General features: G+C 52.2%; 53 protein-coding genes, 1 tRNA gene and 1 pseudogene (2 of these 55 only partly in view). 25 read left to right on the top strand and 30 right to left on the bottom strand.

Translation table 11 applies throughout. The features are described from left to right. The 4 genes from ACVB80_RS20595 to ACVB80_RS20580 form a co-directional block, all read left to right on the top strand. A protein-coding gene (locus ACVB80_RS20595) for a reverse transcriptase domain-containing protein (RefSeq protein ID WP_481083166.1) crosses the window boundary here: on the top strand, positions 1–209 show its 3' portion. The gene continues 1,291 nt to the left of window position 1, outside the view; 209 of the gene's 1,500 nt are visible here — the last part of the coding sequence; the start codon falls outside the window, past its left edge; the stop codon is at positions 207–209. 157 nt (positions 210–366) lie between these two features. Continuing rightward, complete coding sequence (locus ACVB80_RS20590; RefSeq protein WP_481083165.1) at positions 367–1,266, top strand: phage exclusion protein Lit family protein; 900 nt, start codon at positions 367–369, stop codon at positions 1,264–1,266. A 715-nt stretch (positions 1,267–1,981) separates the two neighbouring features. Continuing rightward, the gene (locus tag ACVB80_RS20585; protein ID WP_481083164.1) at positions 1,982–2,662 is read left to right on the top strand and encodes a hypothetical protein; all 681 of its coding nucleotides are present in this window, start codon (positions 1,982–1,984) and stop codon (positions 2,660–2,662) included. Positions 2,663–2,677: 15 nt separating this feature from the next. Further along, entirely contained in the window at positions 2,678–3,151 is a 474-nt protein-coding gene (locus tag ACVB80_RS20580; protein ID WP_481083163.1) for a type III secretion system chaperone family protein, read from the top strand. Between the two features lie 470 nt (positions 3,152–3,621). Here the strand turns inward: ACVB80_RS20580 and ACVB80_RS20575 are convergent, their stop codons facing one another. Beyond that, positions 3,622–4,371 (bottom strand): SDR family oxidoreductase, encoded by a 750-nt coding sequence (locus ACVB80_RS20575; RefSeq protein WP_481083162.1) that lies wholly within the window; start codon positions 4,369–4,371, stop codon positions 3,622–3,624. A 324-nt stretch (positions 4,372–4,695) separates the two neighbouring features. Next, on the bottom strand, positions 4,696–5,304 hold the full coding sequence (locus tag ACVB80_RS20570; protein WP_481083161.1) for a hypothetical protein: 609 nt from the start codon (positions 5,302–5,304) through the stop codon (positions 4,696–4,698). A 761-nt stretch (positions 5,305–6,065) separates the two neighbouring features. On the opposite strand from ACVB80_RS20570, the pseudogene ACVB80_RS20565 reads away from it, so the two are divergent. After that, positions 6,066–6,727: pseudogene (locus ACVB80_RS20565) on the top strand (DNA alkylation repair protein). Positions 6,728–6,857: 130 nt separating this feature from the next. Here the strand turns inward: ACVB80_RS20565 and ACVB80_RS20560 are convergent. The 7 genes from ACVB80_RS20560 to ACVB80_RS20530 form a co-directional block, all read right to left on the bottom strand. Beyond that, a complete protein-coding gene (locus tag ACVB80_RS20560) occupies positions 6,858–7,970 on the bottom strand; it encodes an ABC transporter ATP-binding protein (RefSeq protein WP_481083160.1) in 1,113 nt (370 codons plus the stop codon). A 3-nt stretch (positions 7,971–7,973) separates the two neighbouring features. Beyond that, on the bottom strand, positions 7,974–8,831 hold the full coding sequence (locus tag ACVB80_RS20555; RefSeq protein WP_481083159.1) for a carbohydrate ABC transporter permease: 858 nt from the start codon (positions 8,829–8,831) through the stop codon (positions 7,974–7,976). Next, positions 8,828–9,748 carry a carbohydrate ABC transporter permease gene (locus tag ACVB80_RS20550; RefSeq protein ID WP_481083158.1) on the bottom strand — a complete coding sequence of 307 codons (921 nt, stop codon included), beginning with the start codon at positions 9,746–9,748 and terminating at the stop codon, positions 8,828–8,830. The genes ACVB80_RS20555 and ACVB80_RS20550 overlap by 4 nt, the downstream gene beginning before the upstream one ends. A gap of 93 nt (positions 9,749–9,841) precedes the next feature. Next, entirely contained in the window at positions 9,842–11,089 is a 1,248-nt protein-coding gene (locus tag ACVB80_RS20545) for an ABC transporter substrate-binding protein (protein ID WP_481083157.1), read from the bottom strand. Between the two features lie 138 nt (positions 11,090–11,227). After that, positions 11,228–12,664, bottom strand: coding sequence for an ATP-binding protein (locus ACVB80_RS20540; RefSeq protein WP_481083156.1), 1,437 nt, complete (start codon positions 12,662–12,664; stop codon positions 11,228–11,230). 9 nt (positions 12,665–12,673) lie between these two features. Further along, complete coding sequence (locus ACVB80_RS20535; RefSeq protein WP_481083155.1) at positions 12,674–13,399, bottom strand: response regulator; 726 nt, start codon at positions 13,397–13,399, stop codon at positions 12,674–12,676. 257 nt (positions 13,400–13,656) lie between these two features. Beyond that, a complete protein-coding gene (locus ACVB80_RS20530) occupies positions 13,657–16,320 on the bottom strand; it encodes a hybrid sensor histidine kinase/response regulator (RefSeq protein ID WP_481083154.1) in 2,664 nt (887 codons plus the stop codon). A 108-nt stretch (positions 16,321–16,428) separates the two neighbouring features. Between ACVB80_RS20530 and ACVB80_RS20525 the strand changes: the two genes are divergently transcribed. The 4 genes from ACVB80_RS20525 to alr all read left to right on the top strand — a co-directional run bounded on the left by ACVB80_RS20525 (position 16,429) and on the right by alr (position 21,184). Then, on the top strand, positions 16,429–16,917 hold the full coding sequence (locus tag ACVB80_RS20525; RefSeq protein WP_481083153.1) for a hypothetical protein: 489 nt from the start codon (positions 16,429–16,431) through the stop codon (positions 16,915–16,917). A 3-nt stretch (positions 16,918–16,920) separates the two neighbouring features. Then, positions 16,921–17,970, top strand: a complete 1,050-nt coding sequence (locus ACVB80_RS20520) for a hypothetical protein (RefSeq protein ID WP_481083152.1) — start codon at positions 16,921–16,923, stop codon at positions 17,968–17,970. A gap of 304 nt (positions 17,971–18,274) precedes the next feature. Further along, on the top strand, positions 18,275–19,906 hold the full coding sequence (locus ACVB80_RS20515; protein WP_481083151.1) for a methyl-accepting chemotaxis protein: 1,632 nt from the start codon (positions 18,275–18,277) through the stop codon (positions 19,904–19,906). A gap of 45 nt (positions 19,907–19,951) precedes the next feature. Further along, a complete protein-coding gene (gene alr, locus ACVB80_RS20510) occupies positions 19,952–21,184 on the top strand; it encodes an alanine racemase (RefSeq protein ID WP_481083150.1) in 1,233 nt (410 codons plus the stop codon). Between the two features lie 116 nt (positions 21,185–21,300). Here the strand turns inward: alr and ACVB80_RS20505 are convergent. Beyond that, positions 21,301–21,377, bottom strand: a tRNA-Arg gene (locus ACVB80_RS20505). Between the two features lie 200 nt (positions 21,378–21,577). Here ACVB80_RS20505 and folD point away from each other — a divergent pair. Then, a complete protein-coding gene (gene folD, locus ACVB80_RS20500; RefSeq protein WP_481083149.1) occupies positions 21,578–22,432 on the top strand; it encodes a bifunctional methylenetetrahydrofolate dehydrogenase/methenyltetrahydrofolate cyclohydrolase FolD in 855 nt (284 codons plus the stop codon). Positions 22,433–22,544: 112 nt separating this feature from the next. Here folD and ACVB80_RS20495 read toward each other — a convergent pair whose 3' ends face one another. The 4 genes from ACVB80_RS20495 to ACVB80_RS20480 form a co-directional block, all read right to left on the bottom strand. Continuing rightward, a complete protein-coding gene (locus ACVB80_RS20495) occupies positions 22,545–23,744 on the bottom strand; it encodes a NupC/NupG family nucleoside CNT transporter (RefSeq protein ID WP_481083148.1) in 1,200 nt (399 codons plus the stop codon). Positions 23,745–23,959: 215 nt separating this feature from the next. Next, complete coding sequence (locus tag ACVB80_RS20490; protein ID WP_481083147.1) at positions 23,960–24,907, bottom strand: LysR family transcriptional regulator; 948 nt, start codon at positions 24,905–24,907, stop codon at positions 23,960–23,962. A 47-nt stretch (positions 24,908–24,954) separates the two neighbouring features. Continuing rightward, positions 24,955–25,929 carry a lytic murein transglycosylase gene (locus ACVB80_RS20485; RefSeq protein WP_481083146.1) on the bottom strand — a complete coding sequence of 325 codons (975 nt, stop codon included), beginning with the start codon at positions 25,927–25,929 and terminating at the stop codon, positions 24,955–24,957. Between the two features lie 33 nt (positions 25,930–25,962). Further along, a complete protein-coding gene (locus ACVB80_RS20480; RefSeq protein WP_481083145.1) occupies positions 25,963–26,253 on the bottom strand; it encodes a YcgL domain-containing protein in 291 nt (96 codons plus the stop codon). A gap of 176 nt (positions 26,254–26,429) precedes the next feature. Here ACVB80_RS20480 and minC point away from each other — a divergent pair, with 176 nt between their 5' ends. From minC to ACVB80_RS20450, 6 genes are all read left to right on the top strand, one after another. Then, positions 26,430–27,092: a septum site-determining protein MinC gene (gene minC / locus ACVB80_RS20475; protein WP_481083144.1), complete on the top strand. Its 663-nt coding sequence runs from the start codon at positions 26,430–26,432 to the stop codon at positions 27,090–27,092. A gap of 17 nt (positions 27,093–27,109) precedes the next feature. Beyond that, a complete protein-coding gene (minD, locus tag ACVB80_RS20470; RefSeq protein ID WP_481083143.1) occupies positions 27,110–27,922 on the top strand; it encodes a septum site-determining protein MinD in 813 nt (270 codons plus the stop codon). A 3-nt stretch (positions 27,923–27,925) separates the two neighbouring features. After that, a complete protein-coding gene (gene minE, locus ACVB80_RS20465) occupies positions 27,926–28,189 on the top strand; it encodes a cell division topological specificity factor MinE (RefSeq protein ID WP_481083142.1) in 264 nt (87 codons plus the stop codon). Between the two features lie 191 nt (positions 28,190–28,380). After that, a complete protein-coding gene (locus ACVB80_RS20460; RefSeq protein WP_481083141.1) occupies positions 28,381–28,800 on the top strand; it encodes a hypothetical protein in 420 nt (139 codons plus the stop codon). Positions 28,801–28,897: 97 nt separating this feature from the next. Continuing rightward, a complete protein-coding gene (locus ACVB80_RS20455) occupies positions 28,898–29,152 on the top strand; it encodes a type II toxin-antitoxin system ParD family antitoxin (RefSeq protein ID WP_481083140.1) in 255 nt (84 codons plus the stop codon). After that, positions 29,133–29,444, top strand: coding sequence for a type II toxin-antitoxin system RelE/ParE family toxin (locus ACVB80_RS20450; protein WP_481083139.1), 312 nt, complete (start codon positions 29,133–29,135; stop codon positions 29,442–29,444). Before ACVB80_RS20455 ends, ACVB80_RS20450 begins: the two co-directional genes overlap by 20 nt. On the opposite strand, the gene rnd is transcribed toward ACVB80_RS20450, so the two are convergent. From rnd to ACVB80_RS20410, 8 genes are all read right to left on the bottom strand, one after another. After that, the gene (gene rnd, locus ACVB80_RS20445) at positions 29,441–30,562 is read right to left on the bottom strand and encodes a ribonuclease D (RefSeq protein WP_481083138.1); all 1,122 of its coding nucleotides are present in this window, start codon (positions 30,560–30,562) and stop codon (positions 29,441–29,443) included. The two genes, ACVB80_RS20450 and rnd, sit on opposite strands and share 4 nt — an antisense overlap. A 97-nt stretch (positions 30,563–30,659) precedes the next feature. After that, a complete protein-coding gene (fadD, locus tag ACVB80_RS20440; RefSeq protein WP_481083137.1) occupies positions 30,660–32,348 on the bottom strand; it encodes a long-chain-fatty-acid--CoA ligase FadD in 1,689 nt (562 codons plus the stop codon). A gap of 82 nt (positions 32,349–32,430) precedes the next feature. Continuing rightward, entirely contained in the window at positions 32,431–33,294 is an 864-nt protein-coding gene (locus ACVB80_RS20435) for an alpha/beta hydrolase (protein ID WP_481083136.1), read from the bottom strand. Next, positions 33,295–33,864 (bottom strand): Slp family lipoprotein, encoded by a 570-nt coding sequence (locus ACVB80_RS20430; protein ID WP_481083135.1) that lies wholly within the window; start codon positions 33,862–33,864, stop codon positions 33,295–33,297. An 89-nt stretch (positions 33,865–33,953) separates the two neighbouring features. Then, on the bottom strand, positions 33,954–34,250 hold the full coding sequence (locus ACVB80_RS20425) for a chromosome partitioning protein ParA (RefSeq protein WP_481083134.1): 297 nt from the start codon (positions 34,248–34,250) through the stop codon (positions 33,954–33,956). 62 nt (positions 34,251–34,312) lie between these two features. Next, positions 34,313–35,002 (bottom strand): tRNA (adenosine(37)-N6)-threonylcarbamoyltransferase complex dimerization subunit type 1 TsaB, encoded by a 690-nt coding sequence (gene tsaB, locus ACVB80_RS20420; RefSeq protein WP_481083133.1) that lies wholly within the window; start codon positions 35,000–35,002, stop codon positions 34,313–34,315. A gap of 6 nt (positions 35,003–35,008) precedes the next feature. Beyond that, positions 35,009–36,943, bottom strand: coding sequence for a DNA repair helicase YoaA (gene yoaA / locus ACVB80_RS20415; RefSeq protein WP_481083132.1), 1,935 nt, complete (start codon positions 36,941–36,943; stop codon positions 35,009–35,011). Positions 36,944–37,100: 157 nt separating this feature from the next. Then, positions 37,101–37,301: a hypothetical protein gene (locus tag ACVB80_RS20410; protein ID WP_481083131.1), complete on the bottom strand. Its 201-nt coding sequence runs from the start codon at positions 37,299–37,301 to the stop codon at positions 37,101–37,103. Positions 37,302–37,530: 229 nt separating this feature from the next. Between ACVB80_RS20410 and purU the strand changes: the two genes are divergently transcribed. After that, positions 37,531–38,364 (top strand): formyltetrahydrofolate deformylase, encoded by an 834-nt coding sequence (gene purU, locus ACVB80_RS20405; RefSeq protein WP_481083130.1) that lies wholly within the window; start codon positions 37,531–37,533, stop codon positions 38,362–38,364. Between the two features lie 128 nt (positions 38,365–38,492). Beyond that, on the top strand, positions 38,493–39,095 hold the full coding sequence (locus ACVB80_RS20400; protein WP_481083129.1) for a hypothetical protein: 603 nt from the start codon (positions 38,493–38,495) through the stop codon (positions 39,093–39,095). A 16-nt stretch (positions 39,096–39,111) separates the two neighbouring features. Here the strand turns inward: ACVB80_RS20400 and ACVB80_RS20395 are convergent, their stop codons facing one another. Continuing rightward, positions 39,112–39,705 (bottom strand): VOC family protein, encoded by a 594-nt coding sequence (locus ACVB80_RS20395; protein WP_481083128.1) that lies wholly within the window; start codon positions 39,703–39,705, stop codon positions 39,112–39,114. A gap of 253 nt (positions 39,706–39,958) precedes the next feature. Between ACVB80_RS20395 and ACVB80_RS20390 the strand changes: the two genes are divergently transcribed. Next, entirely contained in the window at positions 39,959–40,597 is a 639-nt protein-coding gene (locus ACVB80_RS20390) for a TIGR04219 family outer membrane beta-barrel protein (protein ID WP_481083127.1), read from the top strand. A gap of 268 nt (positions 40,598–40,865) precedes the next feature. Beyond that, on the top strand, positions 40,866–42,599 hold the full coding sequence (gene argS, locus ACVB80_RS20385; protein WP_481083126.1) for an arginine--tRNA ligase: 1,734 nt from the start codon (positions 40,866–40,868) through the stop codon (positions 42,597–42,599). Positions 42,600–42,658: 59 nt separating this feature from the next. Here the strand turns inward: argS and ACVB80_RS20380 are convergent, their stop codons facing one another. Then, a complete protein-coding gene (locus ACVB80_RS20380; RefSeq protein WP_481083125.1) occupies positions 42,659–44,056 on the bottom strand; it encodes a DUF1254 domain-containing protein in 1,398 nt (465 codons plus the stop codon). Positions 44,057–44,234: 178 nt separating this feature from the next. Here ACVB80_RS20380 and ACVB80_RS20375 point away from each other — a divergent pair, with 178 nt between their 5' ends. From ACVB80_RS20375 to ACVB80_RS20360, 4 genes are all read left to right on the top strand, one after another. Beyond that, positions 44,235–45,785 (top strand): sulfatase-like hydrolase/transferase, encoded by a 1,551-nt coding sequence (locus tag ACVB80_RS20375; protein ID WP_481083124.1) that lies wholly within the window; start codon positions 44,235–44,237, stop codon positions 45,783–45,785. A gap of 201 nt (positions 45,786–45,986) precedes the next feature. Then, positions 45,987–46,733 (top strand): hypothetical protein, encoded by a 747-nt coding sequence (locus tag ACVB80_RS20370; RefSeq protein ID WP_481083123.1) that lies wholly within the window; start codon positions 45,987–45,989, stop codon positions 46,731–46,733. Between the two features lie 9 nt (positions 46,734–46,742). Then, positions 46,743–47,882 carry an anaerobic sulfatase maturase gene (locus tag ACVB80_RS20365; RefSeq protein ID WP_481083122.1) on the top strand — a complete coding sequence of 380 codons (1,140 nt, stop codon included), beginning with the start codon at positions 46,743–46,745 and terminating at the stop codon, positions 47,880–47,882. 37 nt (positions 47,883–47,919) lie between these two features. Beyond that, complete coding sequence (locus ACVB80_RS20360) at positions 47,920–48,825, top strand: LysR family transcriptional regulator (protein ID WP_481083121.1); 906 nt, start codon at positions 47,920–47,922, stop codon at positions 48,823–48,825. Positions 48,826–48,875: 50 nt separating this feature from the next. Here the strand turns inward: ACVB80_RS20360 and lpxM are convergent, their stop codons facing one another. After that, entirely contained in the window at positions 48,876–49,817 is a 942-nt protein-coding gene (gene lpxM, locus ACVB80_RS20355; protein WP_481083120.1) for a lauroyl-Kdo(2)-lipid IV(A) myristoyltransferase, read from the bottom strand. 74 nt (positions 49,818–49,891) lie between these two features. On the opposite strand from lpxM, the gene ACVB80_RS20350 reads away from it, so the two are divergent. Next, positions 49,892–50,320, top strand: coding sequence for an HIT domain-containing protein (locus tag ACVB80_RS20350; protein WP_481083119.1), 429 nt, complete (start codon positions 49,892–49,894; stop codon positions 50,318–50,320). Positions 50,321–50,400: 80 nt separating this feature from the next. On the opposite strand, the gene ACVB80_RS20345 is transcribed toward ACVB80_RS20350, so the two are convergent. From ACVB80_RS20345 to mepM, 5 genes are all read right to left on the bottom strand, one after another. After that, positions 50,401–50,616, bottom strand: a complete 216-nt coding sequence (locus ACVB80_RS20345) for a FeoC-like transcriptional regulator (RefSeq protein WP_481083118.1) — start codon at positions 50,614–50,616, stop codon at positions 50,401–50,403. Continuing rightward, complete coding sequence (gene feoB, locus ACVB80_RS20340; protein ID WP_481083117.1) at positions 50,613–52,889, bottom strand: Fe(2+) transporter permease subunit FeoB; 2,277 nt, start codon at positions 52,887–52,889, stop codon at positions 50,613–50,615. The genes ACVB80_RS20345 and feoB overlap by 4 nt, the downstream gene beginning before the upstream one ends. Next, positions 52,886–53,128 (bottom strand): FeoA family protein, encoded by a 243-nt coding sequence (locus ACVB80_RS20335; RefSeq protein ID WP_481083116.1) that lies wholly within the window; start codon positions 53,126–53,128, stop codon positions 52,886–52,888. The genes feoB and ACVB80_RS20335 overlap by 4 nt, the downstream gene beginning before the upstream one ends. A 781-nt stretch (positions 53,129–53,909) precedes the next feature. After that, positions 53,910–57,329, bottom strand: a complete 3,420-nt coding sequence (locus ACVB80_RS20330) for a helix-turn-helix domain-containing protein (RefSeq protein WP_481083115.1) — start codon at positions 57,327–57,329, stop codon at positions 53,910–53,912. 149 nt (positions 57,330–57,478) lie between these two features. After that, positions 57,479–57,671, bottom strand: partial view of a murein DD-endopeptidase MepM gene (gene mepM / locus ACVB80_RS20325; protein WP_481083114.1) — the 3' end only. Its footprint extends 1,139 nt past the window's final position; the window shows 193 of its 1,332 coding nt (coding positions 1,140–1,332); its start codon lies beyond the right edge, outside the window — the gene reads right to left on this strand; the stop codon is at positions 57,479–57,481.

The raw sequence follows: 57,671 nt of genomic DNA, 5'->3' as shown, positions 1-57,671 counted from the left end.
ATAAATGGAATTACAATCGTTCTCACAGTTTTCCATTTAACCAATCGCGAGAACAGCTATTGGAAAAGTGTTCTAAAACTAAGGTTAACGGTAAGTATCTACTAGAAATTCCGAGCTTTTTATTAGTGCATAAAGCACTGAAAAAAGGCTTGTTGGAATCTGGTATTGAGAAAGTTATGAACCCAGACTCTCTGAGTTACGATTACTGATACACGCCAGTTAACAATCTGTTTAAGAGTGATTCGCAACGCTTGGCATTTTTGCTGTGCGTTGCGTTTTGTGTTTAAGGTAGTCTGCGGTGGCATCGGTATTGCGTTGCTCACACCTTAACATGGCGTTATATAGCACTCTACATAGGAGGTATTTTTGAATCTAGATAACATTACTGAGTCTGATGCAATTAAGAGCTTAATAATTGCTTCGGCTCCAGAAAAAGAAAGCGAGATCCTAAGTTATTGGGAACAATATGAGCCTAAGTTTAGCTTAAAAGGAGACTCACTTGGTTTCTCGATGAGTGTGATTTTTGACTCTGTTGTATTTGATCATAAAGCAATGTGCCAAATGTGGTTACTTGGTTTTGCAGCGCAAAAATCTTTACATGCCCTTGGTGAATTATCACAGAATACACCTGAATCTAGTCGATTATATTTAGAGTATTCAAAAGAATTTAATCAGCTTATAGATAGTGTATTGAAGCTAAAGTCTGTTGAAAGAATTGAAGATTTTGAATGGCCAGACAATGTACCCAAACCATACGATGGAAAACCCAAGGACATAAACGGGAGTATGGTTTTTGATCTTATTTGTATGTCTGGAGCATACTGCTTCCTTCATGAAATCAAACACATTATGTTTAGTGAATCTGAAACAAAAATCTCCATCCACGATGAAGAGATGGAATGTGATAAATTTGCTAGGGAGTTTTTGTTATCTGAGGTTTCAGAGTATTCCTTGAATAATAACTATGACTCGAAGTTAGTTTCTTCAAAACGAGCTATGAGCATAGCGTTATCATCATTTTATTTGTTTGTAATTACCCCAAAAGAAAACTGGAGGGGCACAGATACTCATCCATCAATAAAGGACCGTATTCTTGCGCTATCTGAATATACAAACTTTGAAGGGAATGACTATTTTTGGCAATACTTTGCTGGCTTATCTTTAGCATTGGTGATGCGGAATAATATACATATAGAGCAACAGTTGGTTGTTTGTCACAAGACATTTTGTTTGTCGCTGATTGAACTGTTGGATCAAGCTATATAATGCGCTTTTGGGGTCAGATCTTTCATCTTGGCCCACACCAAACCTCAAACTTTCCAATAACTTAATAAACCACCAGCCCACAATCGCTGAACCAGCTAAAAGTCGCTACCGCGAGATAACCCCCACCCTCGCTGACACCAGATCCTGAATCGCGCTCAACCCACACAGCACTTTGCCAGTTCACGGGAGCGCGTTCAGGACGACTGTGGTGAGGCATGGTGGCTTATTGGTTGCTCGGATCGCTTAACGAGATCCCGGTTCGCGCCTGCCTTTGAGGGTGTGAAATGTTCCGTGGAACGCGACCGGGATGACGGATTTTTTAGATTTATAACAGTGGGTTAAAAAGTTGTCATCCCGGAAGTTCTGCCCACCCGAGGCTATGAGAGGCACACTGCTAAACCAGAGCTATCCGGGATCTCACAACGCGATCTTAAAACCCAATTACTGTACACAAACGTCCCCCATCCCCCGGCCAAAACCCAACTTTCGATTTCGAAATCAATAATCCAAACGAACCAATATGAACGCCTTTTTGCATTCGATTCCAAAACCTGTGCTCGAATTCGAAACACAGAGCTCCCCTCCCCCACACACACTTTATTTATTCCCCACCCGTAAATCTAAAATAGCTCGGCCGCTACTGATAACGTGACGCAATAGATCTGGATATAGTGATTACAACGTAAATATTAAACACCGGTTGAAGGTGAACAGAATGGCAATCAGTAGTGTAAACACAGCAGTTGCAAGTGCAATGACCAATAGCTTGCAACTTGATAAAGTCTCATCAGGTAAAGAGCAGACATTCCAGCTTAAATTGGACCAGGGCAAAGAATACACCATCAAAGTGGATGGAAGCGGTCAGGTATCAGCCAGCCGAAATCTGGATCATTTATCAACAGCCGGACGCATAAAAAACGCCGTTGTCGACTTTTTCAGCAGAGCAACGACTAAGAATGAGAGTGCCTTTACCACCCGAGCCTCCCAGATTCAGTCACAAATTCAGAAACAGTTATCCGAAGCTCTTCCAGCTCACAAGTTAGCCAACGCGGCTTTCAGCCAAACAGCTGACAACTTCAAAAATGAAGCTCAATACCTGAAAAAAGGTACCGATGTAAAAACAGCAACATTTGATGATGTCACTGACGCCAACAAGAATCGTTTAGGCCTGGCAAATCTGGATAGCGACGCAAAAGAGATTGTACTGCAGAACTTCTCTGATTTTATCGTCGGTAAAGATGCTCTTTTCAGTATCCTCAGCGATGACTCTATGCAGAAAACGATAAGTGCGGCCGGTGACGAGCAAAAAATGCGGGAGCTGGCAAGACAGCAGGAACCATTCAGTGCAAAAGTAAATGCTGAGTTTACCACTCAGTTCATCGCGCGTTATAAATAACAGGAAGAGTGACTGGTGGATATTTATAGAAAAATACTGGCTGAGCTAGCCGCTGAACAACTGATTTTTGATGAAAACCATGTATGTTCCTTTGAAATTCAGCCGACAAACAACGATGAAGCCCAGCCGTTTATCGTCAATATCGTCGGCAATACTCTTTTACAGGAGTTGGCCATCTCAGTAACAACCTCTGCGGGGATACCGGATCGGATATCTAAAGAACTGTTCTCTTTATTGGCAGAGCGCGCTATTGGTCCTCTTCGTGGTGAGAGTGGCGTCGGTATTTATCCGGGCACGGAACAACTGTCTGTTTATACCAACATCAGGCTTATTGATTATCACCCAGGTCAGGTAAAAGAAGCGCTGTCAGAGTTGCTTGAGAAAGCAAGCGAGTGGGAAAAAATCCTGTTAACAGACAGCACTCCAGACTGCGATCAGGATAAAACGTCTGCAACTTACGCTTTCAGATCAGGCAATATCAGAGTCTGACTCCCCTCCTCCCGAAGCATAACGTCCCCGCACCAGCAAAGCCTGTCGGAGCGGGGTCACCAGACGTCCTCAAAGGCCCGGCAGAACACAGCCAGGATATCAGCGATGTCATGGGGGCTCGGGGTCAGCCTTTCATCTTGCCCCACACAAAACCTCATGCTTTCCAATAATTTAATAACACTACCAACCCACAATCGCTGAACTCACAAAAAGTCGCTACCGCGAGATAACCTCCGCCCTCGCTGACACCAGATCCTGAATCGCGCTTAACCCCCATTGCACTATGCCAGTTAACGGGAGCGCGTTCAGGACGACTGTGGTGGGGTATGGTGGTTAATTTGCTGCCCGGGTCGCTTTACGAGATCCCGGTTCGCGCCTGGCTTTGAGGGTGTGAAATGTTTCGTGGAACGCGACCGGGATGACGAATTATTGTTTAGTAACAGATAGTTAAGTACACCAAGAGCTCAGCCTCAGTACCCCTTAAAAAAACCACCATCCAAAACAATATTCTGCCCGGTCATGTGATTCGCCAGCGGCCCGGTAAGCGCCTGTACTGCATCCACCACATCCTGCACCGATGCGTACTTCCTGAGTGGGACGTTACTGACTTCCTGCGCCATCTGCTCTTCAAAGCTGTTACCGTTAGCCTCTGCTTTGTCCTGCATCTTTTGGGTATAGGAGTCCGTCATCACGCCTCCCAGAGAGAGAGTATTGACTGAAATGCCCTGCGGGCCGAGTGCCAGTGCCATCGTCTTTGCCTGCCCCAGCCAGGCGCTTCTCAGACAGTTGTTGGTTGAGTAGTGTGTCAGTGCAGACTTACTGCTGATACCTGATATCAGCACCAGTCTGGTCTTGTCTGCAAAAGCCCCCTGCTCATATAGTTTTTTGAGCAGGCTTACCGGGCGGATAAAGTAGTTGTGATAAAGGCTCAGCCACTGTTCGCTGTCAGGAAAAACCTCCCCCGACGGCGGGATTCTTGGAATGATAAAGACAACCTGGTCCAGCTTGCCTGCATCAATGATCTCCTTTGCTGCTGCTTCAATACTCGCATCATCAAAGAAATCCAGCGCGACTCTGGTCACCGTGTTTGGATGTGCTTCGGCAAGAGCGCTGAGTTTGGCTTTGTCCCGCCCGGTCAGTACCAGCTCGTCACCTGCAAGCGATGAAGCAATCGCACTACCCATTCCGCTGGTCGCGCATGTTATTAATGTTCGTGTCACTCGTGGTTCCTTTCTGTCCGGTGGTGGCTGATTTATGCGTTACTGGTTGAAAATATTATCACTTATTCTTCTGGTAATGCAGTGAGGGCTACACCTGCCTGTAACCGCTGAACCTGCGAGAAGTCGCTGCCGCGAGATAACCCTTACCCTCGCTGACACCAGATCCTGAATCGCGCTCAACCCACACAGCACTTTGCCAGTTAACGGGAGCGCGTTCAGGACGACAGTGGTTGGGTATGGTGGTTTATGAGCTGTACGGCTCGCTTTGCGGAATCCCGGTTTCTTACTAACAGCACTCGATACCTGGCCCCATTACTGTTCCATTCACCGTATCCGGATCTTCAGTGTCACTTCTTCCGGAACACGCCTTTCCCTGCGCGGCTTTACTTCCTCCTTTGATTTAAAAGCGTCCGGGAAGCGCCGTTTCACCGGGAAGAAATCAGCGTTCAGGTCGAACCCAGCTTTACTGTATTCGGCCTGAAGCATTTCAACAGCCTCAATTGCTTCTTTAACAGAACTAAAACTATCAAGTTCAATCTCTGATCGTGATAACAGGCCTTTTTCCAACAGGCTGGATTTTGCCGGATGCAGTATTACATTAATCACTGTAGTCGTAGAACCAAGATTGTTCGATCCGCTGGTATGCGTCTTTACTGCAGTGGTTATTCGATCCTCATCAGACAACGGTATTTGCTGAACAACTTCAGAGAAAAAGTTCCTGTTGCGATAGATCACTCCTCTGCTGGCGGAAAAATGCAAAGAGGGCTTAAGGCATACCAGCCACAATGCCGCAGCTCCCATCGTCAGAGTCATCAGACCCGGGGCAGGTAACACTCCCAAAAGCAGAATACTCAGAAAGATTCCCCAACGTATAAAAGGCAGAACCGTCCAGCTGGCTACCACCTCATCTTCATTTGCTTCCCACTTGCGCATTATTGTTCTCTCCATCTGTGAACTAACGAACTCTGTCTGAAGTATCCGGTTTCCTGTAGGGCTTACGACAACACCGGCAATCTAATTGACTGAAAATATTACCATTACTTAGTGTGCGACACACTATCGCACTGATAAAAATATGCATCCGCGCGCGTAATGTGGGGCAAGTTTAGCATCTTGCCTGTCCCATAACCGCTGAACCTTGGAAAAGTCGGGAGCCCGTTCAGGACGACTGTGGTGGGGCTCGGTGGTTAACTGGCTGCTCGGATCGCTTTTCGGGATCCCGGTTCGCGCCTGCCTTCGAGCGTTTGGAATGTTCCGTGGAGCGCGACCGGGAAGACGGATTTTTTGGCTTTATAACAGTGGGTTAAGAAATTGTCATCCCGGAAGTTCTGCCCACCTGAGGCTATGAGAGGCACACTGCCAAAACAGAGCTATCCGGGGTCTCATAACGCGATCTCAAAACCCAATCCCGAGGCATTTGTGCACACCACTCACCCTGGCCAATAACGAGCTTTCGATTTCGAAAACAAAATCCAAAACGAACCAATATGAACACCGTTTTCCATTCGATTCCGAACCTTTTGCTCGAATTCGAAACACAAAGCTCCCCCTCCCCCTGCGCAGAACATCAGGCAGCGATCAACAACACAGTAACTCCATTGCAGCTCCTGTAAAATTACGCGTTATCTCAACATGTTGTGCTCACACTGCACAACAATAACGCCTCCATTTAACCCCGGTACAGGACGTAAACCGTGACCATTACAGATACCATCCGCGAAGAGCTGACCAATGTCGGCTACCCTCATCATCCGGTTAAAACCGGCCAGATCCGCAGTATTTCAGGCAAAGTCTACCGGACACTGGAAAGCAAACAGATTGATGACGTACTGGCGGCCTGTGAAGCGCTGCTGGAGGTGCGGGACTGGGCATTTGGTGTGATTGCTTATGACTGGGCATTCCGGGTCAGGAAACAGTACACCCCGGATACATTCAAACGCTTTGAGTCATGGCTGGTTAAATACGTTCGGGACTGGGGAGACTGTGATGATTTCTGTACCCATGCATTCGCGCCCTGCTCGCGCAGCACAATGAACTATTTGATAGCGTTCTGCCGTGGATTAAACACGAAAACTTTGCCGTAAGGCGGGCGGCGGCCGTGGTGCTGATCTATCCGATTAACAAAGGGGCCAGTTCCCGGCTGAACCCGCTGGCAGTGGCTGATTTGCTGCTGGATGACGACCACCATCTGGTACAAAAAGGCTATGGCTGGATGCTGAAGGTACTTTCTCAGAAAGAACCGGAAACGGTGATCAGTTACCTGAAACAAAAGCACGACCGAATGCCAAGAACCGCATTCCGTTATGCGATTGAAAAGCTGGCGCAGGACGAGCGCAAAGCGCTTATGTCGCTTTAGTCGCACCAGCGTCAAAGGAAAGCAGGATCAAAAAAAGGGTTTGAGCGCAAAACGCCCAAACCCTGAAGCCGGGAAAAAGATGTCTGAAAACCAACCCGGCTCTCTCCCCGGGGCCCGAGCCTGTAAGCCCCTAAAGTTCGATTAGCTCCTGTGTCTGCGCGTCAAAAAAGACCGCTTTGGACAGGTCGAAATGCAGCGGTGCCATCTGGCCTGCTCTGGCATCGAACTCCGGCGACAGGCGGCATGCCACTTCCTGGTCGTTCACTTTGACCATGGCGATGGTGTCCGGGCCGGTTGGTTCAAGTACTTCGAGCTGAAGATCGAGACAGGTGGTTACACTCTGCTCGTCGCCCGGCTGCTCGGTGATGTGCTCAGGGCGCAGACCAATCACTATCTGTTTGCCATCCTGGGTGCGCATCGACTCCGGCAGGCGGATATGGTGCTGCTGATCATTGGTACCGGTTACCTTGATCACCGGGTTCTGCTCATCATCCAGGTCTATCATGGTATGGATGAAGTTCATCGACGGTGAGCCCATAAACCCGGCAACAAACATATTGGCTGGCCGGTTGTAGATCTCTTTCGGCGTACCGAGCTGCTGCAGTTCACCATCTTTCATCACCGCGATCCGGTCGGCCAGGGTCATGGCTTCTATCTGATCATGGGTCACGTAGACGATGGTGGTATTGAGCTGCTGGTGCAGGCGTTTGATCTGGTGGCGCATCTCCACCCTGAGTTTGGCGTCCAGGTTGGAAAGCGGCTCATCAAACAGATACAGCTTCGGCCTGCGGGCAAGCGCCCGTCCCATCGCGACCCGCTGGCGCTGACCACCGGAGAGTTGAGAGGGTTTACGGTCGAGCAGCTGGTCAATCTGGAGCATTTCTGCCACCCGGGTGACTTCCGCGTCGATCTCCGCCTGAGGCATCTTGCGAATACGCAGGCCAAAGGCGATGTTCTCGTAAACCGACATATTGGGATAGAGCGCGTAAGACTGGAACACCATGGCGATATCCCGGTCTTTGGGTTCAACATGCGCCACGTCGACCCCGTCGATCACTATCTCCCCGGAGCTGATGTCTTCCAGCCCTGCAATGGTGTTCATCAGGGTCGATTTACCACAGCCGGACGGGCCAACCAGGATAAGAAACTCCCCGGAGTCGATGCTGATATCGATCCCCTTCAGGGTTTCCTGCTCAGCGTTTCGATAGGTTTTGCGAATTTGGTTCAGTTCTAATGTAGCCATCGTTTATCCCTTCACTGAGCCTGCGGTCAGGCCGCGTACAAAATATTTACCCGCCAGCACATACACCAGCAGCGTCGGCAGCGCGGCGATAATGGCCGCCGCCATATCCACGTTGTACTCTTTCACCCCGGTACTGGTGTTGACCAGATTGTTGAGCGCCACCGTGATTGGCTGGGTTTCTGAGCCGGAGTACACCACCCCGAACAGAAAGTCATTCCAGATGGAGGTGAACTGCCAGATCACCGTCACCATGATGATGGGCACTGACAGCGGCAGCATGATCTTAAAGAAGATAGTAAAGAAGCCCGCCCCGTCCAGCTTGGCCGCCTTGACCAGTTCGTCCGGCACCCCAACGTAGAAGTTACGAAAAAACAAGGTGGTAAAGGCCATCCCGTAGACCACGTGCACCATCACCAGACCAAAAGTGGTGTTGGCCAGGCCGAGTTTGCCCAGCAGCGCCGCCATTGGCAGCAGAATTACCTGAAACGGAATAAAGCAGCCAAACAGCAACAGGCTGAAGAACAGGTTGGAACCGCGGAACTGCCACTTGCTGATCACATAGCCGTTAAAGGCACCCAGCAGGGTGGAAATCGCCACCGCCGGTATCACCATCTGGAACGAATTCCAGAAATAGCCTTTAACCCCTTCACACTTCACCCCGGTACAGGCGCTGTCCCAGGCCTTGGCCCAGGCATCGGTCACCCACTCCTGAGGCAGGGTCATCAGGTTCCCGGCGCGGATATCCGGCAGGGTTTTAAACGAGGTGGTGACCATCACAAACAGCGGCATCAGGTACACCAGACAGAAAAACAGCAGCAGCGCATAGAGCAGAGCGCGGCTCAGATTCATTGGTCGGCTCATGATTTACGCTCCCTCAGTTCTGAATAGAGATACGGCACCAGAATCGCAAGAATACCGGCCAGCATCATCATGGCACTCGCCGCACCCAGGCCTATCTGACCACGGGTAAAGGAGTGGGCATACATAAACAGCGCCGGCAGGTCAGAGGAATAACCAGGCCCGCCTGCGGTCAGTGCGGTCACCAGGTCAAAACTCTTGATCGCGATATGCGAGGTAATGATCACGGCGCTGAAAAAGACCGGACGCAGACACGGCAGAATGATTTTCCAGTAAATCACCGGCAGACTGGCACCATCGATTTTGGCCGCCGAGATAATCGAGGAATCGATACCCCGCAGGCCAGCAAGAAACATCGCCATCACAAAGCCGGAGGACTGCCACACTGCGGCGATCACCAGGGTGTAGACAGACATTTCTGAGTTCACCAGCCAGTCAAATTTGAACTGGGTGTAGCCCCAGTCGTGGACCAGTTTTTCTATACCTAGGCCCGGGTTTAAAATCCACTTCCAGGCAGTACCGGTCACGATGAACGACAGCGCCATCGGGTAAAGATACACGGTGCGGATCGCCCCTTCCTGACGGATATTCTGGTCGAGCAGTATCGCCAGAAACACGCCCAGCGCGATGGCGATAACAATGAACAGCACGCCGAAGATCCCAAGGTTGGTGATCGAGGTAACCCAGCGGTCGTTATCCATCAGTTTTTCGTATTGTGCCCAGCCAACAAACTTAAAAGTCGGCAGAAAGCGGGAGTTGGTCATCGACAGGGCTGCAGTCCAGAAAATAAATCCGTAGATGCACACCAGAGTGATCACCATGGTTGGCGCCAGTACGATTTTGGGCAGCCAGTGCTGCAGCCGGTCCGCCAGATTTGGCTTTGGCGCGGTGCGTTTGGCAGAAGTCAAAGTGCGCTCCATAACAGTTCCTTTTGCAAGAAGCCCTCAGCATCGCCGCCCCCATGGCGGCGAGTGAGGAAAGACAGGCTCAGGTGAGCCCGCCTTTTAGGGGTGTTACATTGCAGATTTCACCGCTTTGGCCAGTTTCTTCGCTGCTTCTTCCGGTTTGGCTTTCGGATCATTGAAGAAGTTGGTCACGACGTCAAAGATCGCGCCCTGAGCATAACTGGTGGTCGACATACCGTGGGCCATACTTGGCACCAGGTCGCCGGATTTAGCGGTGGCTTTGAACTCAGCCATGGCATCGAGTGCACAGGAGTCGAATTTGGACATGTCCATATCCAGACGTACCGGGATCGAGCCTTTGTTGAGGTTAAATACTTCCTGGAACTTAGGATCCAGAATGGTGGCGGCCAGGGCTTTCTGTGCTTTGATGTTTTCCGCATCTTTAAGCTGGAAGAAAGCGAAGCTGTCTACGTTATGGGTAAACTGCCCTGCGGTACCCGGCGCAGGCACACAGACGTAATCTTTACCCGGCATTTTGCCTGCCGCAGTAAACTCGCCTTTGGCCCAGTCACCCATGATCTGCATCGCGGCTTCACCATTGATCACCATAGAGGTCGCCACGTTCCAGTCACGGCCCGGAGAGTTGGAGTCAATGTAGTCATGCACGCGCTGGAACTGACGGAACACTTCCACCATCTTGTCACCGGAAAGCACGCTCATATCCAGGTCTACAAAGGCTTTTACGTAATCCTCAGAACCCAGCACATCCAGCGCAATGGCTTCGAATACGGTCGCGTCCTGCCATGCCTGACCGCCGTGCGCAAGCGGAATAAAGCCCGCGGCTTTCAGCTTGTCACCGGCTTCAAAGAACTCAGCCATGGTGGTTGGCACTTTCGCGCCGGCTTTTTCAAACACTGCCGGGTTAGCCCACAGCCAGTTTACCCGGTGCACGTTCACCGGCACGGCCACGTAGTCGCCTTCCCATTTCATGATGTCGGTGACCATGCTTGGCACCACCTGGTCCCATTTGCCCTGGTCAGCCACATCATTCAGGCTGGTTAAGAAGCCCAGACCGCCCCACTCCTGAATGTCGTGGCCTTTGATCTGAGCGGCAGATGGCGGGTTACCGGAAACAGCGCGGGTTTTCAGTACCGTCATGGCACTTTCACCGCCACCACCGGCAACAGCAAAGTCTTTCCAGCTGTGACCCTGCTCTTCGAGCATGTCTTTCAGTACAGCGATGGATTTGGCTTCGCCACCAGAAGTCCACCAGTGAAGTACTTCAACTTCACCAGCGTTAGCAAAAGAAGTAGCGGCGAGGAGGGAGATGCTTAGTAGGGTTTTATTCAGTTTCATTGTTATCGTCCATGTTCAGGATTAAGCAAAACGGGGAAAACTTGTACCGCTGCGCCTTCCCCGATTGATTAGATTCTATTCACATCGCCAATAAAAGAATGAAACAAAGGGTAAGCTCAATGTAACATGCGCGTTACATTAGAGCTCACTATCGTGTGGGATCAATACCTTAGCTTCGAGCCCACCGTTTATAGAATTGTAAATTATGAGATCTCCGCCATGTGCGTGGAGAATGTTACGGCTGATCCCAAGCCCCAGACCATGCCCTTCACTGTCAGAGGCCAGGCGGTAATAGGGTTCAAATACGGCTTCCAGTTTCCCCTCAGGGATCCCCTGGCCTTCATCCAGAATGATCAGCTCCATCCTGTCGTCGTGGTCATAGGCAAAGACCCGCACCCGGGTGCCGTATTTCACGCCGTTGTCGATAAGGTTGGTCAGCACCCGCTTCATCGCCAGCGGTTTAGCCCAAATCGGGGAAATGGGTTTATCCGGCAGTATCACCTTTTCCCCGTTCTGATTATGGCTTTCGGCTATCTGGTGAAGCATCTCGTTGAGATCCACCAGCTCAGTGTTTTCGTGAATGTCTGTCTCACGCACACACTGCAGCGCGCCTTTGACCATCATCTCCAGTTCATCGAGGTCACGGTTAAACTTCTCCCGCTTTGCGTCATCCTCCAGCAGTTCGGTTCTGAGTCTCAGCCGGGTGATCGGCGTTTTGAGATCGTGGGAGATAGCCGAGAACAGGGATTCCCGGTCGGTGATATAACGGTTGATCCGCATCCTCATCCGGTTAAATGCCCGGGTAGCGGTAATAAGCTCACTTGCCCCCTCCTCTTCCAGCGGAGGCTGATCAGCATTCAGACTGAGATCGTCTGCTGCTTTCGCCAGACGTTTCAGCGGCTTGACCTGCCGCCGGACCAGGAAATAGGTCAGGATAAGCAGGATAGAAGCGGAGAACAGCAGGAACATCAGTTGGTCCCGGCCGAGGATCTCATCTTCGAGGCTGATATAGGGTGCGGGTAACAAAGCGGCGATATAAAGCCATTCCTCAGGCGCCAGTTCTATCTGCACTACCAGGATCGGCGGGCTGAGCGGTTCGAGCGTCAGGGTGTAATGGGCCCAGGACTTGGGCAGGTCATGGAGGAAAATGTCATTTTTTAAGATGCGCAGCCGGTCCGGTCGGGAGAACTCCACTTCTATCTGGCGGGCATTGGGCAGCTTCTGCTTCAGCACCTGCCTGACCGCGGATAACGAAGCGTGTTTGAGCTCAGAGTCCGGCACCGGCTCGATGATCAGCTGCTCGTGATTAAAGGAAACGAAAAAGCGGGTACCACCCATATTGCGGATCTGATCCAGCACGATATGGCGGTACTGCAACGGCAGCTTCTGAAAGAAGGTGACGGTGGAGGCGAACATATTGGCCATGCTTTCCGAGGCCGAGCGGATCCCCTCCAGTTCACGGTGTTTGGACTGACTGTACCAGATCATGGTCGCGATCCCCTGCGCCAGGGTGACCGCCAGCAGCGTCAGGATCAGGGTTCTTGCAACCAGGGAGTTAGGCCAGCCCAGTTTCATCGGCTCACCTCACCGCTCAAATGTTACCGGCAGGGTGAACATGTAACCGTTGCCGCGCATGGTTTTGATAAACTTATTGCCCTCTTTGCCAAACCGGTGGCGAAGACGGCTGAGCTGCACATCAATCCCCCGTTCGAACGGCATCGCTTCCCGCCCGCGGGTCGCGACAGAAATGGTATCCCGGTCGAGAATTTCATTGGGGTGAGACAGAAACAGCATCAGCAGGGTAAAGTCACTGCCCGACAGTTCACACACTTCCTCTGTTTCCAGATTAATCAGCTGGTGTGACAGGGTATCGAGCCGCCAGTGAGAAAAAAGCGCCGCTCTTGGCAGCCCTTCGCTGTGCTCTTCTTCATCGAGCACCTGTACCCGGCGCAGCAGGGCCTTGACCCGCGCCATCAGCTGTCTCGGGCTGAAAGGCTTGGCGATGTAGTCATCGGCACCGATTTCCAGGCCGATAATCTGATCGGTTTCATCCGATACTGCGGTCAGCATAATAATTGGCACGCTGGAGTGACGGCGCAGCTTCTGGCACAGGGCAAAGCCATCTTCCCCCGGCAGCATGACATCCAGCAGGATCAGGTCCGGATAGCCGTTGGCACCGATAAACGCATCCAGCTCTGTGCCATCACCGACCGTGGATACCCTGAAACCGCTTTTGGACAGATACTCGTCAAGCAGTTCACAGATCTCGCTGTCATCATCCACTACCAGTATGTGCGTTTTGTCGTGCATGCCAGCTCCTTGTTACGAATTGCTGACACAATCTTAACGCCGGTTTTTACCCTCCGGCGGGGTTATTTGGCAGATCTTTGACCGCGCTATCAGTTAACCTGAAGTTGTAGCACTGAATTTCCGCTACCGGTCACACTGGCTTTCAGGCTGGCATCACAGCTGAAATTCCGCGTATCGCTTACCGTACCAAAGCCGGAAAGAAACAGAACGCCCCGCGCTTATCCGGCAACGGGGCGTCCTGAAAGAGCGCAGAGGTATCAGCGGTGAATAGAGAGTTTCTCCAGCAGGAACTCTTTCTTAAATGGCTTGGCAACGTAGTCATCCATGCCGGAATCGAAGCACTTCTCGATATCCTGATCGAGCACACTGGCAGTCAGGGCGATAATAGGTACCCGTTTGTAGCCCTGCTCTTTCTCCCACGCCCGGATCACCTGAGTGGCGCTGAAGCCGTCCATCACCGGCATCATACAGTCCATCAGTACTGCCCGGTAACGGTTACCGGTTTGCAGCATTTTCACCGCCTCTTCCCCATTGTTGGCAAGATCGTACTCATAACCGGCGCGTTTAAGCACCAGAGCTACAACCTGCTGGTTGACCTTATTGTCTTCAACCACCAACACCTTGCCACTACCGCCACCATTTGCAGCCTCCGCATCACCTTCCCGGGATACCTTCTCCTTCAGGCGGTGATGACTGCGACCGGTTGCGCTGGAGAGGGTTTTCTTCAGCCTGGAGCCGAACAGAGGCGCAACGATCAAACCATCGACCTGTGGAATCAGCTCATCAAAATTGTCCCGGTTTCGGGCGCAAACCATCACGAGGGAATCGCTCATCTTGCTGTGATGGATTTCGTCCAGCTGAGCAATGGAACTGCCCTGCTCTTCCAGACACACGACCACCAGTTCCGGTTTGTACTGCCTGAACATCTCAGCACGTACGCCACTGCTCTGATACACCTCCAGACCCAGTTGCATCAGCTCAGAGCAGAGCAGCCCGGCATACTCTCGGTTGTTATCAATAAGCACCGCGCGCTGACCGGCAAACGGAAGCGTTACGGCGTTATCTGCCATGCACTGCAGCGGAACAGTGAAGTGGAAATCACTGCCCTCGCCCGGAGTGGATTCGACCCCGATTTGGCCTCCCATCAAATCAACCAACTGCTGAGAGATAGCCAGGCCAAGCCCGGTCCCGCCATAATCGCGGGTGATTGAACCATCGGCCTGAGTGAACGGACGGAAGATCTGAGCCTGCTGCTCAGCACTTATCCCTATTCCGCTGTCTTTGATACTGACGGTCAGTTTGCCCTGTCGGCAATCATCCGGCTCAAACCGCAGTCTGACCTGAATTTGCCCCTCAGAAGTGAACTTAACCGCATTCCCGATCAGGTTCAGCAACACCTGGCGCATACGGTGTTCATCAAGCATTACAGAAGGCATCACCGGTGGATAGACATCGAGCTCCAGTTTCAGGTTCTTCTCAGCTGCTTTCGCGCTGATGATTGACAGGGTGTCATACACCACTTCTTTGATGTCACAGGCGGCCGGCGCCAGCACCAGCGCCCCGGATTCAATCTTGGAGAGGTCCAGAATATCGTTGATCAGCAAAAGCAGGGTCTGGGAAGAGGTTTCGATTGTCTGGAGGTAATCGAGCTGAGACGGATCGAGGCGGGTATCGGCCAGTACTGAAGACATACCAATCACACCATTGAGCGGAGTACGGATCTCATGGGACATGTTGGCAAGAAACGCACTCTTGGCCACGTTTGCCCGTTCTGCTTCCTCCTTGGCGTGGATGATTCTGGTCTGGTTTGTGTCTCTTTCATCCAGCAGGCTGTTGAGGCTGCGGCCAAAGTCCGTCAGCTCATCAGCACCGCTCAGTTTCAGGCGGGTCGCTTCCCCCTGCCTGCGTTCCACATTTTTCAGCGTCAGCAGTACATCCGACAGGAAACGGTTCAAACGCCGGGACAACGCGGTACCAAACAGGCTCAGTGCCAGCATGGACAACAGGATCAATCCGGAAAGAGTGTACATCTTGGTATTGGCCGCAGTGACCTGCTCGCGAATACTCAGGCCAAGTTCACGGCTGACTTCATCAACCACATACTGGATTTGTTCAAACCGCCGGTCATAACCGCTCAGGCCTTCGATGATCTGACGCTGATCCGGCCGGGCATGGATGATCACATCCCGCAGCTGATAACTGGTGGCAAACGCCGGGTCTGAAAACGCGTTTCGAAGCAGTGCAATCTGACTCTCACTGGCGCTGATATTGATAAACCGGTCGATGTAGAGCTGCTGCCATTCACTCAGACTGATCAGCCTGGTTATCTGCTCCTGCTTGTCTCCTCTCTGTGCCAGCAGATAATGGATCAGCACTTTCTCATGCTGGGACCACAAAAGCAGCCACTGCAGTTCGTAGAGCACCTGTACATCCCTCTCGACCTGTGAGGGCAACTCCCCTTTCCAGCGGCTCTTCTCAATATTGGTCAGCAGCTGAACCTGAAGATCTTTCAGCCACATCGCCCAGTCATGGTGATCCTGAGGTTCAAGCCCCGGATACTCTTCCAGTACCTCACTGAACACGGTCAGTTGCCCACGGTACTGAGCCAAATCCTCCTGAGACAGCCCGGTATCAAACTGGTAACCGAGTGCCTTCAGCCTTTCCTGAAGCTGAGTGAGATAGATGATGTCCCGCTCGCTGCTCTGCTGGTCCGGAGACCGGAGCTGCAACGAATGGGCGGAAGAGAAAAACAGCGACAGGGAGCCTGTCAGCTTAACCCTGCTGTCCACCTGCTCCAGCACTTCAACGCGCTGATACTGCCTGACGATCTCAAGTCCGGCAACAATACCACCAAATGCAAGCGGAAGGATCACCAGTGCCAACAGTCGCGCTTTTATGGACACTTTGTCCAGCAAGCTCATGAAAACCTCTCGTCTCAAATTCACTTATTTTTGAGGCTGACTATTTGTTAATTGTGTTTTTTTTCTACTATAAATATTAGGCGAGATTTCAAAACAGGTAGAAATAAATTGTCGTTGGCCAAAAGGATAATAAATACAACAGGTTTAGCCTGGAGCTTTTTCCTGCTTTTGATGCTGTTAAATCCCGGCGTGGTTCGGGCAGAACAGCAGCAAACGCAGGATGTTGAATTTGCAGTATTTTCAATGAACAGCAACTTCCCTGCACTGAGCAAAAGCAAAGCTAGAATGATCTACAAAGGCCGTACCAAAAAACTCAACGGCAGCATCAAAATTGTATTAGTCGACCTTCCTGAAACCTCCATTCATCGCGAAGAGTTTTATAAAATGCTGTTGGGTAAATCGGTTTCTCAAATGAATGGATACTGGGCCAGTCTTTCATTTTCCGGTAAAGGAAAGCCGCCGGAAGAGTTAAACAGCGATGATATTAAAGAAATTATTGAGTGGCTCAATCAGCATCCCAATGGCATCGCCTACGCGCCGGTGAACAAAGTCCCGGAAAACGCCAATATTCTGATAACCATCCTGCAGGGGGAATAGACGATGAATCGAGCGATCTTCATATTACTTGCTTCCCTGCTTCCATTGCAGAGCGCCTACTCTGCCATTGAACTGACAGACGACCTTATCCTGAGCGGTTTTGGTTCAACCTCCGCTACACGCAGCGACAATGACGTACCACTGTTTATCACCCGGGGGATAGACGCGCATACATGCTATGACTGCGATACGACTTTTGGTATTCAGCTCGACTATACCGCCAACGACCAGCTCGATTTCTCAGCCCAGGTGGTTAAAAGGCCACAGGATCACTGGTCTTCCCCCGAACTGGAATGGGCGTATGGCAGCTGGGAACAGGGAGACGTAACCATTCATGCCGGCCGACAAAGGCTTCCGCTGTTTCTCGCCTCGGAATACTATTTTGTCGGTCATGCTTATATCTGGGCCAGACCGCCGCAGGATGTGTACGAGAGCCTGCTCACTTTTACCTACTACGAAGGGTTCAGCCTGGACTGGCAGTATACGCTGTCAGATTCTCAGGAGCTGACACTGACACCGTTTTACGGTTTTGGCAGAAGCAATGAAATTGATGTCGGGGTATACAGCATCAATATCGATGTGGACCATACCGTCGGGCTGGCTGCAGAACTGGCTGGCTTCAACTACCGTATCTATTCAGCGGTGATGAACACCCAGTATAAGATCTCATCTCCCTTCAAAGAAGAAAGCAATCTGACCATTTACACTCTGGGGCTGGATTACCACTGGGACCAGTGGCAAATCCTCACTGAGCTCGAAGCGGACCGGATGCAGACCACCTGGGATGCGACCCTTGCATACCATGCAGGTGATTTCAGCCCGTATGTCACCTATGGCGAGAGTCACCAGCGCCGGCGTTCCAGCACCGCCATCGCAGGGCTGCGTTACTTCATCGCACCAAAAGTCTCTTTAAACGCAGAGTGGCAAAAAGTGATGATGTCTGAAGAAGCCTATAAACAGGGTCACGAGGGCTACTTTCAGTATCCCCCAATAATGCAGCAGGAGGACAAGGACGCGAGCCTGTTAACTTTCATGATCAATTTTATCTTCTGAGCAGAGAGCGTCTGGCCCGCCGGAACAGGCTGCTGCGCCTCATTGAAGAACACAATCTGTTACAAATAACCTTCAGGGCCGCGAGTGCGGCCTTTTTCCTTCCCCCCTCTGTAAGCGGATGATTTCCTGACCACTCACAGAGCTGATTACGCAAGATTATCGATACTTACTATTCTATAACTATCGCCAATAAGAAGTTGACGTGGTAGCATTCCAAACTCTGGGATAAAGATCACAATAATGATTACATGGATGTTACTGGCTCCGGCGAATCTGGAACACAACAAACAAAGGTAACACATTCATGTTTTTAAAAAATTTATCGATTGGGAAAAAGATTGCCCTCTCGTTTGCAGTCATCGCACTCATCAATCTCGGTTATGGACTGTTCCTGCTCAGTGAGCTGGGAACGATCCGTTCAGAGCTGCTTAACTACACCGACGACACCCTTCCCGCTGTTGAAAAAGTAGACGGCATTCGGGACAAAATGTCATATTGGCGTCGCACCCAGTTTGCGGTTCTTGCGATGGAGGATCCGGCCGAAATCCGTACAACTATCCAGCGCAACGAAGGCATTCGCAGCCAGATCTCTGCCGAACTGCAGGAGTACGGCAAAAGCGTATGGCCGGGTGAGGAAGAAAATACCTACCGCCGCCTGATGACCACCTGGAATGGTTACCTGGAAACCATGAACACCTTCAACCAGGCGATGCTAAATAACGACAGGCAAGCCGCTTACCCGGTTCTGACGAGTTCACTTTCAACTTTTGAAAGCATCGAATCAGAAGTCAACAAACTGGTCGGCCTCCTGAAGCAGGCCATGGATTCAAACCGCAACCAGATCCTGCGTTCTGTTGACGGCCTGAGCACCACTTCTATGGTGAGCAACATTGCCATTCTTATCGTTATGGTTGTCATGACCGTTCTGCTGACCCGTCTGATCTGCGGACCACTGGCAATCATTGTAAAACAGTCACAGGCAATTGCTGACGGCGACCTGTCACAAAGCATTGACCGCAATGCCATTGCCAATGATGAACTGGGAGAGCTTGCAGATGCTTCCGGCCAAATGCAGAACAACCTGCGCCACCTGCTCGACGAAATCATCGCCGCCGTCACCCAAATGAGCAGCGCAGTGGAAGAAATGACCCAGATTTCTGAACTTTCAGCAGACGGTATGCGTGACCAGCAGGGCCAGATAACCCAAATCGCTACTGCGATGACAGAAATGAAAGCCGCTGTAGCTGACGTAGCCCGTAATACAGAAGATTCAGCAACCCAGGCTAACAGTGCCAACGAGCAGACCAAACAAGGTGCGCAGGATAACGGGCAGATGGTCAGCTCAATTCGTCAGGTATCTGAAGTTATCGGTCGCGCCGGTCAAACCGTGTCAGAGCTGGAGCAGCAGTCTAACCAGATCAACGTGATTGTAGATGTTATCCGCGATATCGCTGACCAGACCAACCTGCTTGCGCTGAATGCTGCAATTGAAGCTGCGCGCGCCGGAGAATCCGGCCGGGGCTTTGCTGTCGTCGCTGACGAAGTACGTACCCTAGCTGGCCGCACCCAGGACTCAACCGGTGAGATAACCGCCATTATTGAAAAGCTTCAGGCGATGGCAAAACAGGCCAAAGAAGCGACCGACAATTCACGTTCAAGCATTGAGCTGTGTGTTGAACAGGGTAACCACTCTCAGGAGCTGATGGGCTCTATCGAGAAATCTATTGCGCATATTGCGGATATGGGTATCCAAATCGCGAGCGCCTGTGGCCAGCAGGACTCAGTCGCCGATGAGCTGAGCCGCAATATCGAAACCATTCACCTTGCCTCGCAGGAAGTCGCACAGGGCTCTGAGCAGACTGCTCAGGCATGCCGTGAACTGAGCCAGCTCTCCGTGTCTCTTCAGGATGCGGTAGGCCGCTTCAGACTTCAGTAAGCTATCACCGTCCCCCGCACCACGGGGGACTTCCAGGAATCGTATATGAAAAACAAAATCGGAACCCCAAAAGTACTCGCCATCGCCATTCTGGCCGCCCTGCCCGTATTCAGCGCCAGTGCAGCGCCACTCACTCTTGAGGCTGGCATCCCCCAGGCTGACGCAGTTGCTCACTCCAACGCATGGCTGGAAGTTAACCTTAGCCAGTTCAAAAGCAATATCGAGCAGTTCAAAGGCCATATCAGCCCTGATACCAAAATCTGCGCCGTCATGAAAGCTGACGCCTATGGCAATGGTATCCGTGGTTTAATGCCTGAGATCCTGGCACAGCAAATCCCATGTGTTGCTGTCACCAGTAACGCTGAAGCGCGTACGGTACGTGAAAGCGGCTTTAAGGGCCAACTGATGCGGGTGCGCTCTGCCAGCATTGCTGAGATCACCCAGAGCCTGGATTTGGATATCGAAGAGCTTGCCGGCAGCCTCGGCCAGGTCAAAGCCCTGTCTGAGCTGGCCAAATCCTCAGGAAAAGAGATCAAAGTTCATCTGGCTCTGAACGATGGCGGAATGGGACGCAACGGTATTGACATGTCCGGCGAAAAAGGAAAGAAAGAAGCGCTGGCGATGACGGCTCAGTCAGGGGTGAAAATCGTCGGCCTGATGACTCACTTCCCGAACTACAACGCTGATGAGATCCGCGCCAAACTGAAGGACTTCAAACAAAACACCAGCTGGCTTCTGCAGGAGTCCGGACTTAACCGCGATGACGTCATGCTGCACGTGGCAAACTCATACACCGCACTGAATGTGCCGGAAGCGCAACTGGATATGGTTCGTCCCGGTGGCGTGCTCTACGGCGATCTGCCGACCAATCCTGAGTATCCGTCTATCGTCTCATTCAAGACCCGCATTGCCTCCCTGCACCAGCTGCCTGCGGGTAAAACCGTGGGCTACGACAGCACCTTTACCACAAAACGTGACAGCTTACTGGCTAACCTGCCGGTCGGTTACTCAGATGGTTACCCAAGAAAGATGGGGAATCGTGCTGAAGTGATCATTAATGGCCAGAGGGCAAAAGTGGTGGGTGTGACATCAATGAATACGACTGTCGTGGATGTCAGCGACATCAAAGGCGTACTTCCGGGCCAGGAAGTTACCCTGTTTGGCTCAGACAGGAGTGAGAGCATCAGCGTTTCTGAAACTGAAAACAGTGCAGATCTTATTTTCCCTGAGCTCTATACCCTGTGGGGACTCGCCAACCCGAGACTCTACATCAGGTAACCTGCAAAGCCGCCATCATGGCGGCTTTTTTATTGCAGTGACCGTCGGCCGAACCGATACAAACCAGCAAAAACGAAAAAGCCCCGATGAACTAAGTTCACCGGGGCCGGAATAAATGGCACGCCCTGCAGGATTCGAACCTGCGACCACATGCTTAGAAGGCACGTGCTCTATCCAACTGAGCTAAGGGCGCGCTACAGGGAGAGGATTATACGAGTTAAGCCCTGAAGGTCAACGGCTTTATCCGACATTCTGATTCGAATGCCCAAAAAAGAGCCACGGCGTTTTTTATTTCAGCAAAGTCTTCTGGCTCAACCGATTGCTTAATGGAAATTGTTAAGTTTTTTTGCGACAATGCGCAAAAATTGTTACTTAAAACATCAAGGGAACATGATGAGTGCGCAAATTATTGACGGCAAATTAATCTCCCAAACCGTTCGTTCCGAAGTCGCTGCACGGGTAAAAGCCAGGCTGGATGCCGGGCTGCGTGCACCGGGTCTCGCGGTCGTTCTGGTGGGTGAAGATCCCGCCTCTCAGGTGTATGTCGGCAGCAAACGCCGCGCCTGTGAAGAAGTGGGCTTTATTTCCAAATCCTTCGACATGCCTGCTACCACCAGCGAAGAAGAGTTGCTGGCTCTGGTGGATGAGTTAAACCAGGACAGCGAAATCGACGGGATCCTGGTCCAGTTACCGCTTCCGGCAGGCATTGATACCACCAAGGTCATCGAGCGGATCACCCCGGAAAAGGATGTCGATGGCTTCCACCCTTACAACGTTGGCCGCCTGTGTCAGCGTATTCCCAAGCTGCGTTCGTGTACGCCGAAAGGCATCATCACCCTGATGGAGCGTTACAACGTTGAAATGCGGGGCAAGCACGCGGTGATCGTCGGAGCCTCCAATATCGTTGGCCGCCCGATGACCCTTGAACTGCTGCTGGCAGGCTGTACCACTACCACTACTCACCGCTTTACTGAAGGGCTGGAGCAGTACGTGCGTCAGGCGGATATTCTGGTGGTCGCGGTCGGTAAACCAAACTTCATTCCAGGCGAGTGGATCAAACCTGGCGCGGTGGTGCTGGATGTGGGCATCAACCGGCTGGATTCCGGCAAACTGGTCGGGGATGTGGAGTACGAAGTAGCGAGGCAGAAAGCGAGCTTTATTACTCCGGTACCAGGCGGCGTAGGGCCAATGACGGTCGCGACCCTGATTGAAAACACCATGATGGCGTGTGAGCAGTACCATAAGTAAGTACTGACTTTCTCTTGTTCAGTACCATAAATGATAAAAAGGGCCCCCTTCCGTGACGGGCCCTTTTTACACGCCAATTTGGCTTATGTATTTTACCTGAAAAGGTAAACGCTTACAGCGAAAGGATCACACCTGCAATCGATGCGCTCATCAGGTTCGCCAGAACACCAGCGGTGATCGCTTTGGCACCATTTTGAGAGATGAAAGTACGACGCTCAGGAACAATGCTGCCCAGGCCGCCAATCAGCATCGCCATGGTAGAGATGTTGGCAAAACCACACAGTGCGAAGGTTACGATAGCCTGTGAGTGAGCACTCAGCTGATCTTTCACGTCCATCAGCTGGATAAACGCAACAAACTCGTTCACCACCACTTTGTTACCGATAAGCGAACCAGCAACAATCGCTTCGTTCCACGGCACACCAATCGCCCATGCTACCGGAGCGAACAGGTAACCCATGATCAGGCCAAAGCTCAGCTCGATACCAAACAGGTCGCCCACGTGGCCCAGCAGGCCGTCCAGCAGCGCAATCACACCAACGAACGCCAGCAGGGTTGCACCTACTGCAACGGCGATACGCAGACCAGACATCGCACCATCTGCCATGGCTTCTACTACGTTAGTCGCTTTATCCAGATCGATATTACCGGTTTCCGTTGGCAGGGTTTCACCCGGCGTTGGCGGAACCAGAATTTTCGCCATCAGCAGACCCGCAGGCGCAGACATAAATGCCGCTGCGATCAGGAAGTTCAGATCCACCCCCAAAGACGCGTAACCCACCAGGGTACCACCGGCTACAGATGCCAGGCCACAGGTCATTACCGCGAAGAACTGAGAGTCAGTCATCTGCTTCAGGTAAGGTTTTACCACCAGCGGTGCTTCAATCATGCCAACAAAGATGTTTGCCGTCGCAGACAGGGATTCGGCGCGGCCGGTGCCCAGCAGCTTCTGCAGTGCGCCGCCGATCAGGTTGATCACTTTTGGCATCAGGCCGATGTGGTACAGGGCAGAAATAAGCGCAGAGAAGAAAATGATCACGCCCAGTACGTTAATCGCAAATACGAAGCCGCCGGAAGTCAGGCCGCCAAATACAAAGTTAATACCGTGCTGACCGTAATCGATCAGACCTGATACTACTTTGGTTACACTGTTCAGCGCGTCTTTACCGGCAGGCACATACAGTACCAGCAGTGCAAATACGATCTGCAGACCAAACGCCTGGCCGGCAGTGCGCAGCGGGATATTTTTACGGTCGGTTGACAGCAGTACTGCCACCGCAAGAATGGCAAAAATACCGATTAATGAGTTCATGGAGAGCCTATAAATAGTCATTGATTTATGAGGCGTGCATTCTAATTACAGAAAAGTGTGATGCAAATCACGTTTGTTAATCGTTTGCTATTTTCGGCAGAGGATAAACCCTGACCAGGGCTAAGATGTTGTTTTATCTGATCAAGATAAAATATGACCAGCTATTGTTTCCATATGGAAAAAGACATTTACCAACACAGAAACAATCGATTGCGTCAGGATGTCCCGAGACGGACACAGCGACTGAGCGCTTTTTCCCAGTACGGTTTCTCACCAAGGTTCTTGCGCAGAAAATCAATGACGACAGAGAGTTTGCGTGGCATGTGTTTACGGCTCGGGTAAACCGCATAGAAACGCATTTCCTGGTTTGGCAGCCAGTCAGGAAGAAGCTGGATAAGCTCGCCGTTGCGGAACTCATCTTTAAGCAGATACGTAGCCAGATAGGCTATGCCCCAGCCGGAAATCGCTGCGTTGCGCACCGCTTCCGCCTGATCGACCTGATAGTTACCACTCACATTCACCCGGATCTCTTCGCCCTCTTTCTCAAAGCTCCAGGTGGAGTAATCCCGTTCTCGGCTGTGATAAATCACGCAGTTGTGATCCGCCAGCTCATGGGGATGATACGGGGTACCAAACCGGGCCAGATAGTCCGGCGAGGCCGCCAGCACAAAGCGGGTATCGGTCAGGCGCTGAGCCACATACCCCTCAGGCAGGCTTTCAATATTGGTCAGCCAGAGATCCAGTCCGGCCTCCAGCATGTCAACTTTTCCATCAAACAGACTCAGCTCAATCTGAAGCTCAGGATAGAGATCGCGCAGCTTTTCAATCTGCGGGATCACGTGCAGGGAGCCAAAAGACTGGGCCATTCCCAGCTTCAGGGTACCGCAAACCTCATCGCGCTGGTTGGCAATAATCGCTTCACCGTCGGCAATCGCTTCCATCACCTGGGCGCAGCAGCGGTAAAACTGCTCTCCGGCCTGGGTGGTGGTAATAGTCCGGGTAGTACGCTGCACCAGCTTCACGTCCAGACTGGCTTCAAGCTTTACGATCTGCTTACTGATATGAGATGTGGACACGTCCAGCTGCCGGGCGGCAGCGGTAAAGCTCCCCTGACGAACAAGGGTATAGAAGATAACCATTTGGCCTGCGCGATCAGATAACACCTGCTTCCTCACTCAGAATGGGCAATCTGACCGCACCGGCCGTCAGATCAGTTAAATTTGATCCGGTCTGCGAGATGGCTGACCGCAATCGCAAAGTAATGCGAGCGGTTCCACTTCATCAGTACCTGATAGTTATTGTAGATAAGATACGCCCGGCCATTTTCATCGTCCGGCATGATAAGCCAGGCGTTGATCTCTTCACGCGGCGAAGGCAGTGGCTGACCACTATAACGAGTTATGCCAAGCCGGCTCCACTCGCTGAGCGTTTTGGCTTTATCCTTCTGCCTGCCTTCAAGGCCCTTATCAAAGCCTTTTGGCACTTTTACCTGACGCCCCCAGGTATAGGTATCATCCCAGCCCGACTGACTCAGATAGTTGGCGGTGGATGCAAACACATCGGCTTTGGTGCCCCAGATGTCCTTTTTACCGTCACCGCTGCCATCGGCGGCAAACGCCAGAAATGAGCTTGGCATAAACTGACACTGACCCATTGCGCCGGCCCAGGAGCCTTTCATCTTATCCGGGCTGATGTGGCCCTGGTCGAGAATGGTCAGCGCGGCCATGGTTTCCTTTCGGAAAAACGCTTCACGACGACCATCATACGCCAGGGTAGACAGGGCGCTTATCACATCATAACCGCCGGTAAAGGAGCCAAAATTACTCTCCACGCCCCACAGCGCGACGATAAAACGTGGCTGCACGCCATACTGCTCGCCTATGGCTTTCAGCTCAGTGTAGTGCTGGTCATACAGTTTTTTCGCCTGGGCGACTTTCCAGTCCGGCACTGCACGCGGGATGTATTCATCCAGGGTCAGACGCTTTTCCGGCTGGTTACGGTCCGCCTTGACCGCTCTGGGCTTGTATTCCACGCCGTCAAACGCCTGCTCAACGGTCGCGGATGAAATCCCTTCTGATACTGCCTGCTGCTTCAGGCCGTCAACGTACTCTTCAAATGACGGTTTGGCGGCCACAGCGGCGGTACTCAGAGTTAAACCAATGACGATACTCAGTAATTTCCTCAATTTACTCTCTCCCTGAGACTGAGGCACCACAGTCTATTCGCCGTGGTTCGCCTGCTGCTCTTTATTCTGTTTTTTATACTCTTCAAGTACATTCTCAACTGGCGGCGGTAATTGCAAAAAGAATCCGTCAGTTTCAAGGGAATGTTTCACTTTTTCGACATCCGCCAGCGCAAGATCGCGCTTGGCCAGGTTAACAACCATGACAAAAACCGGCGTACCGAAAACCTGTTTAAGCTGGTCCGGCACCGGTGAGAAATCATCGCGTTTCAGCAGGTAGAGGTAAGTGCCCTCTTTCTTGCTGCTTTTATAGACATAACACAACATAAGTAACCTATTTTATTGTCAGTTATTACTGATTAAAGTGAACTTTTCGCAAACTTTAGCGAATTCTGGACCTGAAGCCCTAAAAAAGCAACAGATTGCTTGCCGGGGCCTTTCCGGCACTATAACATGCTGTTATTTCCTGGTGATGCTCAGGCATCAAAGTTCAAAGATGTAGTATGAACACCAACACCGATCTTAAAGGCAGCAGTTTTACCCTGCCGGTCCTCCATCTGGCCGGAAAAGACCTCGAACAGGACATTGCATTCCTCACCCAAAAAGTCGAGCAGGCTCCGGGCTTTTTTACCAATGCTCCGGTAGTACTCAATATTGAAGCCGTTGAAGGCGAGATTGACTTTGAACAGCTGAAAAGCGGCGTTCTGCGTGCGGGGATGATCCCGGTCGGTATCGCAGGATGCAAAACGGCCCGCAGCCGCACCCAGGCTGCTGATGCCGGTCTTGCAGTGATGAATTCCAGCAAGACGGCGACACGCGAGCAGGTGCCCATTACTCCGGTGAAAGTGATCCGTACTCCTGTCCGCTCCGGACAACAAATCTACGCCAAAGACGGCGATCTTTTGGTGCTCAATCATGTCAGCGCAGGCGCAGAAGTGATTGCGGACGGCAGCATCCACATCCATGGTACCCTGCGTGGCCGGGCCATTGCCGGTGCCAGTGGACAGAAAGAAGCCAGGATTATTTGTCACGATTTACAGGCTGAGCTGGTGTCGGTGAACGGCAACTACTGGCTCAGTGACCAGATTGACAGCGGGTTCTGGCAGAAGAAAGTCATGGTCAGCCTGACCGACGACCAGCTGCAACTCGATGTACTCAGTATTTAATAAAGGAATCTAACAAAATGGCACGCATTATTGTTGTTACCTCAGGTAAAGGCGGCGTGGGTAAAACCACCTCCAGTGCTGCAATCGCTGCAGGCCTGGCACTAAAAGGAAAGAAAACCGCAGTCATCGACTTTGATATCGGTCTGCGTAACCTGGATCTGATCATGGGCTGTGAGCGCCGCGTGGTTTACGACTTCGTCAACGTGATTAACGGCGAAGCGAGCCTGAACCAGGCGATGATCAAGGACAAGCGTAACGACAACCTGTTCATCCTGCCTGCGTCACAGACCCGTGACAAAGACGCCCTGACCCGTGAAGGCGTTGAGCGCGTTCTGAATGAGCTGGACGAAATGGGCTTTGAGTTTGTTATCTGTGACTCACCTGCCGGCATCGAGCAGGGCGCACTGATGGCGCTTTACTTTGCAGACGAAGCGATTGTAACCACCAACCCGGAAGTCTCTTCGGTACGTGACTCGGACCGTATCCTGGGCATTCTTGACTCCAAGAGCCGCCGCGCAGAAATGGGCCTTGAGCCGGTTAAACAGCACCTGCTGCTGACCCGCTACAACCCTTCCCGCGTGACTCAGGGCGAAATGCTGAGCGTGGAAGACGTAGAAGAGATCCTGCACATCTCACTGCTGGGCGTGATCCCGGAGAGCCAGTCGGTACTGAACGCCTCGAACAAAGGTGTGCCGGTGATTTTTGATACTGAGTCGGACGCGGGTATGGCGTACAACGACACAGTAGAGCGTCTGTTGGGTGAGAAGGTTGATTTCCGTTTCCTGACCGAGCAGAAGAAAGGTATTTTCCAGCGTCTGTTCGGAGGTTAAGGCATGTCATTACTGGAGTTTTTCCGCCCGCAGAAGAAATCATCCGCCAATGTCGCCAAAGAGCGCCTGCAGATCATCGTTGCTGAGCGCCGCCAGCAGGGCCAGGGCTCACCGGCTTACCTGCCTCAGCTTAAGCAGGACATCCTGGAAGTGCTGAAGAAATACGTTGAAGTTGACCCGGATATGGTTGAGATGTCGCTGGAACAGAGCGACGGCGACCTTTCGGTACTGGAGCTTAACGTTAAGCTGCCGGATGAAGATAAGTAGAAACAGCACCCGCTTCGGCGGGTGTTTGTTTATTTGGGGGGATGGGATACTGGGTACTGGGTACTGGGTACTGGGTACTGGGTACTGGGTACTGGGTACTGGGTACTGGGTACTGGGTACTGGGTACTGGGTACTGAGGCTTTATCACTCTCATCAGCTAACCTGCAACAGGTGATTGACTGGAGGCTGGCTTGTTAAACAAAGCATCAAAACTTGCCCTTACTGCCCTGCTCTGGCTTGTGTCAGGTGCCGGCTTTGCTGAGGAGCCTCAGTTGTTGCGGCATGTTGAGGCGCTCAGCCGGGACCATTATTACGTGCTGATCCCGGATACGGAGTCGCCTTATACCTATGAGGGTTTTATCGGTGGAGAGCACGAGCATCACTTTCATATCCTGGGATTTGAAGGTGAGGATTATGTGATTGTGCTGATGTCGCCGGATGGTAAAGCGCAATACCGGACAGAAGGTGAAGAAATAAAAACTCTGGAGCGGGAAAACGGCACGCTGGCGACTATCAAAGCACGGCAGAGCTGGGTTGAAGTATCGGTCTGGGCCCACCCGGATTCAGAGTACCGGCTGGTGATTAAGAAGCACAGGTTTGAAGAAAACTAAACAGCACAGCGCGGGCACCTGGAGACAACAGCGGATTTGACAGATGTAACACATTGTCTCACTATTGTCCTGCACGACTTTTTCAGGAGCCCGCATTATGAGACGTACCAGCACTGTTACCGTTGGAGAACATTATCAGGATTTTTGCGAATCACTGGTTAAATCAGGCCGCTATGGATCAGTCAGTGATGTAATGCGCGCAGGGCTGAGATTGCTGGAACGACAGGAGCGTGAAGAAGCCCTGACCAAAGCGCTGCACGAAGGACTCAACAGCGGCGTCAGTCCGCACAGTATCGATGATATATTGAATAAGCTGAAAGGCAGTGATGAGTGTGACGGGCAGAAAGTATAAACTCAGCACACTGGCTGAGCAGGATCTGATCAATATATACCACTATGGTGCCAATAAATTCGGTGCGCTTCGCGCCGAATCTTACTTTCTCGAACTCAAGGCCAAAATTGAACTCCTGGCCGAAAATCCCTCCATCACCAACCGTTTCTATACTGACCTTACCGGTCATCACTTCTCAGTTGCCGTATGCGGCGGGCACCTTATTTACTTCAAAACCGCCGATTGGGGAATACTGGTTGTCCGGATCCTCAGCCAAAGAATGGACCCGGATAACCAGATTTATCACAGTTAGCGGATAAGCTTATCCAGCTTGTCGCCCAGCAGTGCTTTACGCCAGCCCTGCATCAGGTCAGGCAGTTTGGCCGGGTCACGGTCTTTACGCCATACCCAGGTGATCAGCTGGTTGAGCTGCTTTTTCGAGGCAAGGAACTCGGTCGCCAGGCCTGAGCTCTGGGAGACTTTCTTCACTTCATCTTTGAGCACTTTGAACAGCTGCTTGTAACCCGGGGCATCCATCAGACGTTCAATTGGCTCCGGCCACTCTTCTGCCGGGATCTGTCGGGCCTGCTTCACCAGGGCAACGATACGCTGACCATGGCGGCGCACAGCGCGCGGGTCAAACTCTTTTTCCTGCTCCATTTCACGCACGCTGGTCAGGCCGTAACGGGCGATGGTCCACAGGTGCTGCTCGCGGAACACAAAGTTCAGCGCCAGATCGCGCTTAAGCGCTTCTTTCATGCGCCACTCTGCCAGCACTTTCAGGGTATTCAGCTGCTGAGGTTTCAGCTGCCAGCCACCTTTGATGTCCAGGTAGGCACGCTCAGGGTGATATTCCGGCACCCGCTTGGTCACGATAAGGTCAGACTCCTGCTGCGCTGCTTCCAGCCAGCCTGCCTGCTGAATTTTCTCTGCCAGCTGCTGGTAGATAGGCTCCAGGTAGTGGACGTCTGCTGCTGCGTATTCCAGCTGCTTGTCGGTCAGCGGACGCGCCAGCCAGTCGGTGCGGGCTTCGCTCTTGTCCAGCTCAACGCCCACGTACTCCTGTACCAGGGCTGCAAAACCGGTCGACAGGCCATGACCCAAAAATGCTGCCATGATCTGGGTATCAATCATCGGTACCGGCATTGCACCAAAGGAGTGATGGAATACTTCCAGGTCTTCACCACAGGCGTGCAGCACTTTCAGTACCGCGGTGTCTTTCAGCAGACCGGTGAAGGCGCTCATGTCCTCAATTACCGTCGGATCGATTAGCGAGAGGCGCTCGCCGTCAAACAGCTGAATAAGGCCCAGCTGAGGATAAAACGTGCGGGTACGGACAAACTCGGTATCGAGCATCACGGTGTCAGTCTGACGGGCAAGCTGACAGACTTGTTCCAGCTCTGCGGTAGTGGTGATAATGGTGTAATTCACAAGCGTCTCTGCGGTTGATTGTTCGGTGATAACAAGCAAAAAAAATGCCGGTTATGATAACCGGCATTCTAGCACTGTTACACGTTAATCGCGAAGATTAGCTGTGCGCGGCGCGTTTGGCGTCTGCCTCTTCGCGCAGAGCGCGGCGCAGGATCTTACCTACATTGGTCTTTGGCAGCTCTTCACGGAACTCGACCACTTTCGGTACCTTGTAACCGGTCATGTGCTCGCGACAATGAGCGATCAGCTCTTCTTTGGTCAGGCTCGGGTCACGCTTAACCACGCACACCTTCACCACTTCACCGGACACTTCATGCGGTTCACCGATTGCTGCGACTTCCAGCACTTTGCCGTGCAGCGCCACTACCTCTTCAATCTCGTTCGGGTACACGTTGAAACCCGATACTAGGATCATGTCTTTCTTGCGGTCAACGATATGCAGGAAGCCCTGATCGTCAAAGCGAACGATGTCACCGGTCGACAGCCAGCCGTCCTCGTCCATCACTTCTTTGGTCGCTTCCGGACGCTGCCAGTAACCCTGCATCACCTGCGGGCCGCGAACCTGAAGCTCACCCACCTGGTCCATTGGCAGTTCGTTACCTTCGTCATCCACCAGACGCACTTCGGTAGATGGCACCGGCAGGCCGATAGCGCCTGTGTATTCGGTTGAATCATGCGGGTTTGCCGCTACCAGAGGCGAACACTCGGTCAGGCCGTAGCCTTCGAGCAGGAAGCCACCGGTGATCTCTTTCCACTTGTTGGCAACGGCTTCCTGAACCGCCATACCACCGCCTACGGCGATGTGCAGATCAGAGAAGTCCAGCTCTTTGAAATCTTCGTTATTTACCAGGGCGTTGAACAGTGTGTTTACACCGGTGATCGCGGTAAACGGATACTTCTGCAGCTCTTTAATAAAGCCAGGAATATCACGCGGGTTGGTGATCATCAGGTTCTGGCCACCCATTTCGATAAACAGCAGACAGTTCACCGTCAGGGCAAAAATGTGATACAGCGGCAGCGCCGTCACTACCAGCTCACGCCCTTCAGACAGTACCGCACCATAAGCGCCTTTGGCCTGCATCACGTTGGCAATCATGTTGCGGTGAGTCAGCACCGCACCTTTGGCAACGCCGGTAGTACCACCGGTGTATTGCAGCAACGCGATGTCATCGCCGCTCATAAACGGTTTCACGTATTGCAGGCGGCGGCCTTTACGCAGCGCCTTGCGGAATGAAATCGCGTTTGGCAGATCGTACTTTGGCACCATGCCTTTCACGTACTTCACCACAAAGTCAACGATGGTACCTTTGGCGCGTGGCAGCATCTGACCCAGACTGGTCAGTACCACGTGCTTAACCGGGGTACGGTCTACCACCTGCTCCAGGGTGTTGGCGAAGTTAGAAACGATCACGATCGCTTTGGCGTCGGCATCACACAGCTGGTGCTCCAGCTCACGCGGGGTGTACAGCGGGTTAACGTTGACCGCGATCATACCCGCACGCAGTACACCAAACAGGGCAATCGGATATTGCAGCAGGTTTGGCATCATGATCGCCACGCGATCACCTTTTTTCAGCTTAAGATCGTTTTGCAGGTAAGCGGCAAAGGCGCGGCTGCGCTCTTCCAGCTTACGGAAAGTCATCACCGAGCCCATATTCATAAAGGCTGGCTGATCGGCAAATTTGTGAACTGACTGTTCAAACATTTCCACCAGGGACGGGTAAGCGTCCGGGTTGATGGTAGCAGGTACGTCGCTTGGGTAGCGGGACAGCCATACTTTATCCACGAATAAACTCCTTATTATGGGGGCGCTGGGTCTATCTAATCAGGGTATTAGACCACAGCCACGGTGCCTGAGCACGTAACTCTCAAACACTTGTTTCAATTTTGTTAACTAAATCGACAATCACTGCCTGCACCTGGAGTAAAGACTCTAAATGACAGTAGTGTCCGCCCGGAACATACACAACATGTTCAAATTGCTGACTTTGCTTAATAAGCACGGAATAGCCCTGACTGCCGAGGATCACCCGGTGCGGACAGTGAATATCGCCACTCAGGGTATCGGCCTGCTCCAGGGTCATACGATACAGTGAATCACATTTGAGTCTGCTGTCGTGACGCCAGCGCCAGCCCTCAAGAACCTTGTCATAGCGGGTGTCGCGGGCAACCACAGGGGCAATAAGTGCCGCAGGCAGGGAAGTCACGGAAGCTCTCAAACGAAGCGCTTCATCAAAACTGCCAAGAGAGCGCTGCGGTTTCTGGCTCAGGCGGATACGGCTTTGAATGCCTTTTCTCAGGCGGATTGTTGCCTGGTCTGGTGGCTCTGCCAGTGGCCCGGCACCTTCTATCTGTACCAGTCCTGCCACCTGTTCACCAAACGCTGCACTATAGCAAGAAGCGATCAATGCACCAAGTGAATGCCCCACCAGCACCGGTTTGTTTGGTGATAAAACACGCAAAAGGCGGTGAAGATCGTAGATATAGTCGTGAAACGGGTAGTAATTCCCGGGGCCTTTGTGGGCTGATAACCCATGGCCAGGCAGATCCAGTGCCACCAGATGCCAGCCAGGGAATCGCTGATGCAGGCTGTACATCATACGGTGAAAACTGGCGCTGTTATCCAGCCAGCCGTGCAAAAATACCAGGGTATGCTCTGCCCTCTCCTGACTGCCGAGCTCTGTGGTGGCCAGGGTCAGGTCATCCCCCAGCCGGTAGCGGCATTCGCGCACTTATTTCACTTCCTTGATCACCCGGCCGCGGCTCGGGCCGATTTGCAGCGAAGTACAGTGAATACCGTGACAGGTATCGAGATAGGTTTCGGTGCGGTCCACTGCTACCCACTCTTCGATGCGCCACAGGTAGTAACCATAGGCGTCCATTTTGGGCATGGTGTATTCGGCTTCGCCAACCAGTCCCGGTTCGCTGCCGGAGGCGGTGCCCACTACGGTTACCAGCCGGCCTGGTGCCCAGCTTACCGGGTCAAGAAAGCCATCGATGTAAACCACGAAGCGTCCGTTTGGCTCCTGGTCAAGGTCCGGTCTGCCGGCACTGTCTATCGGCATGTTGACCAGCTCAAGGCGGGTTTTGGTTTTCAGATTAGTGACTGACGCAATAACACCGCCGAGGCGCACATCCTGCTGGTATGTATCAGTCTGGGAAGACCAGCTGGCATAGTCAGTCAGCGGGTTTTCGCTGTTGGCGTTAAGCTGCTCAGGAAGTGAAGCACAACCGGCCAGAGCAAGGGCTGTCATCAGCGGTAAAAACGAACGTAAGGTAATAACTGAACGGATTAGTGACATCGGGATCTCCGGCGTGACTTTGAGTTTGTCTCAATTATATCAGGGAATTAAGACGAAAAAGCGGGCAGGTTGTAAGAGAATCTGACCTGTCAGATATAGATATCGACACCAAGAAGCTGAGCCAGTTCCTCGCGGCGGGCCTGGTTCATCACGTCCATATACTCTTCCATGGCTTTTCGGCCACGGCCTTCAGGCAGGTCGTACTGGATACGGGAATCGTGGAGCTGGGATTCATCGAGGTGACGGATGGTCTGGGCCACCGCATTGGCAACCTTACTCGGCTGGCCGACCGGCTCTTTTCCCTGGTCTTTTTTGACCCGGGATTTGTTTTTGGCCTTGCTGGTCTGGCCTATTCTCGCAGGGGGCAGCCCCTGAATCGATACCATGTATGCTCCGTTATCCGGTGAAGGCTTGTCCGGCTGAAAAAGACCTCACCGTTATTTACTAATTACTCGCGGCCTGGCAGTTTCTTCCACGCGACTTTATCGCGCAGGTAAACCGGGCTCGCTTCTTCGGCGCTGACGGCATTGTCCAGCTCAAACTGAGCCAGGTACGCCATATCCTGCGCCTCCGGGTACAGCACTTCACCTTCCGAACGGCTTAGTGACAATGCTGACAGGGCCTCTTCGTAAGCAGCCCATCCCGTACCGGCGGTCGTCCAGGTTTTTTCATCCCCCGCCACCACTTCGGCCAGTGCCGCTGGCGGAATGACACATTCCGGCTCAACTGCCTGCCAGGTGCCATTTTCCTGGCGGCTGAAACGGCCCCAGTAAACTTCGTCCATACGTGCGTCGATCGCCACCGCGGCCTCTGTTGCACCGTGCAGACGGTAGCTGGCCTGCGCCATGGCTTCCAGGGTCGATACGCCAATCATCGGCAGATCTGCGCCGTATGCTAATCCTTGTGCAATTCCGATGCCAATACGTACACCAGTAAAGCTGCCCGGCCCGCGGCCAAATGCCAGCGCATCCACATCCGCAAGGGCAATGCCCGCTTCAGCCAGCACTTCATCCACCATCGGCAGCACCAGTTTGGTGTGGTCACGCGGCGCTACCTGGCTGCGGCTGTACAGTTGTCCATCAATCAGCAGGGCAACAGAGCAGTTCTCTGTTGCGGTATCTAAAGCAAGAATTTTCATTCGGAGTCAGATCTCGGTTTGTTCAGTTTGTTGAGCGCAGCGGAGGAAATCACTCACCCGCTCCAGGTCTCTTGTTCTTGGTATCGGCGGCAGACTTTGTAAAAACACTGCCCCGTAATCCCGGGTTACCAGCCGGTTATCGCAGATGATCAGCGCACCTTTATCCATTTTGTCACGGATAAGGCGACCCACGCCCTGCTTCAGGGTGATCACCGCGTCAGGCAGCTGAACCTGGGCAAAAGGTTCGCCGCCGCTGAGTCGGCAGTCTTCAATCCGCGCTTTGAGCAAAGGGTCATCAGGCGCGGTGAAAGGCAATTTGTCGATAATAACACAGCTGAGCGCATCGCCTCTAACGTCGATGCCTTCCCAAAAGGCGCCGGTTGCCACCAGCAGCGCGTTACCCAGCTCCATAAACTCGGCCAGCAGTTTCTGTTTGCTGGTCTCCCCCTGCATCAGCACGGGGATGGAAAGCTGGTCACGAAAGCGCTCTGCAAGGTCGCGCATCATAGCGTGAGAGGTACACAAAAAGAAACAGCGGCCGTTATTTTGTTCAATAAGTGGCCCGAGCATCTTAGCCAGCCTGTCCGCCATACCCGGACTGTTGGGTTCAGGCAGATAGCGCGGCACACACAACCGGGCCTGATTTTGGTAGTCAAACGGACTTGGCAGGGAAAACTGCTGTTTGGGTGTCAGGCCAAGGCGATGGGTAAAGTGACCAAAATCATCCTGCACCGCCAGTGTTGCAGAGGTAAAGATCCACGCGCCCTGCTTTTGGGTGATCTGCTCATGAAACTTGTCCGCTACCGACAGCGGTGTGATGTGCAGGGCAAAGTGACGAGGCGTACACTCATACCAGTAGGAGTAGCCGGTGATGTCCACATCGCACACCCGGTCGATGCGGGCTTTAATCGCATTGGCGCGTTCAAATGCAGTATCGAGCAGCTGACTGCGGCCAAGTGCGACTTTGAGTACGTCTATCGCAAGCTCAAGGGTATCCTGCAGACGAACCATCTCGCGGGTAATCGACGGTGAACGAAGCGCTTCACGCCAGTTGCCGCGAAAACCCGGCTCACCGAGCACGATGCGCAGGTCCATCGCTGCTGACACCAGCCGGTCAGCCACTTTCTGCAGCTGAGCCATGTCTTTGGCTTCGGTACGATAGCCAATTTCAATGTCCTTGCTCAGCTCCTGGATCTGACGGCTGGAGACCGATGAGCCAAAATACTGACTGGCAATATCCGGCAGCTGGTGCGCTTCATCGAAGATGAACACATCCCCCTCAGGGATCAGCTCGCCAAAGCCGGTCTCTTTGATCGCAAGGTCAGCCAGAAACAGGTGGTGGTTGACTACCACCACGTCCGAGTCCATGGCTTTTTTGCGCGCTTTGAGCACAAAGCAGTCCTGATAGCTGGGGCAGTCTTTGCCGAGGCAGTTATCGTTACTGGAAGTGATCGTCGGAATCACCATGCTGTCTTCGGCCAAATCGTCACATTCGCCGAGATCACCGGTTTTGGTTTCCGATGCCCAGCTGCGGACTTTGACCAGCTGGCTGAGCAGAGTCGGGTCGGCGTGCACGCCATGGCTTTCCACCATCTGGCGGCTGAGACGGTCCAGACACAGGTAATTGGCCCGCCCTTTCAGCAGCGCCACCTGGCCATGAAAACCCAGCGCATTGACCATCAGCGGTAGATCGCGGTGAAACAGCTGCTCCTGGAGGTTTTTAGAGCCGGTACTGATGATGGTTTTTTTGCCGCTCAGCAGCGCCGGGACCAGATAAGCAAATGTCTTACCGGTACCCGTTCCCGCTTCCACCACCAGCTGAGATTCATGTTTGATCGCATCCGCGACCGCTTCAGCCATATCGAGCTGAGCCTGACGCGGCTGAAATCCGGAAATTGCTTTACCCAGCGCACCCTGCGCCGAGAAGGTTTTGGCGATCATAGTCATGAAATCAAAATATAAACGGGCTGGAATTATGGCAGGTTTTGCCGGGGGTTACCATTTCGCGCTGTGGCCGGGTTTAGTGACAGAACGGAGAGTAAGCCATGCACCGCCGGGCTCACACCGGCGGCTGGCACAAAAGTTAACAGGCTCAGTATTAACGGTTACGGTGCAGATAGCGTTCCAGCCACGCAGGGCCTTCGAAATGATCCTCGTTCATCAGGGCTTTGGCTGCTTCCGCCGGAGTGGCGCGACTTTCCCACAGCTGACTCAGCTGGGCTTCATCGATTTCGTGATCTCCCATCAATTCACTCACACGTTCTGCGTACAATCTGCGGGCTAACAGGTCTTTGTCCATAAGCATCACCTTAGGTCTAATCAGTTCAGAAATCTTCAGCGGGCCCGGTATAAGGATGCTGAACCCGTTGAAACCAACTCCAATATAGTTTAATTATAGCTGTTGAAATGCGCGTCAGCGCCCGTTTCAACCGTTATAAAGCCCATCTGAGTCGCAAAGATATTTATTTATCTGATAAAAGAAATAAGCAGTCATTGAGCTGCATATATAACAAGGAAGTAGTAGGTAAATGGAAAAGAAAACCCTGTTAACCCATTGCAATGATGCGCCGGGTCTTATCGCTAAGATCACCAACATCTGTTACAAACACCAGCTGAATATCATCCACAATAACGAATACGTGGATAACTCCAGCGGTCACTTTTTTATGCGTACCGAGCTGGAAGGTTACTTTAATGATCATACCCTGCTGGCCGACCTGGACCAGGCCCTGCCTGAAGGTGCCAAACGCCGCCTGATCGACTCTTCACGCAAGCGAGTGGTGATTCTGGTGACCAAAGAAGCCCACTGTCTGGGCGATATTCTGATGAAGAACTTCGACGGCAGCCTGGACGTAGAGATCGCCGCGGTAGTCGGTAACTACGACATTCTCCAGGACCTGACCGAGAAATTCGGTATTCCGTACCACTGCGTATCCCACGAAGGGCTGAGCCGCGAAGAACACGAAGCGAAAATGCTGGAAGCCATTGATCAGTATGACGCAGACTATCTGGTACTGGCCAAATACATGCGCGTACTGACCGCTGGTTTTGTGGAAAAATATCACCACCGTATCATCAACATTCACCACAGCTTCCTGCCTGCATTTATCGGTGCCAAGCCATACCAGCAGGCGTTTGACCGCGGGGTGAAAATCATCGGTGCTACCGCCCACTTTGTCACCAACGATCTGGACGAAGGCCCAATCATCAAGCAGGACGTAATTCCGGTCGACCATAACTTCAGCGCCACCGATATGGCCCAGGCCGGTCGTGACGTTGAAAAGAACGTACTGAGCAAGGCACTGAACAAGGTCGTTAATGACCATGTGTTTGTTTATGGGAACAAGACCGTCATTCTGTAAGCTGATATAAAAACCCAAAAGGGAGCCGTGGCTCCCTTTTTCATGCCCGCAGGCACTGCTCTGAGTGGTATCCGAGATGAATACCCTCTACATTTAACCCAACTTAAACCCCTTACCGGAGTAACCCTTTGCGAGCTATCGGATTTTTTATGCTGCTTATCTCCTGTCTGGCGGCAGCCCAACAAGAGCAGCCGAAGACACCACAGGAAACCGGGCAGGCGCTGGTCAATATTAATATGAGCCTTGAGCTGGATGGTATTGAGCGCTCGATTAATCACACCAGCGAATCACTGCTCGCAGTGGCAGATTCACTCAACGCTGTCGCCAACAATGCCGGCCTGACACCTGAGCAACAGACCAAGCTGGAAAGCACGGTCGACAGTGTCAATCAGCTGATTGCCGTTACTCAGCAGTCACTGGAGAGCCTGCCTCAGAACATCGAAACTTCCGCACAGGCGCTGAACCGGACCGGTCAGGACTTTATGCGCGATCTGGAATTTAAGATCCTGCTGTTTCTGTGCCTGTCACTGCTGGCGGTGCTGGGCACCCTGGTGGGGATCTACTGGTTTATTCTGCGCCCGGTGCAGCAGGCGACGGTAAAAGTCACCACCAACCTTTCTTCGGTAACCTCGGCGATCAAAACCTCAGCCCAGGCACTGGAAAACTGCTCGGTTCATCAGAAAGAAATTCAGCTGCTGCTGGAGGAGAAACAAAAACAGTTGCAGGGATAAAAATCCCTGCAACGTATTACTCTCCGCGTTCTGAAGCGACGATCGCTTTCAGGGAGTGAGGGTGGAGTTTGATACACACCCCATCCAGTTTAAACGCCGCGGTCGGGTTGTTCAGGCGCTCGCCCTCCCCTTTCGGGCTGGAGAGTTTGACTTTCACTTCCGGGTGCGCCACCAGCGCGTCTTCAAGTCCGGTAAAACGCTGCTTCAGCTCAGCAAAAAACGCTTCTGCGCTTTGCGCCTGTGACGGGATAACAAACTCCACGTGCTCCCAGCTCTGCTGAGGGTACAGCTTGCCCTCAGCCGGATACGGCAGCTCCAGGCATTCAATGCTCCAGTCTCCGGCATCAAGCGGCTTATCAAACTCAATCACAATGATCGGTCTGCCGTTGATCTGCGCACGCGAGATCTCGTTACCATGTTCCAGCCAGGCCTGATGGGCAGCTTCTGCCAGCTCCTGGCTGTTGATACGCAGCGCCAGGTGATCGGCCTGAAATGAAGAGAGCTCCAGCCCGAGCTTTTGCGCCAGCGAGCAAATCTGGCCGATAAATTCCGGCAGGCTGGCCTGCATTTGTGATGGCAGGAGACCGGCCTGCTCAAGTTGGCTTTTCATCTGACTTTCCTTTGTTTGTTTTTTTGTGCCCGGATGGTATCAAAGCCATAAGGCGCAGTACCAGCACCACTTAAAAACAAAAACACGAATCAGTAAAGCGGGTTCTATTCAGGCTGAAATTCATCAGATGGCACATCATTAATGGTTTGACATAAGATTTTATAATTTCCTGACATTTCCCGGACTTTACCCAAAGTGAGCACTGTTATATTGCACGCCGTTTTTTTAATCATTCCAATTTGAGATTACTGCCATGTCTTTCAAGAAAACCCTGCTGGTTACCAGCCTGTCCCTTGCTACCCTAAGCCCGTTTGCAGCCCAGGCGGCGCCGGGTGATACCTTTGAAATTAAAGGTGGATACGATTACTGGGTTGGTAATCCAAAAGCGAACGACATCGATGCCGGTGAAAGCCAGGCACAGCACTCTTACTACGTAGGCTTTGAGCACTTCCTGCCGCTGATCCCGAACGCGAAAATCCGTTCTACTGACGTGAAATCAAACAAGCTGGACATGTCTTACCGTCAGGCAGACTACATCGCCTACTACCGCCTGCTTGACAGTGACCTGATCGGCCTGGACTTTGGTCTGAACATGCAGCACTTCACCGGTGTAAAAGACAACACCTGGCAGCCAGCGCTGTACGGTGACGTGGAGTTCACTATCCCGGCGACACCGGTAACCCTGTACTCAACCATCACGACCAGCAACTTCGACGGCACCAAGACTTTCGACGGTGAAGCCGGCGCGAAATGGACCATCGGTATGGGTCCTCTGGATCTGGGCCTGAAAGCGGGCTACCGCATCATGGACAACAAGTTCAAAGACAATGCTGACAAAGAACTGAACGTTCGCATGGACGGCTACTACTTTGGCGCTGAACTGAAGTTCTGATCTGGTAAACTCCGATCTCTCAAAAGTCAAAAAGACGGCCCTCTCCCGGCCGTCTTTTTCTGTTCACACTCTGCGTAAACCCGCCTTTACTGCCCAAACTCACCAGAATTTATTAATTCTTCGATAAAAAGTTTTCCACCGACTACTCGCCACGGAGGAAAATTGATATGATTACCTCCATTTTTGTGAACTAAAACAGACAAGAGTTTCTCTGCCTTTTGATTATCAGAGAGAAACAGAGCAATTCTCAGAATTGAAGGAAACGCGTGTGAATATCCAAGCACTAATTAATGACAAAGTATCGAAGGCTCTGGAAGCCGCTGGCGCACCTGCAGGCAGTCCTGCGGCAGTACGCCAATCTGCAAAACCTCAGTTTGGTGACTACCAGGCCAACGGCGTGATGGGTGTAGCCAAAAAGCTGGGCACCAATCCCCGAGAGTTTGCACAAAAAGTGCTGGATGTTCTGGATCTGGACGGTATCGCAAGCAAAACTGAAATCGCAGGCCCTGGCTTTATCAACATCTTCCTGAGCGAAGAGTTCCTGGCCAAGCAGGCGGAAGCGGCACTGGCTGACGAGCGCCTGGGCGTTGCAGCTGAAGAAACCAAAACCATCGTTGCAGACTACTCTGCGCCAAACGTGGCAAAAGAGATGCACGTTGGTCACCTTCGCTCAACCATCATCGGTGACGCAGTAGTACGCACCCTGGAGTTCCTGGGCCACAAAGTTATCCGCGCTAACCACATCGGTGACTGGGGTACCCAGTTCGGTATGCTGATCGCAAACCTTGAGCGTGTTCAGGAAGAGTCTGGCGAGATCTCAATGGAGCTTTCTGACCTGGAAGCTTTCTACCGCGAATCCAAGAAACTGTACGACGAAGACGAAGCTTTCGCAGCAAAAGCACGTAACTACGTGGTGAAACTGCAGGGTGGTGACGAGTACTGTGCTGAAATGTGGAAGAAACTGGTTGATGTAACCATGATCCAGAACCAGCGTAACTACGACCGTCTGAACGTTTCCCTGACCCGCGACGACGTAATGGGCGAAAGCATGTACAACCACATGCTCCCTGGCATCGTTGCTGACCTGAACGAAAAAGGTCTGGCGGTTGAAGATGACGGCGCTCAGGTTGTGTTCCTGGACGAGTACAAAAACAAAGACGGCGAGCCTATGGGTGTAATCATCCAAAAGCGTGACGGCGGCTTCCTGTACACCACGACCGACATCGCGTGTGCCAAATACCGCTACGAAGAGCTGGGCGCAGACCGCGTACTGTACTTCATCGACTCACGTCAGCACCAGCACCTGATGCAGGCATGGAGCATCGTTCGCAAAGCGGGTTACGTGCCGGAAGAAGTGCCTCTTGAGCACCACGCATTCGGTATGATGCTGGGCAAAGACGGCCGTCCGTTCAAGACCCGTGCCGGTGGTACCGTTCGTCTGGCTGACCTGCTGGATGAAGCTGAAGAGCGTGCCGGTAAGCTGATCGAATCGAAAAACCCTGAGCTGGCAGCCGACGAGAAAGCTAACATCGCGACTACCGTTGCGATGGCAGCAGTGAAGTACGCGGACCTTTCCAAGCACCGTACCACTGACTACATCTTCGACTGGGACAACATGCTGGCGTTTGAAGGCAACACTGCACCATACATGCAGTACGCTTACACCCGTGTTGCTTCTGTATTTGCCAAAGCAGGCGTGTCTATGGACAACCTGGAAGGTGAAATCCAGATCACCGAAGAGAAAGAGAAAGCACTGATCGCCAAGCTGATGCAGTTTGAAGAAGCCGTACTGGGCGTTGCCCGTGAAGGTCAGCCACACCTGATGTGTGCTTACCTGTTTGAGCTGGCTGGCCAGTTCTCAAGCTTCTACGAAGCCTGCCCAATCCTGGTGGCTGAAAGCGAAGCCGTTAAGCAAAGCCGCCTGAAACTGGCTGCGCTGACTGCGAAGACCATCAAACAGGGTCTGTCTCTGCTGGGTATCGATACCCTTGAGCGCATGTAAGGCTCACTGATAACTGAAAGCCCCGCGATTGCGGGGCTTTTTTGTATTTGATGCTTGACTCAGTTCAGGATCCGCTCCACCTGCGGCAGCGGATAGCTGTTGTTCAGCACCGCTTTGGTTGGTTCATACAAACGCATGTGCAGGTAGAAATCATCTTCCGGTGCCGGCAGCCAGTTACAGCCCTCTTCAGAAGGTTTTTCATGCTGAATGCAGACCGTCAGGGTGCCGTCTGAATTGTATTTGAGCTCATCCGGACGGTTGGTTGAAACTGAGTAACGATCAATTTCATTTTCAACCATATACAGATCTTTGGCGTCATACATGGTCAGGGACCAGAACGCTTCTGCCGGAGCATCAGCAGGCATGGTCATCCGGTATTTATGACCGCCGGTTAGTTGCATGCCTTTTGAATCGGTATAGCGGTTTGGATAGAGCGCGCGCTCAGGCACATTCAGGCCGGCAGCCCGCAGGTTGATACTGGCCCGGCTCAGATAGTCGTGACCGTAACGGCCGCCTTCATACATCATCGACCAGCCGTTGTTGGTGGTACCGACACTTCGCCCCGCATACTGGACAATCTTCTGAGCGGCAGGCAGCGCACGCAGCAGACCACGTTTTTGCGCTTCACTCAAAGTATCCGGGTTAAATGGCTTCTCACCACCGATACCGATGTAACCGAACTGATCGATGATCGCCTGATCTTCAGCCAGCGGGTTCTTGCGCAGTTCGCGGTCGATCAGGGCATACCACTCCAGCCCCTCGGGTTTTGCCATCGGCGGAATACGGCCTGTCGATTTGGCCAGTTCTACCGGGCCATGCTCTTTGCCCAGTTCAGCCACCGGATAACTGATAAAGCCGTCATGTACCTTAAGCGCTTTATCCATGTCTTGTTCACCCGCAACACCGGTACGGTGAATCAGCCAGGCCATCGACGTTCTCGACTCAATGATCCCCGCTATACCTTCCGGGACTTCGCCTTTCCAGCCTTTTTTCACCAGCAGGAACTTGCCTCCTTTCTTGCCAGCGTTTTTGTTGTGCAGGTCCATGATCGAGTCAGAGTAGGCATCCAGCAGCTGAACGATATAGTAGCGCTCATCCGTTTGAGGGATTTCCAGTACCATCGGACCAGCCTTGTCCAGGTCATAGTGCGCCTGTGAATAGAGGGTATCGTTATTCACCGTAGGCACGATGCGATCCTGTGGCCCCGAAAGTACCCGGGTCTTGCCCATCTGGTTCAGTGGCGCCATCGCATTGTCCATTGGCGCATCCACAGACGTGGTTGTCTGCCGCACAGCAGCAACGGTCAGCGGGCCGGTTCCATAAATTAATGCCTGGACGCCAAGATTATACGCCAGCTCTTCTTCCGGATTGATCTGAGCGGTCTGGCTGGCAGATGCCAGCACAGGTACAGCCCCCATCGAGGCACATACCAGAGTAGTCAGCAGCTTCTTTTTCATGACAAACCTTTTGTTATTGGTCAGAGACCAGTAAGGGTAAGGGGTCTGCTGCCTAAATTGGGTAATAGCGAAAATCAGAAAATCCAATAGACCTGTATTGGAAAAGCTAATAACCGCTATTTATCTATTTCACCCGGGCTTTCTTTATGCTGGCAGCTTCCAATAACGGAGAAATTCAATGAAAAGTCCTGTCCGATTTGTAAAAAGCGCAGTCGCTCTGTCCATAGCGGCTTCTGCTTCTATGGCCGCCTCACCTGCTCTGGCCAAAGCCCCGAACATCGTCACCATCATGCTTGATGACGTAGCCCCGATGGATATTTCCGCCTATCACCGTGGCCTGGGCGCGATCAAAACGCCGAACATTGACCGCATCGCACAGCGCGGTGTGATGGTCAGTGACTACTATGCCCAAAGCAGCTCAACCGCCGGCCGCGCGGCCTTTATTACCGGTCAGTACCCGTTCCGTTCCGGACTGACCGGTGTTGGCCAGCCGGGCTCTAAGCTGGGTCTGAAAAAAGAGACCCCGACGCTGGCCGAGCTGCTGAAGAAAAAAGGCTACGCGACGGTGCACGTTGGCAAGTCTCACCTTGGCGATAACAACAGCCACCTGCCTACCGTGCACGGTTTTGATGAGTACTACGGTTTCCTCTACCACCTGAACGTAATGGAAATGCCGGAACAACCGGAGTTTCCAAAAGATCCAAACTTCACCGGTATTCCGCGTAACGTGATCCATTCGGTTGCAACTGACAGGTTTGATAAAACTGAAGACCCCCGCTTTGGTGTGGTCGGCAAACAGAAGATCACCGACAAAGGCGCGCTGGGCAAAGAGCGCATGAAACAGATCGATGAGGAGTTCCTGGACTTCGCCACCGACTGGCTCGACGATCACGAAACTAAAAGTGATGACCAGCCTTACTTTATGTGGTTTAACCCGTCGCGGATGCACACCATTACCCACGTACGCAAAGAGTACGAAGGGGCCAGCCAGACCTCGACTTACTACGATGCGCTTAAAGAGCTCGACGATCAGGTCGGTGTACTGCTTGATAAACTGGAATCTCTCGGCGAGCTGGACAACACCATTATCCTGTTTACCTCAGATAATGGTGTAAACACTGATCACTGGCCGGATGCGGGCGCAGCCTCTTTCCGCGGCCAGAAAGGCACCACCTGGGACGGCGGATTCCGCGTACCTATGCTGGCAAGCTGGCCTGAAAAGTTCCCTCAGGGGACTTACGTGGACGGCATGATGTCGGCGGAAGACTGGCTGCCTACCCTGATGGCCGCAACCGGTGACACGGACGTTAAAGAGAAACTGCTGAAAGGCGAGAAGATCGAAGGGGTTAAGCGTGTCGCGCACCTGGATGGCTATAACCAAATGGATATGCTGGCCAACGGCGGCGAGAGCAACCGTCACGAGTTCTTCTTCTACAACGAAACCAGTCTGAACGCCGTACGCGTCAACCAGTGGAAAGTGCACCTGAAGACCAAAACCACCTGGACCGAGCCAGCCAAACAGTGGCCGTTTGGCGTACTGGTCAACATCAAAGCCGACCCGTATGAGCGCTCTCCGGATACTCACGGCTGGTATCACTGGATGAAGCAGAAATCCTGGGTTCTGCCTGAGTTCTATCAGGCGATCGGCAAGTACCAGCAGTCACTGAAAGCCTACCCGCCGGTTCAAAAAGGCACCGGAGTTGGCATGGGTAACGACACCATCGACTGATCTGCAGGCACAAAGCGCCGCCCACGGGTGGCGCTGTCAGCAAAACCAATATTGGCTGTTACCTCTTTTTATCCGCGAACTGAGTACTCTGTCTGAAACAGAGAAAAGGTGAAAGCATGGATAAAAAGTATCAGGTCTGAAAAACAATAATCTCAATCAGGCCTGCTGTAGTACCGGCCATCAGCATAATAAGACTAATCCATGAAATACATCGTTTACCTTACTGCTCTTTGCTCATTTGGCCTTGCAGCTGAAGAAGTCCAGGACATGTCGGATCCCCTGTCGGTTTACACCCAGGTTGGCTCGGGCATTACCGGTAAAGGCCTGAACCTGAAAATCGGCCATGCTTATGACACCAGAAATCCTGAAACTGCAGCGATGAATATCGTCGAAATCAAAGGTTTTCTGGGCAGTCAGACTGGCTGGGATGAGCCGCGTGATGACAGCGTGGACAGCCTGCGCTTTCGCAATTTCAGCGCTAACCTGACCAATGGCCGGGGCACTCAAATTGATGTCCAGTATGACCTTAACTCTGAGTCAGGCAGCGCATCCTACAGCCTGATTCAGGCGCTTCCCAAAATGGGGCCGTTCACGCTGTTTCCTCTTGCCGGAGCGGGCGTCGCCTTTCAAAACGGAATGGATGAAAATGGCGTCCGAAACCAGGGCTATGAGTTCCCCGGCACGTTCGCAGTCGCAGGTACCTACAGCAAACTGGCACTGAATGACAAACTGTGGCTGAACTACAACCCGATGTGGTTTACCACCCTGTCAGGCAGTGAAAACTATGTTGAGTCTGCAATGGAAAACAGCAGCAGCGTACTGAAGCATGAAATTGCCCTGTCGTATCAGTTCAACCCACGTTTCAACATGCGTTATTTCTCAAACTGGTCACAAAACCAAAGCTTCACGGACGGAGAGCATCGTATCGAATTTAACTATCAGTTATAGGGTCTCTTTATGTCAAATTGTCTGCCGTACAGCCTGTTTATTAAGCCCGTTGGCGGCAGCTGCAATTTAGATTGCAGCTACTGCTACTACATCAACCAGAATACCAGCCAGAAAATGACGCTGGATACACTGAGATCCACCATTACCGACCATATCAGTTCGCAACCAGCACATACTCCCCAGGTCGATTTTATCTGGCATGGCGGGGAGCCGATGATGCGTGGGCTTAAGTTTTACCAACATGCCATCGCAGAACAAAAGCGCTATGCGGGTAAGAAGGCGATCGTCAATACCATGCAGACCAATGGCACGCTGATCACTGAAAACTGGGCTCGGTTCTTTGCACGGCATAAGTTTATGGTTGGTGTCAGCATTGACGGACCAGAGCTCATTCACAACATAGGCCGGATCGATACCCGCGGAGAGTCGACGTTTGAACGCACCATGAAGGGAATGGCGCTGCTTAAAGAGTACAAAGTGGAGTTCAACACCCTGACTGTGATCAACAACTGCTCTTATCACCGTGGAAAAGAGATCTACCGCTTCCTCAAAGAGAATGGCAGCGGCTATATGCAGTTCCAGCCGTGCATCGACCATGAACTGGACCGACGCTCTGAATACGACTGGTCACTCAGTGGCAAACAATGGGGGCGGTTCCTCTGTGATGTGTTCGATGAGTGGCGCAAAGCCGATATCACAAAAGTGTATGTACAGTTCTTTGAGAACTGCCTGATGGTGCTGATGGATTACCCGGGCCAGATGTGTCACCACGCCCCGACCTGTGGCCAGCAGCTGATGATGGAAGCCAATGGCGAAGTCTACAGCTGTGACCATTTTGGGTATCAGACCCATTCACTGGGTAAAACCTGTAACAGTTCGCTGAAATCACTGGTCAACAGTGATCGCCAGCGCCAGTTTGGTGAAATGAAACAGAGTACGCTGAGCTCACAGTGTCAGACCTGCGATTTTCTGCCTATGTGTCAGGGGGGCTGCCCTAAAAACCGCACCCTGAAAACAGAGCAGGATGAACCGCTGAATCAGCTGTGCGAGGGATACCAGATCTTCTTCCGTCATGCCCTTCCGCACATGCTGCGGATGGTTGATTCGATGAAAAACGGCTACTCACCTCAGTATTATGAGCTGTTTTGAATTAGACTGACCTCAGTCAGAATAAACGAAGCAAATCATGAACAAAGACTATAACCTGCTGCGGCTGCTGCTGGTATTGCACAATACCCGCCAGACAGTCGCGGCCGCCAAAGAGCTCAACGTCAGCCAGCCCACGGTCAGTATGATGCTGAAAAAACTGAGGGAGCAGTTTGGCGATGAGCTGTTTGTGCGCAGCAAAAACCAGCTTGAACCTACGCCCAAATGCTCCGAACTGGCCGGGAAAATCCCTGCGCTGCTCGATCAGCTTGACGGTTTGTATACCGATCAGGCTCAGTGGGACATCAGCCGGATGCAGGGAGAAATAACCCTGATTTTCCCGTCAGCCCTGATGGCCCCTGTCGCCGCCCCTCTGCTTGCCCGCTTAAGCAAACAGGCACCGGCGCTGACAGTTAACTGCCATCCGTGGGAGCCGGGCAGCCTGACAAAACTGGAACACAGCCGCGGCTGCTGGGGTGTCAGCTATCTGCCAATGGAAACCAACAAAAATGTGGTGCAAAAACCACTGGCAGATGATCGCTTTATGCTGGTTACCCGCAAAGACCACCCTCTCAAAACGCTGACGCTGGACAATGTTTTAAAGTATCCTTTATCCGTAACCGTTATCCCCGGTTATATAGAGGCATCCAAAGTCGAAATGCTGATAAGGAAATACCGGCTGGATAAAAACGTCAGCGTCCGCTGCAGTGATACCAGTATGATGATGGAGCTGATCCGCCAGAGCGACACTATTGGCGTGACATCACGCCGCAATGCCCCGCTGTTGCCACCATCACTTAAAAGCCACCCGCTTCCCGACGAGCTCTATCAGGAGACATTTCGCAGGCAGAGTGCATTCTGCTGCCATCTCAGAGACAGAAACAGCCCGTTCACCCAGTGGCTGTATCAGCAAATTGGTGAGATCATGGAAACCAGCGAAAGCTGAAAAAAAACGCCCCGACAAAGCGGGGCGTAATCATATATTCACATCGGGGCTTAATAGAGTTCCGTACCATCCGGGCGGGTACGCAACAGGTTCAGGATCCACATATACTGCTCCGGCCGGTCACGCAGCAGCTCTTCGAGCGCCTGATTCATCATTCGCGCGTCCTGCTCTTCATCACCGGTCGGGAACCCCTCCAGCGCTGGCAGAATAAACAGCTCAAACTTGCCTTTCTCTGAGTTGTAAGCCGGGATCATTGGCACCACTTTGGCGCGGCTCAGGCGTGCCATCTTGCCGAAGCCTTTCAGGGTCGCTTTCTCTGTGCCAAAGAAAGGCACGAACACGGAATTTTCTGCACCGTGGTCTTCATCCGGCAGATAGTAAGCCATGTAGCCATCTTTGATTGAACGGATATAAGGTTTAATGCCAGCGTGACGCGGCACAATACGGCCACCGTAGCGCATACGCTGCACGTTCATCAGCCAGTCACCGATCGGGTTCTTCTGCGGGCGGATCATGATCACTACATCATGACCGTAAGAAGAGAAGTACATTCCGGTGTAATCAATCGCCCAGCAGTGCGGCACCAGAGCGATCACTTTCTCGCCTTTTTCCAGCAGGGGAAACAGGTGCTCACCACCAAAGACCTCACCGCGGTTCTGATTGTATTTTTTGCTGCGTACCGTCAGCTCGGCATAACCAAGGAAGAACTGCGCCGCAACTTCATACATTTTTTCCAACAGTTGCTGACGTTCTTCAGCACTCTTCTCTGGGAAACAGAGCTCGATGTTTTTACGTGCCCGGCGAAGTGCCCCTGACTCCCGCTTTGAAAAAAACTTCGACAGCCAGGCGGCAAACTTATCCCGCGGGCGATACGGCACAAAGGCCAGCAGCAGGGCAAAACCGATGCCCAGCCAGGTCGGCCAGTATTTGGGATGCAGGAAAGACCACTGAAAAGTGGGGTTATATAAATGCTTTTCGATATTGTCGCTCATAGGGCCACATTTTTCTGTTCGCTATGGCGCGATATGGTATAACAAAGCCTGTGTAAAACAAACTGTCGTAAGTTATGGAATTTTCACTACATCCTCAGCTGGAAAAGGACACCAGCCTGATCGGCGAGTTTCCGCTCTGCCTTGCCCTGCTGCATAAAGACAGCGCGGTGCCATGGGTTATCCTGGTACCGAAAGAAGCCGGTCTGACCGAGCTGCATCAGCTGCCAATGAAAAAGCAGCAGCAGTTTTTAACCGAATCACAGGCCGTCTCTCACGCGCTTGAGCGCTGCTGGCAACCGGACAAGCTTAACCTTGGCATGCTGGGCAATATTGTCTCTCAGCTGCACATCCACCATATTGCCCGCTTTAAGGATGACGTGGCCTGGCCAGGTCCGGTATGGGGCAACACCCCGGGCGAGCAGCGCAGCAAAAACGCTCAGGCTGACATGGTATCGGTACTGAAGACCGAACTGAGCAAGTTTCCGGAATTTACCCCGGCCTGACAGCCTGCTGAAGATATAATTAATGGAATTGATATAAAAAGAGCGCTGACATTTCAGCGCTCTTTTTATTTCCTCAGGTTTTACCCCAGGTGTACCGTCAGGCCAATCTCATTGTCGCCCAGCCAGTGGTAACGCACCTGGTTACCATGCACCTGGCGCGATACCCTGCCCTTACGGATCCAGACCGCCAGCATGGCATCCACCCCATCCGGGCTGATGGCAAATTTTTTGCTCAGCGCCTGCTGGCTGACAGTATTGTTCGCTTTGAGGTACTCACCCAGTTCAGACAGGATCATTGCAATACCACTGCCTGAGGTGCTGCCCGGCGGCCGCTTTTTTTCATCATCACCGCTGTGGTCACAAACAGTCCCACGACCAGGATGATACACACCCCGGCATAAGCCGGATTATCAGCAAAGTGCGTCACCTGGTAGTACAGGGTGGCGCTGCCGTACGCCAGGCCCATGGTCCAGCTGGCAATAAACACCGCAAACTTATTACCAAACTCACGTACATACGCGCCCATCGCAGCCACACACGGGGTGTAAAGCAGAATAAAGATAAGATACGCAAACGCCGCGTTGCCGGTAACAAAGTGCGCTTTAAGGTTACCAAAGATACTGGCATCCACTTCCTGATCATCGGCGACTGCCTGGGCATCACTCAGGTCACCGACATCGATGCCCAGTGGATCGCTGTAAGACAGGCCCAACAGATTTTCAGGAATGGTCATCACCGCCTCTTCAAGGCTTGCTTTCAGGTCGTATTCTGCCGCTTCCTCTTCACCAGCTGATGTGGTGTACAGGCTGTTCAGGGTACCCACTACCGCTTCTTTGGCGAAAATACCGGTGATAATACCCACCGTTGCCGGCCAGTTATCCTGCCGGATACCGATTGGCTCAAACACCGGAGTGACGACCTGTGCCGCTTTGGACAGTACCGATTTTTCGCTGTTTTCATTACCAAAGCTGCCGTCAGTACCCAGAGAGTTAAAGAAACTCAGCACCGTCACCACGATAACAATGGTTTTACCCGCACCCAGCACAAAACGCTTAAGCTTTTGCCAGGTCTTAAGGAAGACGTTTTGCAGTGTTGGCAGTTCGTAAACCGGGATCTCCATCAACAGGCTTTCGCTTGAACCCGGGTACAGAGTGCGTTTCAGCAACAGGCCGGTCAACACAGCAGCGACAATACCCAACAGGTAAAGGACAAATACCACATTCTGACCTGCGCCCGGGAAGAAGGCTGCAGCGAACAGGGCATACACCGGCAGGCGCGCACCACAGGACATAAAAGGTGCCATAGCAGCTGCCAGTTTACGCTCACGCTCCTGATCCAGGGTTCGGGTTGCCATAATTGACGGCACGTTACAGCCAAAGCCCAGTACCAGCGGAACAAATGCTTTACCCGGCAGGCCGATCTTCTGCATTACTTTATCCAGCACGAATGCCGCACGGGCCATATAGCCCGAGCTTTCAAGCAGGGAAAGGAACAGGTACAGGCAGGCGATCACAGGAATAAAGGTTGCAACGGTCTGGATACCGCCACCAAGACCATCTGCCAGCAGAGTTACCATCCATACAGGAAGCACATCGTCCAGCAGGTAATGACCACCATCGACCAGCAACGCTCCGACACCAATATCAAAGAAGTCGATAAACGCGCTGCCGATGTTGATCGAAAACATAAACATCAGGTACATCACAAAGAAGAAGAACGGAATACCGATCCACTTGTTCAGAATGATGTTATCGGCTTTCTCAGTGAAGCTGTGGCTTAACCTGCCTTCGTCACGACGAACCCGCTTACAAAGGTTGTGAAGCCAGGTGAACTTAACATCTGCCACGTGCAGATCGATGTCGGTTTCCAGTTGAGCAATGCAGCGGCTGACCAGCTCACGCTGCTCAGGTGTCAGGCTGTTTACCACCAGTGCATCGTCTTCCAGCGCGCGCACAGCAAGGGCACGGCTTTGCTCGGGCTGACTTTCCCACAGTGGTTTCAGCTCATTCAGGGCCATTTCAAAACCGGCAGAATACTCCAGCTTAAACTCCTGATTGATTACGCCCTGAACCAGCATTTTATGCAGCCTTCCCTTGAACTCCGCCATTTGCTCTTTGTCATTGGCAGACAACGCAAATACCGGGCAGCCAAGGCTCTGCTCCAGTTTACGCAGATCAATTTTCTGACGCTGTTGGGCAAGCGAGTCCATTTTATTCAGCACCAGGATCATTGGACGGCCAAGTTCACGCAGCTGAAGCGTAGTATAGAGGCTTCGTTCCAGGCTGGTGGCATCGACCACATTGATGATCAGGTCTGCCGGATACGAGAGTGCCGCGCGGGAGGCAATAGACTCATCAATGCTGTTAGCGTCATTACCACTGTCGAGAGAGTAAATCCCTGGCAGGTCAGTCAGCTCAAAACGGTCGCCAGCGTGTTCATAAAATCCGGTTTTCTTCTCAACGGTGACACCCGCCCAGTTACCTACGTGCTGCTTTGCACCGGTCAGGGCGTTAAAGAAAGTGGTTTTACCGCTGTTTGGGTTACCTATGGTCAGTAGCTGATAGTTCATGACTGGCACTCCAGTTCAATCTGGCTGGCTACCTGATCACGGATAGCAACAGACACACCACGGACCATTACCTGAAGAGGATCGCCCAGAGGAGCTCTGCGAATAACACGGACTTCAGTTTTAGGCAGGACACCCATTACCATCATTTTTTTCCGGGTTTCTCTGTCCAGTCCGGACATATCGGTGATTAGTCCGCTTTCACCATCTTTAAGCTGTGACAGCGTTTTTGCGTTTGGCATACACTTAACTCAATTACAAATGAGAAGAATTATTATTAATGATATCTTACAATTTTGCTCTTTGTATTGCGCCATGTCAATTCCGCGTATTTTTTACCAGGTGCTGACTATTTCCGCGCTTCAGCCCGTCAAACCCGTCAAAAACAACCCCGTTAAAATCGTCAAAAAATATAAATGCCTTTTTTGACAATCGCGCTTTCATTCTCATGAGCAAGAAAACCAGAATTTATTCCAACATGCTTATTTCATATATTTCAATGCGTTAGGAGGCAAAATGGCAAGTTGTCGCATTTCTTATGGCGACTGTCGTTAATTCAATAAAGAAAATAAGTCCCCTGACGTATAGTTAAGTCATCGGGAGGCAGCAAGCGCCTCCAAAGAATTCCAGAGGTGGTATGGCTCCTGTCATACCACTCCGGCAGCAAGCGAAGGTGTCGTTGGCACCCGTGGTATAGTCCCCCCGGCTATACCACGTTATTTTTTTTCTGTCGTTCTGAAACTCTCTTCCCTGTCTGTCCAAAGTACCCTTTTCAATCTTTTTCATCATCCGCGTTTATTGTATATGTTCTGACCGATCCCGGCTGATTTACCCTGTGCCTTGACCCGGCCATCTTGTGTCCCCATACCGTTTCTGACACCGACAGCTCCGTTTACAGGCACAACCATGCCAGTAATGCCTGTATCCGGAAGAGTGACAGGAAAGCCTCTTCAGGGAACAGAAGAAACAAAAAAGGCAGGAGTTTCCTCCTGCCTGTTCAGACCATTACACTTAGCGCTGCCGTCAGTCGGTGTCTCCGTTACTTTCAACGAACTGGGTAGGTGAGATACCGTAATAGTGCTTAAATCGCTGACTGAAATACGACGGGTCATTAAATCCGGTATCAAAGGCGACATCTGATACCTTTTGCCCGGCGATCAGCAGATGACAGGCCTGACCAAGACGTACCTCATTTAAGTACTCTTTAAACGTCTTGCCGGTCTGGTTTTTAAACTTACGCTGAAGGCTGCGCTCAGATACAAACAACAAACGGGCCATTTGTGCAGTACCGAAATCCGGGTCCTGATAATTATCATCCACCAGCTCATAAACTTTCGCCAGCCAGGGGTCGATATCCGGTGCTGCATCGGGCTCAGGCACGTTCCACTCTTCCTGCAGAAGGTGACGGGTTTCAATACTGACCGGTGCCGGCAGCGCCTCGCCCGCAGGCCACAGCACTTCCACTTCGGTTTCACCTTTACCATTATGGAAGAAGCGGCACTCTCCCCCGCTGGCACTAGTGAAACGACGGACTGCCGCCAGAGTCGCATCTGTCAGGGCATAGAAATCTGCTGACGGATTGCTCTTGTCCACGCTGCTGTAATTCAGTATTTCCTGCCGGGTGAAATGGCGCCCTTCATCGGTGACGACAAAGCCGGCCCCTTCCGTGCCAGTCACCAGCCCAAGGGTGATCTTATCGCCCCGCTTACAGCGGCGGATAGAGTTATACAACATGCCATGCAGCACAAGGTCCAGGTTAAAGCCCTGCACCGCCACATAAACAGGCTTACCATCACCAACAAACTCAAACGTTACCCCGGCACGTTTAAATGTATCGCTCAGGGTCAGCAGCACCGCATCACATACACTGTTGAGTTCAAACACGGCCTGACTGCCTGACCGGTTGGGTTTAAGACGCAGGATCTGCTGCAAACGGGACTGCGCTGTATTCAGCCAGGCCTGCTCCTGCTCGGCAAGAGCAGATTTTGACGGCCAGAACTGGGTCAGATACTGATGTGCTTCCAGCGCCAGGTGATCAATAAAGTCCTGCCGGGTACGGAACTGTTTCTTCAGCTGGGTATTGCTGTGTAACAGGGCCTCACTCTGATGCTTTAACTGGCTGGTTCTGAGATCAACCTTTTCACGCAGCACCTTGTTGAGCTTCCATACCTGACGCGAACGCCAGAAATAAATCAGGCCCGCCAGGATCACCGCAGCAAGGAAACAACCGGATATAAACCAGCCGGACATAAACCATGGGGTAGCAACAGTAAAACTGAGCCGGCTCGGCTCCGTCGCCCGGTTAACGATTCCGGATGTTCGCAGCTCCAGGGTGTAATCGCCGGGAAGCAGGTAGTCAATGGTCAGCTGGGCACCGCGAAACGGCGTCCAGGGCTCGTTGTCACTAAAGCCCCGGCCATTAAGCCGATATTCCAGGTTCCACAAGTCAAAGTCCGGCAGTACCCCCATGGTAAAGGTGATTGCCTTACCGTGAGGGAACAGGTAATGACTGCCTTTGTCCGGCGCGTAACGGTACGGCTCCATATCCACCATCACCTGACCAATTTTCACGCCGCTGGCCGGCACTTCGGTGCTGAGCAGGTCTGCCTGAGAGGCATACACCAGCCCAAGTTTGGAACCAAAGATCAGGGTGTCTGTCTCCACGCTGTAAGTACAGATACCAGGCAAAAACTCGTTATTTACCAGACCAAATGGCGCGCCAAAATGGCGCAGCAGTCCCCCATCAGGTGTATAAAAACTCAGGCCTTTAGACGTACCCAGCCACACCCCTTTTGAGGTCGATACTGCGCACAGGGCTTTGAGATCCGGTTCATAAAGAGAGATGGAGGCAATCTGCTTCATGCGCGGATTATAACGATAGGTGCCAAAACTATTGACTACCCAGAAGTTTCCGTCTGACACTTCCGCTACATTCAGTGCCTGGCCCAGCTTTCTCTGAGTCAGCTTATCGAGCCGCAGCTGGCCCTGGTCATAGATATAGTGACCGTGATCAGTGCCAATCCAGGTCATGCCCTGCACGGAGGAAAACAGTGCGCTGATCTTTGTAGTGAAATCCTTGGCTACCAACCACTCAAATCCATAGTCATCCAGAGTGGATTGTTCAGGGTAATAACGCATCAGCCCCTGCTCAGTGGCAACCCAAAGACCCCCGCCATTATCCGGCAGCACTTTTTCAATCGGTCGCTGCTGAAGCTGGGCTGGGAACAACTTACGCTTCAGCTTGCCTGTATCAGTCTGGTAATAAACCAGGCCATCTTCTTTTGCCAGCCACACCCGGTTTCCCTGCACCGCCACATCGTGAACCATGCCACGCAGGATCTGAACCGGCTCTTCATCAATTCCCGGGTCATAACGAAACGCCCCCCTGTCAGTGGCTATCCACCATTCTCCGCCCTCGCCGGTGGTAATACTGCTGACCGTTCCCACATCGGCAGAAGCCGCGTTGCCGGAAAACCAGAACCGGCCAAACAGGCGGTTATACAGGGAGTAATACTTAATCCCCTTGTTAGTAGCAATCCACAGACCGCCCTGACCATCATTCATCAGGTCATAAATGTAATTTCCGCTCAATGAGTAATCATCATCAAACCGGCCGGTAAAGTGCTGCACACTCCCATCCATAAACTGATACACATACAGGCCATTTTCACTGCCAAGCCAGTAACCGGTATCGGTCTCTTCTATGGTAAGAATATGCGAGCGGGCAAAGCTCATCGGGATCTGTTCCGGGGAGTTAATGTCGATCAGTTTGGCCCCATTGACGGTACCAATAACCAGCTCCCTGCGTTTGTTGGAATAATGCAGGGTCTGGATAAAGGAACGACCGGACTGGCGAATATGATTAAAGCCCTCTTTCCCGCCAATATAAACACCGGAAGTCGTCGCCAGTACCCAGGTATGCTCGACCAGGACTGCGTCGTTAATCGTCACCTTCTTGCCAATATTACGCTGATAAACAAGGCTGAGAGGATACTCGTCAAATTCCCCGCTGTGGGTATTGTAGGTATAGAAAAACTCTTTACCCGCCATCCAGATATAATCACCATCCGCCCCAATGGTATTTATCTGTCTGCCGATACCCATACTCATCATCAGTTCAGCTGGCTGAGCCGGCTTAAAGCGATAGAGCTGATTCCCCTCAGCAAACCAGAAGTAATCATTGTGAAAAGTCAGGTGTTCAACCGTATCCTGATGAACGCTGCCAGAGCGCGGAAGCATGTGCTGACCATCGAAGAAACGCAGTTGCCCGCGCACATCATGGATCCAGAGTCCACCCTGAGGGCCGGAGAAGAGTTTTTTGGCAATAATGAACTGTCCCTGCTGCTCAAAAGGCAGGGGATAGAAAACAGAAGAACGATCTGAAGCGAACACATTGACTGCGGTAAACAGCCAAAGTGCGCAACATAAAAGAGCCTTATTCACGATATATCCGGGCAGCACCAAAGGTTACGGCAGGTACCCGATTGTACAACCGTACACCAGCCGAATTATTTTTTGTCGAAAATTATCTGTCAAAGGTACCTGAAAATCGCTCATTAAAAAAGGTGTACCGGGGTACACCTTTTCGTTTTCTAAAGCTGATCACGTAAAGCTGAAATGACACTCTGCGCTTTAGCCGTAAAGGCTTTGCGTTTATTTGACGGAACCGGCGAGCCCTGTGGCAACGGTACCTTCATTGAGTTTACCGGCCGGCCATTTTTGATCAGTTCGTAATGCAGGTGCGGACCAGTTGAACGGCCGGTGTTTCCACTCAGGGCAATTTTC

It is taken from the genome of Vibrio sp. 9-16B-A1 (genome assembly GCF_056726165.1).
Note: the sequence above shows the minus strand (reverse complement) of the source record. Positions and strands in the feature narration are given on the sequence as shown.

Bases quoted from the DNA above. Each gene is read 5' to 3' on its own strand.
- ACVB80_RS20585 (WP_481083164.1), top strand. From the start codon at position 1,982: ATGGCAATCAGTAGTGTAAACACAGCAGTTGCAAGTGCAATGACCAAT.
- ACVB80_RS20570 (WP_481083161.1), bottom strand. From the start codon at position 5,304: ATGCGCAAGTGGGAAGCAAATGAAGATGAGGTGGTAGCCAGCTGGACG.
- ACVB80_RS20560 (WP_481083160.1), bottom strand. From the start codon at position 7,970: ATGGCTACATTAGAACTGAACCAAATTCGCAAAACCTATCGAAACGCT.
- ACVB80_RS20555 (WP_481083159.1), bottom strand. From the start codon at position 8,831: ATGAGCCGACCAATGAATCTGAGCCGCGCTCTGCTCTATGCGCTGCTG.
- ACVB80_RS20550 (WP_481083158.1), bottom strand. From the start codon at position 9,748: ATGGAGCGCACTTTGACTTCTGCCAAACGCACCGCGCCAAAGCCAAAT.
- ACVB80_RS20545 (WP_481083157.1), bottom strand. From the start codon at position 11,089: ATGAAACTGAATAAAACCCTACTAAGCATCTCCCTCCTCGCCGCTACT.
- ACVB80_RS20540 (WP_481083156.1), bottom strand. From the start codon at position 12,664: ATGAAACTGGGCTGGCCTAACTCCCTGGTTGCAAGAACCCTGATCCTG.
- ACVB80_RS20535 (WP_481083155.1), bottom strand. From the start codon at position 13,399: ATGCACGACAAAACGCACATACTGGTAGTGGATGATGACAGCGAGATC.
- ACVB80_RS20530 (WP_481083154.1), bottom strand. From the start codon at position 16,320: ATGAGCTTGCTGGACAAAGTGTCCATAAAAGCGCGACTGTTGGCACTG.
- ACVB80_RS20520 (WP_481083152.1), top strand. From the start codon at position 16,921: ATGAATCGAGCGATCTTCATATTACTTGCTTCCCTGCTTCCATTGCAG.
- ACVB80_RS20515 (WP_481083151.1), top strand. From the start codon at position 18,275: ATGTTTTTAAAAAATTTATCGATTGGGAAAAAGATTGCCCTCTCGTTT.
- alr (WP_481083150.1), top strand. From the start codon at position 19,952: ATGAAAAACAAAATCGGAACCCCAAAAGTACTCGCCATCGCCATTCTG.
- folD (WP_481083149.1), top strand. From the start codon at position 21,578: ATGAGTGCGCAAATTATTGACGGCAAATTAATCTCCCAAACCGTTCGT.
- ACVB80_RS20495 (WP_481083148.1), bottom strand. From the start codon at position 23,744: ATGAACTCATTAATCGGTATTTTTGCCATTCTTGCGGTGGCAGTACTG.
- ACVB80_RS20480 (WP_481083145.1), bottom strand. From the start codon at position 26,253: ATGTTGTGTTATGTCTATAAAAGCAGCAAGAAAGAGGGCACTTACCTC.
- minC (WP_481083144.1), top strand. From the start codon at position 26,430: ATGAACACCAACACCGATCTTAAAGGCAGCAGTTTTACCCTGCCGGTC.
- minD (WP_481083143.1), top strand. From the start codon at position 27,110: ATGGCACGCATTATTGTTGTTACCTCAGGTAAAGGCGGCGTGGGTAAA.
- minE (WP_481083142.1), top strand. From the start codon at position 27,926: ATGTCATTACTGGAGTTTTTCCGCCCGCAGAAGAAATCATCCGCCAAT.
- ACVB80_RS20455 (WP_481083140.1), top strand. From the start codon at position 28,898: ATGAGACGTACCAGCACTGTTACCGTTGGAGAACATTATCAGGATTTT.
- ACVB80_RS20430 (WP_481083135.1), bottom strand. From the start codon at position 33,864: ATGTCACTAATCCGTTCAGTTATTACCTTACGTTCGTTTTTACCGCTG.
- ACVB80_RS20425 (WP_481083134.1), bottom strand. From the start codon at position 34,250: ATGGTATCGATTCAGGGGCTGCCCCCTGCGAGAATAGGCCAGACCAGC.
- tsaB (WP_481083133.1), bottom strand. From the start codon at position 35,002: ATGAAAATTCTTGCTTTAGATACCGCAACAGAGAACTGCTCTGTTGCC.
- yoaA (WP_481083132.1), bottom strand. From the start codon at position 36,943: ATGATCGCCAAAACCTTCTCGGCGCAGGGTGCGCTGGGTAAAGCAATT.
- ACVB80_RS20410 (WP_481083131.1), bottom strand. From the start codon at position 37,301: ATGGACAAAGACCTGTTAGCCCGCAGATTGTACGCAGAACGTGTGAGT.
- purU (WP_481083130.1), top strand. From the start codon at position 37,531: ATGGAAAAGAAAACCCTGTTAACCCATTGCAATGATGCGCCGGGTCTT.
- ACVB80_RS20395 (WP_481083128.1), bottom strand. From the start codon at position 39,705: ATGAAAAGCCAACTTGAGCAGGCCGGTCTCCTGCCATCACAAATGCAG.
- ACVB80_RS20390 (WP_481083127.1), top strand. From the start codon at position 39,959: ATGTCTTTCAAGAAAACCCTGCTGGTTACCAGCCTGTCCCTTGCTACC.
- ACVB80_RS20380 (WP_481083125.1), bottom strand. From the start codon at position 44,056: ATGAAAAAGAAGCTGCTGACTACTCTGGTATGTGCCTCGATGGGGGCT.
- ACVB80_RS20375 (WP_481083124.1), top strand. From the start codon at position 44,235: ATGAAAAGTCCTGTCCGATTTGTAAAAAGCGCAGTCGCTCTGTCCATA.
- ACVB80_RS20370 (WP_481083123.1), top strand. From the start codon at position 45,987: ATGAAATACATCGTTTACCTTACTGCTCTTTGCTCATTTGGCCTTGCA.
- ACVB80_RS20365 (WP_481083122.1), top strand. From the start codon at position 46,743: ATGTCAAATTGTCTGCCGTACAGCCTGTTTATTAAGCCCGTTGGCGGC.
- ACVB80_RS20360 (WP_481083121.1), top strand. From the start codon at position 47,920: ATGAACAAAGACTATAACCTGCTGCGGCTGCTGCTGGTATTGCACAAT.
- lpxM (WP_481083120.1), bottom strand. From the start codon at position 49,817: ATGAGCGACAATATCGAAAAGCATTTATATAACCCCACTTTTCAGTGG.
- ACVB80_RS20350 (WP_481083119.1), top strand. From the start codon at position 49,892: ATGGAATTTTCACTACATCCTCAGCTGGAAAAGGACACCAGCCTGATC.
- ACVB80_RS20345 (WP_481083118.1), bottom strand. From the start codon at position 50,616: ATGATCCTGTCTGAACTGGGTGAGTACCTCAAAGCGAACAATACTGTC.
- feoB (WP_481083117.1), bottom strand. From the start codon at position 52,889: ATGAACTATCAGCTACTGACCATAGGTAACCCAAACAGCGGTAAAACC.
- ACVB80_RS20335 (WP_481083116.1), bottom strand. From the start codon at position 53,128: ATGCCAAACGCAAAAACGCTGTCACAGCTTAAAGATGGTGAAAGCGGA.